This window comes from Methylobacterium sp. 17Sr1-1, from assembly GCF_003173775.1.
Taxonomy (GTDB): domain Bacteria; phylum Pseudomonadota; class Alphaproteobacteria; order Rhizobiales; family Beijerinckiaceae; genus Methylobacterium.
The window spans coordinates 1,800,104-1,854,422 of the sequence record NZ_CP029552.1 but is presented as its reverse complement, the minus strand read 5'-3'; the positions used below and the strand labels follow the sequence as shown (position 1 = coordinate 1,854,422).

General features: G+C 71.5%; 58 protein-coding genes and 1 pseudogene (2 of these 59 cut by a window edge). 33 read left to right on the top strand and 26 right to left on the bottom strand.

The features are described from left to right. The 4 genes from DK412_RS08345 to DK412_RS08330 all read left to right on the top strand — a co-directional run. On the top strand, positions 1-32 hold the 3' portion of the coding sequence (locus tag DK412_RS08345) for a hypothetical protein (protein ID WP_093567558.1). Its footprint begins 184 nt before the window's first position; the window shows 32 of its 216 coding nt (coding positions 185-216); its start codon lies beyond the left edge, outside the window; the stop codon is at positions 30-32. A 92-nt stretch (positions 33-124) separates the two neighbouring features. Continuing rightward, on the top strand, positions 125-832 hold the full coding sequence (gene queC, locus DK412_RS08340; protein ID WP_109971573.1) for a 7-cyano-7-deazaguanine synthase QueC: 708 nt from the start codon (positions 125-127) through the stop codon (positions 830-832). A gap of 64 nt (positions 833-896) precedes the next feature. Then, positions 897-2,063: an acetyl-CoA acetyltransferase gene (locus tag DK412_RS08335; protein WP_109971572.1), complete on the top strand. Its 1,167-nt coding sequence runs from the start codon at positions 897-899 to the stop codon at positions 2,061-2,063. Positions 2,064-2,088: 25 nt separating this feature from the next. Continuing rightward, on the top strand, positions 2,089-3,354 hold the full coding sequence (locus DK412_RS08330; protein ID WP_109971571.1) for an MFS transporter: 1,266 nt from the start codon (positions 2,089-2,091) through the stop codon (positions 3,352-3,354). 2 nt (positions 3,355-3,356) lie between these two features. Here DK412_RS08330 and DK412_RS08325 read toward each other — a convergent pair whose 3' ends face one another. The 3 genes from DK412_RS08325 to DK412_RS08315 are packed head-to-tail and all read right to left on the bottom strand — an operon-like array spanning position 3,357 to position 4,755. After that, on the bottom strand, positions 3,357-3,992 hold the full coding sequence (locus DK412_RS08325; protein WP_109971570.1) for a hypothetical protein: 636 nt from the start codon (positions 3,990-3,992) through the stop codon (positions 3,357-3,359). Then, on the bottom strand, positions 3,989-4,435 hold the full coding sequence (locus tag DK412_RS08320) for a RusA family crossover junction endodeoxyribonuclease (protein ID WP_109971569.1): 447 nt from the start codon (positions 4,433-4,435) through the stop codon (positions 3,989-3,991). The genes DK412_RS08325 and DK412_RS08320 overlap by 4 nt, the downstream gene beginning before the upstream one ends. A gap of 47 nt (positions 4,436-4,482) precedes the next feature. Beyond that, positions 4,483-4,755, bottom strand: a complete 273-nt coding sequence (locus DK412_RS08315) for a BolA family protein (protein ID WP_093567562.1) — start codon at positions 4,753-4,755, stop codon at positions 4,483-4,485. A 134-nt stretch (positions 4,756-4,889) separates the two neighbouring features. On the opposite strand from DK412_RS08315, the gene DK412_RS08310 reads away from it, so the two are divergent. The 3 genes from DK412_RS08310 to cobT all read left to right on the top strand — a co-directional run bounded on the left by DK412_RS08310 (position 4,890) and on the right by cobT (position 8,738). Next, complete coding sequence (locus DK412_RS08310) at positions 4,890-5,513, top strand: DnaJ domain-containing protein (protein ID WP_093567563.1); 624 nt, start codon at positions 4,890-4,892, stop codon at positions 5,511-5,513. A gap of 217 nt (positions 5,514-5,730) precedes the next feature. Beyond that, positions 5,731-6,714, top strand: coding sequence for a cobaltochelatase subunit CobS (cobS, locus tag DK412_RS08305; protein WP_109971568.1), 984 nt, complete (start codon positions 5,731-5,733; stop codon positions 6,712-6,714). Positions 6,715-6,836: 122 nt separating this feature from the next. Continuing rightward, positions 6,837-8,738: a cobaltochelatase subunit CobT gene (gene cobT / locus DK412_RS08300; protein ID WP_109971567.1), complete on the top strand. Its 1,902-nt coding sequence runs from the start codon at positions 6,837-6,839 to the stop codon at positions 8,736-8,738. Between the two features lie 208 nt (positions 8,739-8,946). On the opposite strand, the gene rpmB is transcribed toward cobT, so the two are convergent. Further along, positions 8,947-9,237, bottom strand: coding sequence for a 50S ribosomal protein L28 (rpmB, locus tag DK412_RS08295; protein WP_093567567.1), 291 nt, complete (start codon positions 9,235-9,237; stop codon positions 8,947-8,949). Positions 9,238-9,526: 289 nt separating this feature from the next. Here rpmB and DK412_RS08290 point away from each other — a divergent pair, with 289 nt between their 5' ends. From DK412_RS08290 to DK412_RS08260, 7 genes are all read left to right on the top strand, one after another. Beyond that, positions 9,527-10,456 carry a DUF3108 domain-containing protein gene (locus DK412_RS08290; RefSeq protein ID WP_109971566.1) on the top strand — a complete coding sequence of 310 codons (930 nt, stop codon included), beginning with the start codon at positions 9,527-9,529 and terminating at the stop codon, positions 10,454-10,456. Positions 10,457-10,461: 5 nt separating this feature from the next. After that, positions 10,462-10,788 (top strand): hypothetical protein, encoded by a 327-nt coding sequence (locus DK412_RS08285; protein ID WP_109971565.1) that lies wholly within the window; start codon positions 10,462-10,464, stop codon positions 10,786-10,788. A gap of 87 nt (positions 10,789-10,875) precedes the next feature. Beyond that, positions 10,876-14,466 (top strand): helicase-related protein, encoded by a 3,591-nt coding sequence (locus DK412_RS08280; protein WP_109971564.1) that lies wholly within the window; start codon positions 10,876-10,878, stop codon positions 14,464-14,466. 9 nt (positions 14,467-14,475) lie between these two features. Beyond that, complete coding sequence (locus tag DK412_RS08275) at positions 14,476-14,778, top strand: RNA-binding S4 domain-containing protein (protein WP_109971563.1); 303 nt, start codon at positions 14,476-14,478, stop codon at positions 14,776-14,778. Between the two features lie 290 nt (positions 14,779-15,068). Further along, entirely contained in the window at positions 15,069-15,407 is a 339-nt protein-coding gene (fdxA, locus tag DK412_RS08270; RefSeq protein ID WP_048445664.1) for a ferredoxin FdxA, read from the top strand. 453 nt (positions 15,408-15,860) lie between these two features. Next, positions 15,861-16,448 (top strand): CarD family transcriptional regulator, encoded by a 588-nt coding sequence (locus DK412_RS08265; protein ID WP_109971562.1) that lies wholly within the window; start codon positions 15,861-15,863, stop codon positions 16,446-16,448. Positions 16,449-16,787: 339 nt separating this feature from the next. Beyond that, a complete protein-coding gene (locus tag DK412_RS08260; RefSeq protein WP_093567573.1) occupies positions 16,788-17,666 on the top strand; it encodes an RNA polymerase factor sigma-32 in 879 nt (292 codons plus the stop codon). A 117-nt stretch (positions 17,667-17,783) separates the two neighbouring features. Here DK412_RS08260 and DK412_RS08255 read toward each other — a convergent pair whose 3' ends face one another. Both DK412_RS08255 and DK412_RS08250 read right to left on the bottom strand, forming a co-directional pair. Further along, positions 17,784-18,491 (bottom strand): 4'-phosphopantetheinyl transferase superfamily protein, encoded by a 708-nt coding sequence (locus tag DK412_RS08255; RefSeq protein ID WP_109971561.1) that lies wholly within the window; start codon positions 18,489-18,491, stop codon positions 17,784-17,786. 47 nt (positions 18,492-18,538) lie between these two features. Continuing rightward, positions 18,539-19,531 (bottom strand): LysR family transcriptional regulator, encoded by a 993-nt coding sequence (locus tag DK412_RS08250; protein WP_109971560.1) that lies wholly within the window; start codon positions 19,529-19,531, stop codon positions 18,539-18,541. Positions 19,532-19,855: 324 nt separating this feature from the next. Here DK412_RS08250 and argJ point away from each other — a divergent pair, with 324 nt between their 5' ends. The 3 genes from argJ to DK412_RS08235 are packed head-to-tail and all read left to right on the top strand — an operon-like array spanning position 19,856 to position 22,255. Then, positions 19,856-21,097: a bifunctional glutamate N-acetyltransferase/amino-acid acetyltransferase ArgJ gene (gene argJ, locus DK412_RS08245; RefSeq protein WP_109971559.1), complete on the top strand. Its 1,242-nt coding sequence runs from the start codon at positions 19,856-19,858 to the stop codon at positions 21,095-21,097. Continuing rightward, the gene (locus DK412_RS08240; protein WP_109971558.1) at positions 21,094-21,798 is read left to right on the top strand and encodes an SIMPL domain-containing protein; all 705 of its coding nucleotides are present in this window, start codon (positions 21,094-21,096) and stop codon (positions 21,796-21,798) included. Before argJ ends, DK412_RS08240 begins: the two co-directional genes overlap by 4 nt. Before the next feature lie 40 nt (positions 21,799-21,838). Then, positions 21,839-22,255 (top strand): (deoxy)nucleoside triphosphate pyrophosphohydrolase, encoded by a 417-nt coding sequence (locus DK412_RS08235; RefSeq protein WP_109971557.1) that lies wholly within the window; start codon positions 21,839-21,841, stop codon positions 22,253-22,255. Between the two features lie 140 nt (positions 22,256-22,395). Here the strand turns inward: DK412_RS08235 and DK412_RS08230 are convergent, their stop codons facing one another. Together DK412_RS08230 and DK412_RS08225 are read right to left on the bottom strand one after the other, a co-directional pair. Then, the gene (locus DK412_RS08230) at positions 22,396-22,743 is read right to left on the bottom strand and encodes a DUF427 domain-containing protein (protein WP_109971556.1); all 348 of its coding nucleotides are present in this window, start codon (positions 22,741-22,743) and stop codon (positions 22,396-22,398) included. Then, on the bottom strand, positions 22,740-23,615 hold the full coding sequence (locus DK412_RS08225) for a methyltransferase domain-containing protein (RefSeq protein ID WP_109971555.1): 876 nt from the start codon (positions 23,613-23,615) through the stop codon (positions 22,740-22,742). The genes DK412_RS08230 and DK412_RS08225 overlap by 4 nt, the downstream gene beginning before the upstream one ends. Before the next feature lie 125 nt (positions 23,616-23,740). Between DK412_RS08225 and DK412_RS08220 the strand changes: the two genes are divergently transcribed. Both DK412_RS08220 and DK412_RS08215 read left to right on the top strand, forming a co-directional pair. Further along, entirely contained in the window at positions 23,741-24,634 is an 894-nt protein-coding gene (locus DK412_RS08220; protein WP_109971554.1) for a lytic transglycosylase domain-containing protein, read from the top strand. Between the two features lie 105 nt (positions 24,635-24,739). Next, positions 24,740-24,973, top strand: a complete 234-nt coding sequence (locus DK412_RS08215) for a hypothetical protein (RefSeq protein ID WP_109971553.1) — start codon at positions 24,740-24,742, stop codon at positions 24,971-24,973. 80 nt (positions 24,974-25,053) lie between these two features. Here the strand turns inward: DK412_RS08215 and DK412_RS08210 are convergent, their stop codons facing one another. The 4 genes from DK412_RS08210 to DK412_RS08195 all read right to left on the bottom strand — a co-directional run bounded on the left by DK412_RS08210 (position 25,054) and on the right by DK412_RS08195 (position 29,029). Next, positions 25,054-26,277 carry a pyrophosphate--fructose-6-phosphate 1-phosphotransferase gene (locus tag DK412_RS08210; protein ID WP_109971552.1) on the bottom strand — a complete coding sequence of 408 codons (1,224 nt, stop codon included), beginning with the start codon at positions 26,275-26,277 and terminating at the stop codon, positions 25,054-25,056. Between the two features lie 150 nt (positions 26,278-26,427). Beyond that, positions 26,428-27,285 (bottom strand): enoyl-ACP reductase FabI, encoded by an 858-nt coding sequence (gene fabI / locus DK412_RS08205; protein ID WP_109971551.1) that lies wholly within the window; start codon positions 27,283-27,285, stop codon positions 26,428-26,430. Positions 27,286-27,431: 146 nt separating this feature from the next. After that, positions 27,432-28,358 (bottom strand): DnaJ C-terminal domain-containing protein, encoded by a 927-nt coding sequence (locus DK412_RS08200; RefSeq protein ID WP_109971550.1) that lies wholly within the window; start codon positions 28,356-28,358, stop codon positions 27,432-27,434. 176 nt (positions 28,359-28,534) lie between these two features. After that, on the bottom strand, positions 28,535-29,029 hold the full coding sequence (locus tag DK412_RS08195) for an RT0821/Lpp0805 family surface protein (protein WP_109971549.1): 495 nt from the start codon (positions 29,027-29,029) through the stop codon (positions 28,535-28,537). Positions 29,030-29,160: 131 nt separating this feature from the next. Between DK412_RS08195 and pdxH the strand changes: the two genes are divergently transcribed. The 8 genes and pseudogenes from pdxH to DK412_RS08155 all read left to right on the top strand — a co-directional run bounded on the left by pdxH (position 29,161) and on the right by DK412_RS08155 (position 35,182). Next, on the top strand, positions 29,161-29,769 hold the full coding sequence (pdxH, locus tag DK412_RS08190) for a pyridoxamine 5'-phosphate oxidase (protein WP_109971548.1): 609 nt from the start codon (positions 29,161-29,163) through the stop codon (positions 29,767-29,769). A 177-nt stretch (positions 29,770-29,946) separates the two neighbouring features. After that, positions 29,947-30,669 (top strand): SDR family oxidoreductase, encoded by a 723-nt coding sequence (locus DK412_RS08185; protein ID WP_109975138.1) that lies wholly within the window; start codon positions 29,947-29,949, stop codon positions 30,667-30,669. After that, on the top strand, positions 30,662-31,678 hold the full coding sequence (locus DK412_RS08180) for a hypothetical protein (RefSeq protein ID WP_109971547.1): 1,017 nt from the start codon (positions 30,662-30,664) through the stop codon (positions 31,676-31,678). Before DK412_RS08185 ends, DK412_RS08180 begins: the two co-directional genes overlap by 8 nt. After that, positions 31,675-32,139, top strand: a complete 465-nt coding sequence (locus tag DK412_RS08175) for an NUDIX hydrolase (protein ID WP_109971546.1) — start codon at positions 31,675-31,677, stop codon at positions 32,137-32,139. The genes DK412_RS08180 and DK412_RS08175 overlap by 4 nt, the downstream gene beginning before the upstream one ends. Then, a complete protein-coding gene (locus DK412_RS08170; RefSeq protein ID WP_109971545.1) occupies positions 32,136-32,570 on the top strand; it encodes a TIGR02301 family protein in 435 nt (144 codons plus the stop codon). The genes DK412_RS08175 and DK412_RS08170 overlap by 4 nt, the downstream gene beginning before the upstream one ends. 195 nt (positions 32,571-32,765) lie before the next feature. Next, the gene (locus tag DK412_RS08165) at positions 32,766-33,035 is read left to right on the top strand and encodes a hypothetical protein (RefSeq protein WP_109971544.1); all 270 of its coding nucleotides are present in this window, start codon (positions 32,766-32,768) and stop codon (positions 33,033-33,035) included. Between the two features lie 61 nt (positions 33,036-33,096). Next, positions 33,097-34,184: pseudogene (locus DK412_RS08160) on the top strand (radical SAM protein). A 134-nt stretch (positions 34,185-34,318) separates the two neighbouring features. Next, entirely contained in the window at positions 34,319-35,182 is an 864-nt protein-coding gene (locus tag DK412_RS08155; protein WP_109971543.1) for a PhzF family phenazine biosynthesis protein, read from the top strand. On the opposite strand, the gene DK412_RS08150 is transcribed toward DK412_RS08155, so the two are convergent. After that, positions 35,170-36,279 (bottom strand): branched-chain amino acid ABC transporter substrate-binding protein, encoded by a 1,110-nt coding sequence (locus DK412_RS08150; RefSeq protein WP_109971542.1) that lies wholly within the window; start codon positions 36,277-36,279, stop codon positions 35,170-35,172. The genes DK412_RS08155 and DK412_RS08150 overlap by 13 nt on opposite strands. A 377-nt stretch (positions 36,280-36,656) precedes the next feature. Between DK412_RS08150 and DK412_RS08145 the strand changes: the two genes are divergently transcribed. Beyond that, positions 36,657-37,628, top strand: coding sequence for a D-2-hydroxyacid dehydrogenase family protein (locus DK412_RS08145; protein ID WP_204165527.1), 972 nt, complete (start codon positions 36,657-36,659; stop codon positions 37,626-37,628). A 39-nt stretch (positions 37,629-37,667) separates the two neighbouring features. On the opposite strand, the gene DK412_RS08140 is transcribed toward DK412_RS08145, so the two are convergent. Continuing rightward, complete coding sequence (locus DK412_RS08140) at positions 37,668-38,837, bottom strand: polysaccharide biosynthesis/export family protein (RefSeq protein ID WP_109971541.1); 1,170 nt, start codon at positions 38,835-38,837, stop codon at positions 37,668-37,670. Positions 38,838-39,076: 239 nt separating this feature from the next. Here DK412_RS08140 and DK412_RS08135 point away from each other — a divergent pair, with 239 nt between their 5' ends. Both DK412_RS08135 and DK412_RS08130 read left to right on the top strand, forming a co-directional pair. Continuing rightward, entirely contained in the window at positions 39,077-40,339 is a 1,263-nt protein-coding gene (locus tag DK412_RS08135) for an alpha/beta hydrolase (RefSeq protein ID WP_109971540.1), read from the top strand. Positions 40,340-40,607: 268 nt separating this feature from the next. Beyond that, positions 40,608-41,420, top strand: a complete 813-nt coding sequence (locus tag DK412_RS08130; RefSeq protein ID WP_204165526.1) for a Cof-type HAD-IIB family hydrolase — start codon at positions 40,608-40,610, stop codon at positions 41,418-41,420. 149 nt (positions 41,421-41,569) lie between these two features. Here DK412_RS08130 and DK412_RS08125 read toward each other — a convergent pair whose 3' ends face one another. Next, positions 41,570-42,148: a protein-tyrosine-phosphatase gene (locus DK412_RS08125; RefSeq protein ID WP_109975135.1), complete on the bottom strand. Its 579-nt coding sequence runs from the start codon at positions 42,146-42,148 to the stop codon at positions 41,570-41,572. Between the two features lie 198 nt (positions 42,149-42,346). Between DK412_RS08125 and DK412_RS08120 the strand changes: the two genes are divergently transcribed. Further along, positions 42,347-43,432 carry an ABC transporter substrate-binding protein gene (locus tag DK412_RS08120; protein WP_109971539.1) on the top strand — a complete coding sequence of 362 codons (1,086 nt, stop codon included), beginning with the start codon at positions 42,347-42,349 and terminating at the stop codon, positions 43,430-43,432. A 229-nt stretch (positions 43,433-43,661) separates the two neighbouring features. Here the strand turns inward: DK412_RS08120 and DK412_RS08115 are convergent, their stop codons facing one another. After that, positions 43,662-43,853, bottom strand: coding sequence for a hypothetical protein (locus DK412_RS08115; RefSeq protein WP_048429329.1), 192 nt, complete (start codon positions 43,851-43,853; stop codon positions 43,662-43,664). A gap of 378 nt (positions 43,854-44,231) precedes the next feature. Here DK412_RS08115 and DK412_RS08110 point away from each other — a divergent pair, with 378 nt between their 5' ends. Then, positions 44,232-45,632: a deoxyribodipyrimidine photo-lyase gene (locus DK412_RS08110; RefSeq protein ID WP_109971538.1), complete on the top strand. Its 1,401-nt coding sequence runs from the start codon at positions 44,232-44,234 to the stop codon at positions 45,630-45,632. 152 nt (positions 45,633-45,784) lie between these two features. Here DK412_RS08110 and mtnA read toward each other — a convergent pair whose 3' ends face one another. The 6 genes from mtnA to DK412_RS08080 all read right to left on the bottom strand — a co-directional run bounded on the left by mtnA (position 45,785) and on the right by DK412_RS08080 (position 51,192). Beyond that, a complete protein-coding gene (mtnA, locus tag DK412_RS08105; RefSeq protein ID WP_109971537.1) occupies positions 45,785-46,882 on the bottom strand; it encodes an S-methyl-5-thioribose-1-phosphate isomerase in 1,098 nt (365 codons plus the stop codon). A gap of 49 nt (positions 46,883-46,931) precedes the next feature. Further along, on the bottom strand, positions 46,932-47,312 hold the full coding sequence (locus tag DK412_RS08100) for a type II toxin-antitoxin system death-on-curing family toxin (protein ID WP_109971536.1): 381 nt from the start codon (positions 47,310-47,312) through the stop codon (positions 46,932-46,934). Positions 47,313-47,315: 3 nt separating this feature from the next. Then, positions 47,316-47,540 carry an AbrB/MazE/SpoVT family DNA-binding domain-containing protein gene (locus DK412_RS08095; protein WP_204165525.1) on the bottom strand — a complete coding sequence of 75 codons (225 nt, stop codon included), beginning with the start codon at positions 47,538-47,540 and terminating at the stop codon, positions 47,316-47,318. Positions 47,541-47,644: 104 nt separating this feature from the next. Continuing rightward, on the bottom strand, positions 47,645-49,246 hold the full coding sequence (gene serA / locus DK412_RS08090) for a phosphoglycerate dehydrogenase (RefSeq protein ID WP_109971535.1): 1,602 nt from the start codon (positions 49,244-49,246) through the stop codon (positions 47,645-47,647). A gap of 468 nt (positions 49,247-49,714) precedes the next feature. Then, positions 49,715-50,884 (bottom strand): phosphoserine transaminase, encoded by a 1,170-nt coding sequence (locus DK412_RS08085; RefSeq protein WP_109975133.1) that lies wholly within the window; start codon positions 50,882-50,884, stop codon positions 49,715-49,717. Between the two features lie 83 nt (positions 50,885-50,967). Next, complete coding sequence (locus DK412_RS08080; RefSeq protein ID WP_162596151.1) at positions 50,968-51,192, bottom strand: hypothetical protein; 225 nt, start codon at positions 51,190-51,192, stop codon at positions 50,968-50,970. A 236-nt stretch (positions 51,193-51,428) separates the two neighbouring features. Between DK412_RS08080 and DK412_RS08075 the strand changes: the two genes are divergently transcribed. Then, positions 51,429-52,133 carry an ABC transporter permease gene (locus DK412_RS08075; protein WP_109971533.1) on the top strand — a complete coding sequence of 235 codons (705 nt, stop codon included), beginning with the start codon at positions 51,429-51,431 and terminating at the stop codon, positions 52,131-52,133. A gap of 3 nt (positions 52,134-52,136) precedes the next feature. On the opposite strand, the gene DK412_RS08070 is transcribed toward DK412_RS08075, so the two are convergent. The 4 genes from DK412_RS08070 to trmD all read right to left on the bottom strand — a co-directional run. Next, positions 52,137-52,964 (bottom strand): substrate-binding domain-containing protein, encoded by an 828-nt coding sequence (locus tag DK412_RS08070; RefSeq protein ID WP_109975132.1) that lies wholly within the window; start codon positions 52,962-52,964, stop codon positions 52,137-52,139. A 95-nt stretch (positions 52,965-53,059) separates the two neighbouring features. Next, complete coding sequence (locus DK412_RS08065; RefSeq protein WP_162596150.1) at positions 53,060-53,341, bottom strand: hypothetical protein; 282 nt, start codon at positions 53,339-53,341, stop codon at positions 53,060-53,062. Further along, on the bottom strand, positions 53,328-54,122 hold the full coding sequence (locus tag DK412_RS08060; protein ID WP_109971531.1) for a Crp/Fnr family transcriptional regulator: 795 nt from the start codon (positions 54,120-54,122) through the stop codon (positions 53,328-53,330). Before DK412_RS08060 ends, DK412_RS08065 begins: the two co-directional genes overlap by 14 nt. 135 nt (positions 54,123-54,257) lie before the next feature. Further along, positions 54,258-54,319, bottom strand: the end of a protein-coding gene (gene trmD / locus DK412_RS08055) for a tRNA (guanosine(37)-N1)-methyltransferase TrmD (protein ID WP_109971530.1). The gene runs 682 nt beyond the window's last position; 62 of the gene's 744 nt are visible here — the last part of the coding sequence; its start codon lies beyond the right edge, outside the window; its stop codon occupies positions 54,258-54,260.

The window sequence follows — 54,319 nt, the reverse complement described above, 5'->3', positions numbered from 1 at the left end:
ACAAGAAGGCGAGCCAGGCGCAGGGCCAGTAGCACACGCGAGGGCCATTAGGCTTGCGCGACGCTCCGGGCGTATAGGGAGGGCGGTCCCGGGGACGGGGCCGCCCTCTTCTGTTGGAGCCCGCATGACCTCGTCCGACGGTGCCCTGGTGCTGTTCTCCGGCGGGCAGGATTCGTCCACCTGCCTTGCCTGGGCCCTCGACCGCTTCGACCGCGTCGAGACCCTCGGCTTCGATTACGGTCAGCGCCACCGGATCGAGCTCGCGTGCCGTGCCGCCTTGCGCGCCGAGATGACCCGGATCGTGCCCGCCTTCGCCGGGCGCCTGGGCGACGACCACACCCTGAGCCTGGACGCCCTCGGGGCGGTCTCCGAGACCGCGCTGACCCGGGACACCGCCATCGCCATGGAGGCGGGCGGCCTGCCCAACACCTTCGTGCCGGGCCGCAACCTCGTCTTCCTCACCTTCGCGGCGGCTTTGGCCTACCGGCGGGGCCTGCGCCACATCGTCGGCGGCATGTGCGAGACGGATTTTTCGGGCTATCCCGATTGCCGCGACGACACGATCAAGGCGTTGCAGGTCGCGCTCAATCTCGGCATGGACCGCCGCTTCGTGCTGCACACGCCCCTGATGTGGATCGACAAGGCCGAGACCTGGCGGATGGCCCGCGACCTCGGCGGCGAGGCGCTGGTCGACCTCATCGTGCGCGAGAGCCACACCTGCTACCTCGGCGAGCGTGGCGCCCTCCACCCCTGGGGCCACGGCTGCGGCACCTGCCCCGCCTGCTCGTTGCGCGCCGCCGGCTATGCGCGCTTCCGCGCCGAGGATGCGTGAGCAGCGCTTGCGGGCAGTCCTTCCGTTGCGCACATTGCACCGCAAACACCGGGAGGAGAGAATCATGACCGCCTGCATCGTCGGCTGGAGCCACACGCCCTTCGGCAAGCACGACGCCGAAACCGTCGAGAGCCTGATCGTCCGCGTCGCCAACGAGGCGATGGCCCATGCGGGGATCGGCCCGCAAGACGTCGACGAGATCGTGCTCGGCCACTACAATGCCGGCTTCACCCCGCAGGACTTCACCGCCTCCCTGGTTCTTCAGGCCGATGACGGGTTCCGGTTCAAGCCGGCGACCCGGGTCGAGAATGCCTGCGCCACCGGTTCGGCGGCGGTGCACCAGGGCATCAAGACCATCGAGGCCAAGCGCGCCCGGGTGGTGCTGGTGGTCGGCGTCGAGCAGATGACCCGCACGCCGGGCCCCGAGATCGGCCGCACCCTGCTGAAGGCCTCCTACCTGCCGGAGGACGGCGACAACCCGGCAGGCTTCGCCGGCGTGTTCGGCAACATCGCCGGCGCCTATTTCCAGCGCCACGGCGACCAGTCCGACGCGCTCGCGATGATCGCCGCCAAGAACCACCATAACGGCGTCCAGAACCCCTACGCGCAGATGCGCAAGGACCTCGGCTTCGAGTTCTGCCGCACCGAATCGGACAAGAACCCCTTCGTCGCCGGTCCGCTCAAGCGCACCGACTGCTCGCTGGTCTCGGACGGCGCCGCGGCCGTGGTCCTCGCCGACACCGAGACGGCCTTGCGGATGCGCCGCGCCGTCGCCTTCCGGGCCACCGCCCACGCGCAGGACTTCCTGCCGATGTCGAAGCGCGACGTGCTGAAGTTCGAGGGCGCCGCCACCGCCTGGGCGAAGGCTCTGGGCCAGGCCGGCATCACCCTCGATGATCTCTCGCTCGTCGAGACGCATGACTGCTTCACCGTCGCCGAGCTCATCGAGTACGAGGCGATGGGCCTGACCAAGGAGGGCCGCGGCGCCGACGCGATCCGCGAGGGCTGGACCACCAAGGAGGGCAAGCTGCCGGTCAACCCGTCCGGCGGCCTGAAGGCCAAGGGCCACCCGATCGGCGCCACCGGCGTGTCGATGCATGCCCTCTCGGCGATGCAGCTCGTCGGCGAGGCCGGCGGCATGCAGATCCCCGACGCGACGCTCGCCGGCGTGTTCAACATGGGCGGCGTCGCGGTGGCGAACTACGTCAGCGTGCTCGAGCGCATCAAGTAACCGCAGAAGACGGAGCGGCAGGACCGTGACATCCTTCCTGGTCCTGCTGCTCACCTACACGATCAGCCAGTTCGACCGCGGCTTCCTCGCGATGGTCGCGCCCGATCTCGGGCCCGACCTCGGCCTCCAGCCCTCCGACCTCGCGCTCCTGTCGGCGGGCTGGTTCCTGGCCTTCGCGGCGGGCCAGGTGCCGACCGGGCTCCTCCTCGACCGGGTCGGGCCGCGGCGCACCGTGGCGGGGTTCCTGGTCGTCGCCGCCCTCGGGGCGGCCTGCCTCGGGCTCGCGCAAGGGTTTTCCGGTGCCGCCGCCGCGATGGCGCTGATCGGGCTCGGCTGCGCGCCGGCGCTGATGGGCGGGCTGTACCTGTTCGGGCGGGTCTATCCGCCCGAACGCTTCGCCATGCTCTCGTCGCTGATGATCGGCCTCGGCACGGCGGGCGACCTCTTGGGCTCGACGCCGCTGGCGCTGGCGAGCCACGCGCTCGGCTGGCGCGCGATCCTGTTCGGGCTCTCTGCCGTCACCGTGGCGGCGGCCGGGCTGGTGCTGTGGCTGATCGTCGATCCGCCGCGCCTCGCCGACCCGCCCCGGACCTCGGTCTGGCACGGCTTCGCCGAGGTCGCGCGGATGCGGGCCCTGTGGCCGGTCTTCCCCGTCGTGTTCGTCAGCTACGCCGTCGTCATCGCCACCCGCTCGCTCTGGGTGGGCTCCTATCTCGGCAGCGTCCACGGCCTCGATGCGCTCCAGCGCGGCAACGGCACCCTCGCGATGAGCGCCGCGATGGCGGCGGGCGCCATCGGCTACGGTCCGCTGGAGCGCCTGGTGCGCGACCCGAAGCGCACGGCGCTCGGCGGCTGCCTCGTCACCGGCCTCTCGCTCGCCGCCCTCGGCCTGCTCGGCGGCGGCTCGACGGCGCTGGCGGTCGCCCTGCTGGCGCTGACCGGCGCGGCGGGCCTGAGCTACGGCATCCTGATGGCCCATGCCCGGCGATTTTTCCCCGCCCACCTGCTCGGACGCGGCGTCGCCTTCATGAACATCGTCTTCATGGGCGGGGCGGCGGCGTTGCAGGGGCTCTCGGCCCTGTTCGTGCTGGGCACCGGCGGGCTTTCTCCGGACGCGCTCTACGGCCGCCTGTTCCTGGCCTACGGGCTGGCGTTGCTGGCGGCCACGGCGGTGTATGCGTTCGCGCCGCGGAAGCCGGCGTACGAGCGGGCGGAGACGGTGCGCGATGGTCAGGGCGCGGGAGATCCGCGCCCGAGTGGGCAGCGCGTCCCGCTCGAAGATACACCCTGACCTCAGGCCAAATGCCGAAGCGTGTCACAGGCTTGGGCCAGGGCCTCGAACTCGACGCGACTCGGCGGTTCGCTCCCGGATCCGTCCTGCGTGAGCCTGTCGCCGACCGCGAGTGCGGCGAGGCATTGATCGACCAAGGGCTCCGGCAGGACGCCGCGGAAGCTCAACTCCTCGACGAGGCGCCGGGCAGGAGCGTCGGCGAGCCGCACACCATAAGCCCGCGCGACGCCCCGCAAGATCGCGGCGAGAATCGGCAGGAGAGACAGGCATGCGACATCGAGCAGCCCAGCCTCGGCCGCCGCCCGTGCTTTCGCGATGAGAGGCCCGTGGTCGGATGGCGGGGGCCCGTCCTCGTCGGCGAGCACGATCAGTTCGAAGCGCCAATCAGGTCGGCCAGACACCCGCTCCGCGAGACCGACGAGGTCGTTCGAGCCCTTGAGGGTGGCATGGCGCTTGATCTCGACCACGACGTTGTCCGTGGCGCTGTGGGCGACGAGATCGGGGGCCGTGTCCCGCATGAAGTCCGGGAGTTGGCGCGGCTCCGGCCGCTCGACGACGTCGTAGCCGAGGCTCCGGTATTGGCGGGCGATTCGCTTCTGGGCCCGGATCTCGGCGGAGCGATCGGATTTCGGCCTCATCCCAGATCCTCCTGCCCGCGGCTCCGCCATAGGCGGATATGCAGGAACTCGTCACCGCCAGAGAATGCCACCGCGAGCGGCAGGGACATAGACCGAACCACGAACCGGCCGTTGATGTTGCGCCAGTTCGAGGTAGCGTCCTTCACCTGACGGTCGTTGCTGTAGGCAATGCCCTGGATCGCGTCCTGGATCGGCTTCAGCAAGTTGTCGCGGTCGGCGATCCGGCGCTCGGAGTAGTGGGTGACGCGTAGCTCCAAGTCGCCGCCGAAGGGCTGCTGCGAGGCGGGCCATGCTGCGGTCGCTGCAGCCGAGACTTTCGCCTTCCACGCCTGGAGCGATGCGCGTCTCAGCGCCTGGGCCGAGACCGGGCGCCCGACGACGCAGAACTCGAAATCCGGTCGGCGGACATCATCGGGACGGTCACGAGCCGGCGGGGGCGGCATGCACGGGTCACCTCAAGGGCGATACGGATCGCTCTCGCCTCCCCGATCTACCCCGCCTCCCCCGGCGTCCGCGCCCGCAGGGCCAGGGCGTGCAGGCCGCGCTTGAAGGCGTCGTCGAGGAGCGCGTTCACCATGCGGTGGCGCTCGACCCGGCTCTTTCCCTCGAAGGCCGCCGACACCACATCCAGACGGAAGTGAGTTTCCCCCCCCTCCCGCCAGCCGGAATGGCCGGCATGCTGGTGTGATTCGTCGACGACGCTGAGCGCCGTCGGCGCCAGCCGCTCCTCCAGCGTCGTCCTGATCCAGTCGCTCAGGCTCATCGCGCACCCGTCCTTAACCTGCTTCGGATCGAGTGACCGGAGCGGGCCCCGCCCGTCAAGCCGTCCGGTTCCGCCTGCGGCATCAGGCCCGAAGCCCTTGTGCCCGTCCCGCCGCCCCTCATAATCGCCCCATCATGGATCTGAACTCGCCCCTGTTCGACCGCATCCGCATCCGGCCCTCCTGCGACGAGCCGAAGAAGGCCGAGGGTCCGGCCTGCGAACGGCCGGGCTGCACCCAGCCCGGGCTGCACAAGGCGCCCAAGGGGCGCAAGCAGGAGGGCCAGTACTGGCGCTTCTGCATGCAGCACGTGCGCGAGTACAACGCGTCCTACAACTACTTCGACGGGATGAACGACGCCGCCGTCCAGGCCTACCAGAAGGACGCGGTAATCGGGCACCGCCCGACCTGGACGATGGGGGTCAATCCCGGCGGGAAGACCGGCCCGAAGCCGGACGCGGCCCAGCGCGACTGGGACTACGTCGATCCCCTCGGCATCCTGCGCGGCGAGGGCGCCGGCCCGGCCTCGCGCCGCGCCCGGGCGGAGCCGCCGCCGCCACGCTACTCCGCCCCGGTGCGCAAGGCCCTCGACGTGCTCGGCCTCGACGAGAGCGCCGATCCGGCCGCCGTGAAGGCGCAGTACAAGGTGCTGGTGAAGCGCTTCCACCCCGACGCCAACGGCGGCGACCGCTCGTTCGAGGACCGCCTGCGCGACATCATCAAGGCCCACGATACCCTGCGGGCCGCCGGCCTGTGCTGACGCGAGGGGGCGAATCCGGGCGGGCACGGATCTCGCATCCCTGATCCGCGGCGGGGGGGCTCGAAACCGGGCGTCTCGCCCATATATCCGGGTCAGGCACGTTTGCGCCGGCACTCCCCGCAGATTAATGACATGCGGCGCCCGCCGGTCACCCCGCGCCGTCGCGACATCCGCAGGACGCCCATGGAGGGCCAGGCCTGCCCCGACGAGGCTCCGTATGCTTGCTGAGAATACGCCACCCGCACTCCCGGACACGACCGTCTCGGTGCGCAAGGTGTTCGGGATCGATTCGAACCTCGAGGTGCCGGCCTTCTCGGCCACCGACGAGCACGTGCCGGATCTCGACCCCGACTACCTGTTCGACCGCGAGACTACCCTGGCGATCCTGGCGGGCTTCGCGCGCAACCGCCGGGTGATGATCACCGGGTATCACGGCACCGGCAAGTCCACCCATGTCGAGCAGGTCGCCGCCCGCCTGAACTGGCCCTGCGTGCGCATCAACCTCGACAGCCACGTCTCGCGCATCGATCTCGTCGGCAAGGACGCGATCGTGCTCAAGGAGGGCAAGCAGGTCACCGCCTTCCAGGACGGCATCCTGCCCTGGGCGCTGCAGAACAACGTCGCGCTCGTCTTCGACGAGTACGATGCCGGCCGCCCCGACGTGATGTTCGTGATCCAGCGCGTGCTGGAGGTGTCGGGCCGCCTGACGCTCCTCGACCAGAAGCGGGTGATCCGCCCCCATCCCGGCTTCCGGCTGTTCGCCACCGCCAACACGGTCGGCCTCGGCGACACCTCGGGCCTGTATCACGGCACCCAGCAGATCAACCAGGGCCAGATGGACCGCTGGTCGATCGTCACCACGCTCAACTACCTGCCGCACGACCGCGAGGTCGACATCGTGCTCTCCAAGGCGCCGCATTACCGCGGCGAGGGCGGGCGCGACATCGTCAACAAGATGGTGCGCGTGGCCGACCTCACCCGCAACGCCTTCATCAACGGCGACCTGTCGACCGTGATGAGCCCGCGCACGGTGATCACCTGGGCCGAGAACGCCGACATCTTCAACGATATCGGCTTCGCCTTCCGGGTCACGTTCCTCAACAAGTGCGACGAGCTGGAGCGCGCGCTGGTGGCCGAGTTCTACCAGCGCTCCTTCGGCAAGGAGTTGCCCGAGAGCGCGGTCAACGTCGCGCTGAGCTGACGGCATCGAGAGGGGTCGTCCGGCGGCAGGCCCGACGGACGACCGACCTTCCCGGGCGCTCGCGCAGCAGACCATGATGCTGCGCCCTTTCGACCTCGACTCGCTGAAGAAGTAGCCTCGCCATGTCCATCTCCAACCGCAAGCCCGGCGAGAAGCGCGAGTCCGTCGCCGAGCCGCTGAAGCGCTCGGTGGCCGGGACGCTGCGGGCCATCGCCCGCAAGGCCGAGATCGAGGTCACCTTCGCGACCGACCGGCCGGCGCTCACCGGCGACAAGGCCCGCCTGCCCGAGCCGCCGCGCAAGCTCTCCCCCGGCGACGTCGCGATCCTGCGCGGCCACGCCGATTCGATGGCGCTCCGCCTCGCCTGCCACGACAACGCCGTCCACCGGCGCCTCGCCCCCGAGAACGCCGCCGCCCGCGCGGTCTTCGACGCCGTCGAGCAGGCCCGGGTCGAGGCGATCGGCTCGCGCCGGATGGCGGGCGTGGCCGGCAATCTCACGGCGATGCTGGAGGACCGCTACCACCGCGGCGGCAAGTACGAGGAGATCACCGACCGGGCCGACGCACCGATGGAGGACGCCATCGCCCTCATGGTGCGCGAGCGCCTGACCGGCCAGGCCCCGCCGCCCGCGGCGCAGCGCATCGTGGGCCTGTGGCGCGAGTTCATCGAGGACCGGGCCGGGCGCAACCTCGACGGGCTGCTCGGCACCCTGGAAGACCAGCGCGCCTTCGCCCGCTCGGTGCGCGACCTCCTCTCCTCCCTCGACATGGCGGACGAGGCCCCCCTCGACCCCGACGACGAGGAGAACGACGACGAGAACGAGGCCGAGTCCGACGAGCAGCAGGCCGGCGAGGGCGAGGCCGAGCAGCAGAGCCAGGGCGACCGGGCCGAGATGGAGGTCTCGGACGAGGCCTCCGACGAGATCGAGGAAGGCGCCACCGAGGCCGCCGACGCGCCCTCCGGCGAGCTGCCGGAGGATGCCGAGGACGCCGATTCGGAGGAGGCCTCCGAGTCCTGGCGCCCGCCGGGCCCGCGCGCGAACGAGCCCCGCGGCCCGGACTACAAGGTGTTCTCCCAGAAATACGACGAGGTCGTCCACGCCGAGGACCTCTGCGACGCCGACGAGCTGGCGCGCCTGCGCTCCTATCTCGACAAGCAGCTCGCCCACCTCCAGGGCGTCGTCGGGCGGCTCGCCAACCGGCTGCAGCGGCGTCTCCTGGCGCAGCAGAACCGCGCCTGGGAGTTCGACCTGGAGGAGGGTCAGCTCGACCCGGCGCGCCTCGTGCGCGTGGTGATCGATCCGTTCCAGCCGCTCTCGTTCAAGCACGAGAAGGACACGAACTTCCGCGATACGGTCGTCACCCTGCTCCTCGACAATTCGGGCTCGATGCGCGGCCGGCCGATCACCGTGGCGGCGACCTGCGCCGACATCCTGGCGCGCACGCTGGAGCGCTGCGGCGTCAAGGTCGAGATCCTGGGGTTCACCACCCGAGCCTGGAAGGGCGGGCAGTCGCGGGAATCCTGGCTGCAATCGGGCAAGCCGCCGACCCCGGGCCGGCTCAACGACCTGCGCCACATCGTCTACAAGTCGGCGGACGCGCCGTGGCGCCGGGCGCGCAAGAATCTCGGGCTCATGATGCGCGAGGGCCTGCTCAAGGAGAACATCGACGGCGAGGCCCTGGACTGGGCCCACAAGCGCCTGCTCGGCCGGCCCGAGCAGCGCCGGATCCTGATGGTGATCTCCGACGGCGCGCCGGTCGACGATTCGACCCTCTCGGTCAATCCGGGCAACTACCTGGAGCGCCACCTGCGCTACGTGATCGACGAGATCGAGACCCGCTCGCCGGTGGAACTGCTCGCCATCGGCATCGGCCACGACGTGACCCGCTACTACCGCCGGGCCGTCACGATCATCGACGCCGAAGAGCTCGGCGGGGTGATGACCGAGAAGCTGGCCGAATTGTTCGACGAGGATGCCGGCACGATGCCCGTGCGCCGGATGGCGGCGGGCGGGCGGCGCTGACGCGCAACTTCCCCCGCGACCTTGTCCAAACCCTCTCCGTCGTCCCGGGGCCGCGAAAGCGGAACCCGGGATGACGCCGTGAGAAATGGTCCCATGGCCCGAACACGAAAAACCCCCGGGCGCCATGGCGCATCCGGGGGTTTTTCACGGTCATCGCTGACCGATGGAGGCGCGGGAAGTCGTCCCTTGGCGCCTCCGCCTGAAAAAGTCAGGCCGCCTCGGCGAGCTTCTTCTCGATCTCGCGCTTCAGCAGGCGGGCGTTCTGCGACAGGTCGGTCTCGCCGGCCTTGATCAGGAACGCGTCGAGGCCGCCGCGGTGCTCGACCGAGCGCAGGGCGTTGGCCGAGATGCGCAGGCGCACCGAGCGGCCGAGCGTGTCGGAGAGCAGGGTGACGTTGCACAGGTTCGGGAGGAACCGGCGCTTGGTCTTGTGGTTCGAGTGGCTCACGAGGTGGCCGGTGAGCACCCCCTTACCGGTGAGCTCGCAGCGACGCGACATGGTCTTCAATCCTCAACTGGTCTTGGTGCGGAGAGGGACCACGCAACGCGAGAGCCGGGCGTGCTGCGCACCCCGGCCTGAACCGGACCCCGCGAAGTCCCTGGAAAGCACGCGCCTATAGAGGGAGAGTGCGGGTCTCGTCAAGGTACAGGCGCCGAGGCCGGCCCGCGCCGCCGGGAGCGGGCGCAACGGACCCGAGACGGTCCGTTAACCCTAATCGCGTCACGATAGGGCCAGATTCTCCCCGCTTCATCGGGGCTGGGCGACGGTGATCGAGATCGGTTCCCTCATGCGTTCCAAGGCCTTCCTCTCGCTCGCCCTCGCGGCGGGGCTCGCCCTTCCGGCCGGCGAGGCGACGCCGGCCCAGGCCGCGCGGGGCCGCGCACCGAAGGCCGGCGAGACCGCCGTCACGGTCGATTACGGCATCATGCTCGCCGGGATGCCGATCGGCACCGCGCAGGTCAGCGGCTCGGTGCAGGGCCAGCGCTACACGATGGATGTCAGCGCCCGCCTCACCGGCCTCGTCGGGGCGATCACCGGCGGCTACGGCTCGGGCCGGGCGAGCGGCGCGGTGGCGGCCCGGCCGGTGCCGGCCGCCTTCGCCCTGTCCTCGCATAGCGCCTCCGCGTCGATCACCGTGCGCATGGCGCTCGCCCGCGGCAACGTGGTCGCCTCCGATATCGCGCCGCCGCTGGTGCCCGATCCCGAGCGCGTCACCGTCAGCGAGGTGCACAAGCGCGGCGTCATCGATCCGGTGAGCGCCCTGATGATGCCGGCGCAGGGCCGCGGCGACCTCACCGACCCGCAGAACTGCAACCGCACCATCCCGGTCTTCGACGGCGCGAGCCGGTTCAACGTGGTGCTGAGCTACGCCGAGACCCGCAGCGTGCAGAAGCCCGGCTATGCCGGCCCGGTTCTCGTCTGCAACGCCCGCTACCAGCCGATCGCCGGCCACCGGGCCGACAGGCCGGGGGTGAAGTTCATGGAGGAGAACACCGAGATGTCGGTGTGGCTCGCCCCCGTCGAGGGCGCGCGGGTGCTCCTCCCGCTGCGCATCGCCGTGCGCACCCAGCTCGGCCTCAACATCATCGAGGCGACGCGCTGGGCGCAGACCGGCCAGGGCGCCCCGGAGACGACGGTGCAGGCGGCCGCGGCGCAATCCCCCGGGTTGCCCGCCCCCGGAATGCCTGCCCCCGAGATGCCGGCGGGCGGGCGCTAGAGCCCGTGCGGCGCGCCCTCTCCCTCCTCCTCCTGCTGCTCGCCCCGCTCCCGGCGCTGGCGAACGGGCATGATTGCGGCGGCGACGCCTATTCGTCGGCGACGATCGGCGCGAACCCGCCGGGCCCGCTCACCGCCGTGCCGGACACCCTCTGCGCCGACCTCGACCAGGGCCGGGCACCCGGGACCCGCATCGAGGTCTACGCCCCCGGCGTGGCGCCCTCGCCCTACGGCGATCGGTCCCCGTATGGCGATCGGACCGCTCCCGCCCCATATGACGGGAGGCCGCTGCCCGGGCCACGGCTGCGGGGCGGCCGCGATCCGGAGCGCTAGACGGGGTCGCGCGACGGTCCCGGCGCCGAGTTCGGGACGGCGCGGCGGCCGCGGCCGCTTTCCGCCCCGAGGATGCTATCCAGCCCGATGACGCGCCGCTCCCTCTCACCGCAGGCCCGCTTGCGCGGCGCCACGGCGGTGCTCGGTCCCACCAATACCGGCAAGACCCACCTCGCCATCGAGCGGATGCTCGGTCACCCGACCGGCATGATCGGCCTGCCGCTGCGGCTTCTCGCCCGCGAGGTCTATCACCGCGTCGTCGAGCGGGTCGGCCCCGAGCGGGTCGCCCTGATCACCGGCGAAGAGAAGATCAAGCCGAACCGGCCGAGCTACTGGATCTGCACCGCCGAGGCGATGCCGCGGGACAATACCGTGGACTTCGTCGGCATCGACGAGATCCAGCTCGGTGCCGACCGCGACCGCGGCCACACCTTCACCGATCGCCTCTTGCACCAGCGCGGCCGCGAGGAGACGCTGCTGATCGGCTCGGCCACGATGGAGCCGCTGGTCAAGGCGCTGATCCCGGGCATCCACGTCACGACGCGCCCGCGCCTGTCGCAGCTGAGCTTCGCCGGCAGCCGCAAGCTCTCGCGCCTGCCCCAGCGCAGCGCCATCGTGGCGTTCTCGGCCGAGGAGGTCTACGCCATCGCCGAGTTGCTGCGGCGCCAGCGCGGCGGCGCCGCGGTGGTGCTGGGCGCCCTCTCGCCGCGCACCCGCAACGCCCAGGTCGAGCTCTACCAGTCCGGCGAGGTCGATTACCTCGTCGCCACCGACGCGGTCGGGATGGGTCTCAATCTCGACGTCGACCACGTCGCCTTCGCGTCGAACCGCAAGTACGACGGCACGCGCTTTCGCGACCTCTCCCCCTCCGAGATGGCGCAGATTGCCGGACGCGCCGGGCGCCACCTGCGCGACGGCACCTTCGGCACCACCGGGCGCTGCCCGCCGCTCGAGGCCGAGATGGTCGAGGCTCTGGAGAGCCACACCTTCGACCCGCTGCGCGTGCTGCAATGGCGCAACCCGGACCTCGATTTCGGCTCGATCGACGCCCTGCGCCGCAGCCTCGCCGAGCATCCGAGCGAGCGCGGCCTGACCCGGGCGCCGACCGGCGACGACGAGGCCGCCCTCGACCTCCTGGCCAAGGAGGACGACATCCGCGACTACGCGACCTCGAAGAGCGCGGTGGAGCGGCTCTGGATGGTCTGCGGCGTGCCGGATTACCGCAAATCGGCGATCCAGACCCATGCCGACCTGATCGCCCAGCTGTTCCGCTTCCTGATGCGCGGCATGGCGGGGCGCATTCCGGTCGACTGGTTCGCCCAGCACGTGGCGATGGTCGACCGCACCGACGGCGACATCGACGCCCTGTCGCAGCGCATCGCCCACGTGCGCACCTGGACCTTCGTGGCGAACAGACCGGACTGGCTCGCCGACCCGGAGCATTGGCAGGGCGAGACGCGTCGGGTAGAGGACAGGCTGTCCGACGCCCTGCACGAGCGGCTGGCGAGTCGATTCGTCGATCGGCGCACCAGCGTGCTGATGCGGCGCCTGAGAGAGAATACCATGTTGGAAGCTGAGATCACCGCGGGCGGCGACGTGACGGTCGAGGGACAGCACGTCGGCCACCTGCACGGATTCCAGTTCGTGCCGGATCCCGGCGCCGAGGGCCAGGAAGCCAAGACCCTGCGCAGCGCCGCCGAGAAGGCGCTGGCGAGCGAGATCGAGGCGCGGGCCGACCGGTTCGCCGCCGCGGCGGACGCGGCCCTGGTGCTCTCGAACGACGGCACGATCCGCTGGACCGGCAACCCGGTCGCCAAGCTGGTCCCGGGCGAGAAGCTCTATGCCCCCGGCCTGCGCCTGCTCGCCGACGAGCAGCTCAGCGGTCCCGCCCGCGAGAAGGTCGAGGCCCGGCTCGAGGCCTGGCTCAAGGCCCACATCGTGCGCCTGCTCGGGCCCGCCCTCGAACTCGAGACCGCGGCCGACCTGACGGGCCTCGCCCGCGGCATCGGCTTCCAGGTCGCGGAGGCCCTCGGCGTGCTGGAGCGCGCCAAGGTCCTCAACGAGATGCGCAGCCTCGACCAGGAGGGCCGCGCGGCCCTGCGCAAGCACGGCGTGCGCTTCGGCGCCTACCACATCACCATGCCGGCGCTGCTGAAGCCCGCGCCCCGGACGCTCGCGGCGCAGCTCTGGGCGCTCCACAACGGCGGGCTCGACCAGCGCGGCCTCGACGAGATCGCGCATCTCGCCGGCTCCGGCCGCACCTCGATGCCGGTGGACCCGGAGATCGCCAAGGGCCTCTATCGCGCCGCCGGCTTCCGGGTCTGCGGCGGCCGGGCGGTGCGCGTCGACATCCTGGAGCGCCTGGCCGACCTGATCCGCCCGGCGATCGCCTACGTGCCCGGCACCACCCCCGGCGAGCCGCCTCCGGGCACCGCCGACAAGGACGGCTTCGTGCCGACCGTGGGCATGACCTCGCTCGTCGGCTGCTCGGGCGAGGACTTCGCCTCGATCCTGAAATCGCTCGGCTACGTCGTCGATCGCCGGCCCGGCCCGGCGATCACCGTGCCCCTGCGCCCCGCCGCCGCGACCGTGCCGGTGCAGGCAAAGCCCGCGGAGAGCGGCGAGGCGTCCGCCGAGGCGGGCGAGGCTGCCGAGACCCCGTCCGACCCGCAGACCGAGGCCGTGACGGCCGAGGCGACGGGCGACGACGCCCCGGCCGGGGAGACCGCGCCGCACGAGGTCTCCGGCGAGGAGGCCGCCGAGACGGTCGAGGTCGAGGCGGCGGAGCCGGCGCCCGAGGTGGCCGCCCAGGCGACGCACGACCAGGAGACGCACGACCAGGAGGCGCCGGCTCAGGCTGCGGCGGCTCACGACGCTCCGGCCGACAGCGCCACGGTCGAGGACGCGCCCGTCGAGGCGCCCGCATCCGAGGAGCCGGCCCCGGTGGAAGCCGAGGCTGCGCAGGCCGAGGCGGGCGAGCCCGTCATCGAGGCCGCCGCCTCCGGCGAGACTGCGCCGCACGAGGCTGCCGCCGAGGAGACGCCGGCCGCCGAAACTCCTGCCGCCGAAACCCCTGCCGCGGAGACCGCCGAGGCCGCGGGCGAGCCCGCCGCGCCGGCGGAGCCGGTCGTCATCGAGGTGTGGCGGATGCACCGCCACCAGCGCAGCCACGCCCCGCGCCATCAGGGCCGCGGCCGGCCCGAGGGCCAGGGACAACGCGAAGGGCAGCCGCGCGAGGGCCAGCACGGCCGTCCGCGCGGCGGCTTCCCGCGGCCGGAGGGCGGCGAAGGCGCGCCGGCGGAGCAGCGCGCCCATCGCGCGCCCCGCGACGGCCAGCGCTGGGGCGACCGGCGCCCAAGTGAGAACAGAGGTGGCGACAACAGGGGTGGCGAGAACCGTCCCGCCGGTGAGGGCCGGCCGGAGCACCGCTTCGAGGGCCGCGGGCCCGAGAACCGGGGCGAGGGTCGCCGCGACGGTCGTCCGCCGCGCGGGCCGCATCCGGGCGGGCGCGAGGGGGGCCGTCCCCCGCAGGACCGGCGCGACGGCGCCCCCCGCAACGGCGGCATGCACGACGCCCGGCCGCCCCGGCGCGAGCGCGCCCCGGACCCGGATTCCCCCTTCGCCAAGCTTCTCGCCCTCAAGGCGCAGATGGAGGCGAGGGACGGCGACAAGCGCTGACCGGGCGCCATGCGCGCGGATCGGCAGCGCCTGGACAAGTGGCTGTGGTTCGCGCGCTTCGCCAAGACGCGCTCGCTCGCCGCGCGCCTGATCGAGGACGGCTTCGTGCGGGTGAACGGCCAGCGGGCCGACGCCCCCTCGAAGGCCGTGGCGGTGGGCGACGTGGTCACGGTCGCGGCCCAGCACGTCACGGCGGCGGTGCGGGTGCTCGACCTCGGCGAGCGCCGGGGCCCGGCACCGGAGGCCCGGCTCCTCTACGCCGACGTCTCGGCCGTCCCCCCGGCGGGTCCCGCGCCCGGCGGAGCGGGCTGACCGGTCGTACGATGGCCGATCGATCGCTCGGCGATTGCCGCGCAATCGCTTTCGCGATGCGGAAATCGGCTCCGCTCAGGCGCCGCGCGGCCTCGCGAGACGATCTCCGGAGGGAGGCTTCCGGAGATCGTATCACTCCGCGGAAAGCGTGACGCGAAGGCGACGCCTCCCGGCAACCGGGGCCGCCCCCGCAACGGGCGGCTTGCAAGCCCGCCCTGCCGGGTCTAAGGCCGCCCCATACGCCCGGGCGCCAGCCGCGCCCCCAACAGCCTTCGAGGTTTCACCGGCCCATGACCTACGTCGTCACCGACAACTGCATCAAGTGCAAGTACATGGACTGCGTGGAGGTGTGTCCGGTCGACTGCTTCTACGAGGGCGAGAACATGCTCGTCATCCAGCCGGACGAGTGCATCGATTGCGGCGTGTGCGAGCCCGAATGCCCCGCCGAGGCGATCAAGCCCGACACCGAGCCGGGCCTGGAGAGCTGGCTGAAGCTGAACGCCGACATGGCCAAGAGCTGGCCCAACATCACCCAGAAGAAGGCCGCGCCGGCCGACGCCAAGGAGTGGGACGGCAAGCCCGGCAAGTTCGAGGCCCATTTCTCGGCCAATCCGGGCTCGGGCGACTGAGCGGTTCTCCGCGGCGGGTCCTCGCGACCTTGGGGATCGTTGCCGGTTCGTAACGATCCCTGCCGGGGCCGCATGACGGGTCTGCGATCGCTCCGCCAAGCTGGTGAAACATGGTGCAAGGTGCCCGCGCAGCCATGCCGGGCGCCTGAATTTTTTTGATTTTCAGGCCTCTTCGTGCTAGGTTCCTGATCGCCGTCGCTTTTCGTCCGACGTGCAGCCTTCGTCCACCGAGCGGGAATTTTTTCGATGGGACGAGGCTGCATGCGATCAGCCGAGGTGGATCCTATGCGGTCCGCCGCGCGTTCGGACGTCTCTTAGCTATGGTTTGACAGGGACTGACGGGCATCCCTCGGGACGTCCGGCAGGCGCGTATTTTTCGCCGGGCGCCCTGACCCGGATGAACGATCCGGTCGCGGACATTGCCGCGAACGGTGACCTGGAGGCCACCCCCGCATGACGACCGCCAAGAAGACGACAGCCGCCCGGCAGGGCTTCAAGACCGGCGAAGCGATCGTGTATCCGGCTCACGGCGTCGGCCGCATCACGGCCATCGAGGAGCAGGAGATCGCCGGCTACAAGCTCGAGCTGTTCGTGGTGTCGTTCGAGAAGGACAAGATGGTCCTGCGGGTCCCGACCGCCAAGGCGAACTCGGTCGGCATGCGCAAGCTCGCCGAGCCCGAGCTGGTCAAGAAGGCGCTCGACGTGCTCACCGGCCGCGCCCGGGTGAAGCGCACGATGTGGTCGCGCCGGGCCCAGGAATACGAGGCGAAGATCAATTCCGGCGACCTGATCGCCGTCACCGAGGTGGTGCGCGACCTCTTCCGCTCCGACGCCCAGCCCGAGCAGTCCTATTCCGAGCGCCAGCTCTACGAGGCGGCCCTGGACCGGGTGGTGCGCGAGATCGCGGCGGTGAACCGCATCACCGACACCGAGTCCCTCAAGCTCATCGAGCAGAGCCTCGCCAAGTCGCCGCGCCGGGCCAAGGGCGCCGAAGCCGAGGCCGACGGCGAGGACGTGCAGGACGAGGCCGAGGCCGCCTGAGCCTCCGCGCCTCTCCCGGACGCCAGAACCTGAGACGACCGAAAGCCCGGCCATCGCGCCGGGCTTTTTTTTCGTCACATGACGTCTCTTCGCCGAACGCCCTCCCCGCCCCCGCGTTGCTCCTCAGGCCCGACACTCAGCCGGCTGTGAAGTCCCTCAGGTAACTCCGGAGCCGTTGCGCCCACCAAAGAATCGTGCCGCCGACGATTTTTTCGCAATGCGGGAACCGACCGGCTGGTCCCGCCGTTGTCGCAGGCCTTGCGGTGTAACGGGCGCGCTCCATGCGCCGCCCCGGCCTCATCGCGACACACAGCGCTCACCACGATGGCGGAGGCGGGGATGGCGGAAATCGCAGGCATACGTCGGCAGTTCGTTCGCGTCGCGATGGATGCACCCTTCCTCGAGAGGGAGGAGGAGCGCGGCCTCGCGGTGCGCTGGAAGGACGAACGGGACGAGGTGGCCCTGCACCGTCTGATCTCCGCCCATATGCGGCTCGTGATCGCCCTCGCCGGCCGCTTCCGCCATTACGGCCTGCCGATGGCGGACCTGGTCCAGGAAGGCCATGTCGGCCTGATGGAGGCGGCGGCCCGCTTCGAGCCCGAGCGGGACGTGCGCTTCTCGACCTACGCCACGTGGTGGATCCGGGCCTCGATCCAGGATTACATCCTGCGCAACTGGTCGATCGTCCGCGGCGGCACCTCGTCGGCCCAGAAGGCCCTGTTCTTCAATCTCCGGCGCCTGCGTGCCCGACTGATGCAGTCGACCGACGAACGCGTCGGCGACGAGATCCACCGCCGCATCGCCACCGCCATCGGCGTCTCCCGCGAGGACGTCGCCCTGATGGATGCCCGCCTGTCGGGCCCGGACATGTCGCTCAACGCCCCCGTCGGCGACGACGGCGAGGCCTCCGCCGAGCGGGTCGATTTCCTGGTCGACACCTCCCCCCTTCCCGACGAGACCGTCTCCGACGCCGTCGACAGCGAGCGCCGCCTGACCTGGCTGCGTCAGGCGCTCACCGTGCTCTCCGAGCGCGAGCTGCGCATCCTGCACGAGCGGCGCCTCGCCGAGGACCAGGCGACCCTGGAGGCCCTCGGCCACCGCCTCGGCATCTCCAAGGAGCGCGTGCGCCAGATCGAGAACCGCGCCCTCGAGAAGCTGCGCCGCGCCCTCGCCGAGCGCTTCCCGCAATCGAATGCCGGCATGAGCGCTTACGTCTGACGACCGTGGGATCTGCCCAACAGGATCGACACCCTCCATGTCATTCCGGGGCCGCGCAGCGGAACCCGGAATGACATGGAGGGTGTGAAACTCGTAAAGGCGAATCTGGGGTTCGCCTCACACCTCGACTGATCGTCCCGGTCGGCCCGCCACCACGACCTTCACCTCCACCCCCTCCTCCGCCGCCCAGGCGAACCGCGCCCCGTCCGGCAGCACTCGCGACGCCGCCCGCAGGGACAGGCCTGCCCGCGCCAGGCGCCACGCCGCGCCGTCCGGCGTCAGCCGGACCGAGCGGGGCTCGGCGACCAGGCCCTCGCCGGTCGCCTTCAGGCAGGCCTCCTTGACCGACCAGTATTCCAGCGCCTGACGCGGCCGCGCGCCGGCCGGCAGGCCGCGATAGGCGGCGAGCTCGGCCGGGTGCAGGAAGACCGGCGCCACGCCGTCCCAGTCGACCGGCCGGGCGGCCCCCTCGACATCGACGCCGATCCGGCCGGCGGTCGACAGCCCGACCGCGACCCAGCCGGCGCCGTGGCTGAGATTCAGGTCGAAACTCGGGACCCCGGGCAGGAACGGTCGGTCGCCGGCCTCCCGCGCCAGGACGATCCCGGAGGGCTCGCGGCCGAGCCAGGACCCGAGCAGGTGGCGCAGCAGCCCGTGGGCCGCCGCGCGCTCGTGGCGGTCCTGCGCCTGACGGAAGCGGGCGATGCGTGCGGCCTCGTCGGGGGGAAGCTCCAGGCGCTCCGCCGGCAGGGCCGCCGCCACGTCGGCCGGGGCCGCCACCGCCAGCGTCCCGCCTGTGAACATCAGATCCGAGAGTGTCGCCATGCCGCCGCTCCGCCCGCCCGAGCTAAAGCACGGTCGAGCCGGTCGCGTCACGCCTCCTGCAGGTCGTAGAGGGCGGTGAGTTCGGCCTCGTCGAGGGTGACGCCGCGGGGCGCCAGTTGCTCCGCGAGCCGGCGCGACGCGAAGGCGATGAAGCTGCGGGTCTTGGCCGGCAGCAGCCGCGAGGTCGTGACGAGGTAGATCGGGCTCGGCGGGCCGTGCCACTCGGCCAGCACCCGCTCCAGGCGGCCGGCCTCCACGTCCTGCTCGACGTCGATCACCTGGAGGAGGCCGATACCGTGCTCCGCGAGGGCCAGGCGCCGGGCCATGGCCTGGCTGTTGCTGGAGACCGCGCGGCCCACCGATGCCGACACGGTCTCCCCCTCCCGTTCGAGCGGCCAGATACCCGACGCAGACGCGCCCGACCCCGAGGCGCTCGACGCGGAGGGCGGGCCGACCATGACCGCCTGATGCCGTGCGAGATCGGCCGGATTCCCGGGTCGCCCGGCCCGGTCGAGGTAGCCGGGCGCGGCGAACAGGCCGTTCTCGAGCTGCGCCACCTTGCGGGTGATCATCGAGGTCTCCCGCGGCGCCCCGACGGCGAGGGCGAGGTCGTAGCCGTCCTGGGCGAGGTCGACGAGATGGGGCCAGAGATCGAGATGCACCCGCACCTGGGCGTAGCGCAGGGCATATTCCCGCGCGACGACCGAGAGGTGGTGCAGCACCCACGGGTCGGGCGGCGCCGCGATCTTGAGGAGGCCGCTCGGCCCCTTCGCCTGGGCGATCAGCTCGTCGAAGGTGCGCTGCGCCTCCTCCACCAGGCGCGTCGCCTGCTCGTAATAGGCCTCGCCATGCGGCGTCAGCACCAGCTTGCGGGTGGTGCGATCGAGCAGGCGCAGGCCGATCGAGGTCTCGAACTGGGTGATGCGCCGGGAGAGGGAGGAGATCGGCACGTCGAGCGCGACAGCCGCCTGGCTGAAGCTCTTCCGTTTCGCAACCTCGACGAAGAGCGCCATGTCGCGAAGGACTTGCGGGTGGGCCAAACGGGAACCTCCGGGCGGCGGACGGGGACGGGCGAGCGCGCGTTCCGTGCCTGACCCTCTAGATATTAATCTGCAACTCTAGATAAGGAAGCTCCGTCCCCGCCCCTGCGTCAACTCCCTGGCGAAAACATTTTTCCAAGCGCCCATCGCCTCTGTGCGGTCGACGCACCGTCCCTGGAGCCGACTTCTCAACCCGAACATGCACAACCGGAAACACAACCGATGCCGTGAACCGGCTCGGGCCCGGTTGACGCAGGGCGCCCCGGCGGGGCAACACCGCCGCGCCGACGCGGACGACGAGGCGTCGGCGGACCGGAGTCTCGCATGTCTCACCCCGTCTCGCCGCTCGCGCCCAAGCACCAGCCCGCCCTGCCGCCGATCGCGGGCGTGCGCCTCGCCACCGCGCAGGCCGGGATCCGCTACCGCGGCCGCACCGACGTGCTGCTGGTCCTGCTCGATCCCGGCACCCGGGCTGCGGGCGTGTTCACCCGCTCGAAATGCCCGTCGGCGGCCGTCGACTGGTGCCGCGAGACCCTGCGCGGCGAAAAGTCCGCCCGGGCGCTGGTGGTCAATTCCGGCAACGCCAACGCCTTCACGGGCCTCAAGGGCCGCGAATCGGTGCGCCTCACCGCCGAGATCGCCGGCAAGGCGGCGGGCTGCGCGCCGTCCGAGGTCTTCATCGCTTCGACCGGCGTGATCGGCGAGCCCCTCGACGCCACCAAGTTCGACGGCGTGCTGGCCGATTGCGCCGGCCGCACCGGCCCCGGCGCCGAGCGCTGGACCGAAGCCGCCAGCGCGATCATGACCACCGACACCTTCCCGAAGCTCGCCACCCGCCGGGTGCGGCTCGGCGGCACCGAGGTGACGATCAACGGCATCGCCAAGGGCGCCGGCATGATCGCCCCCGACATGGCGACGATGCTGTCCTTCGTGTTCACCGATGCCGACCTGCCGGCGGAGGTGCTGCAGGCGCTGCTCACCCGCGGCGTGGCGAAGAGCTTCAATTGCTGCACGGTCGACGGCGACACCTCGACCTCCGACACCCTGATGCTGTTCGCCACCGCCAAGGCCGGCAACGCCCCGGTCGCCTCCGCGGAGGATCCGGCGCTCGCCGAGTTCGCGCGAGCTCTCGACGACCTCCTGGTCGAGCTCGCCCAGCTGGTCGCCCGCGACGGCGAGGGCGCGCGCAAGTTCGTCACCGTCGAGGTGGGCGGCGCCACCAGCGACGCCTCCGCCCACCGGATCGCGATGTCGATCGCCAACTCGCCGCTGGTGAAGACCGCGGTAGCGGGCGAGGACGCCAATTGGGGCCGCGTGGTGATGGCGGTCGGCAAGGCCGGCGAGCCGGCCGACCGCGACCGGCTGGCGATCTGGTTCGGCGACGTGCGCGTCGCCGTCGAAGGCGCCCGCGACGCCGGCTACGACGAGGAGGCGGCCTCGGCCGCGATGCGCGGCGACGCGGTGACGATCCGGGTCGATCTCGGCCTCGGCGCCGGCACCGCCAGGGTCTGGACCTGCGACCTCACGAAGGCCTACGTCGAGATCAACGGGGATTACCGCTCGTGAGGGCGGCCGTACTGCTGCTGGCGCTCGGTCTCGCGGGGCCCGCTCTGGCCGAAGACGCGCCCGGCCGGATCAGCGTGATCGGCCGGGCGAGCCGGGAGGTGGCGCCGGACTTCGCCACGGTGGAGATCGCCGTGGAGAGCCGCGGCCAGACCCCGGCTGCGGCTCTCGACCAGACCTCGGCCGCCGCCCGCAAGGTGGCGGAGCTCGCCGGCGAGTTCGGCATCGCGGGCCCCGACCTCGCCACCGCCGCCGTGTCCCTGCGCCCGGCCAGCAAAACGGTGCGCGAGCCCGGCGGACAGATGCGGGACGTGCCCGACGGCTACCAGGCCAGCAACGCCGTCTCGGTGCGGGTGCGCGACCTCAAGCGCCTCGGCGCCCTGATTCGGCGCCTGCTCGACGGCGGGGCCGATCGGATCGGCGGCGTCGCCTTCGGCCTGTCGGATCCCGGCCAGACGGAGAATGCCGTCCGGGCGGAGGCGGTGCGGGATGGCAAGCGCCAGGCCGAGATCCTGGCGGAGGCGGCGGGCACCCGCCTCGGGCGCCTCGAGAGCCTCGTCTCGCCGCCGCGGGAGGGCGCACCGGCGCCGATGCATGCCCGCACCTTCGCGAAGGCCGCGCCCGGCGGCCTCGCCGTCCCGGTCGAGCCCGGCACCCTGACGGTCGAGGCCGCCGTCGAGGTCACCTATCAGGTCGCGCCCTGACGGGCGCCGCCTCCCCCCTTGTCAGGCGAGCCGTCCCCCCATGGCAGATCCCCTCAAGCTTCTCCTCGTGGTAGCGGTCGCCCTCGTCGATCCGGACGGACGCGTGCTGCTGGCGCAGCGCCCGCCCGGCAAGCAGCTCGCCGGCCTGTGGGAATTCCCGGGCGGCAAGATCGAGCCCGGCGAGCGCCCGGAGGAGACGCTGATCCGCGAGCTGGCCGAAGAACTCGGCATCGCGGTCAAGGCCGATTGCCTGGCGCCGCTCAGCTTCGCCAGCCACGCTTATGAGACCTTCCACCTCCTGATGCCGCTCTATGTCTGCCGGCGCTGGGAGGGGTTCGTGCAGTCGCGGGAGGGGCAGGCGCTCAAATGGGTCCGCCCGCGCGACCTTGCGAGCTATCCGATGCCCCCGGCCGACCTGCCGCTGCTGCCGGCGATCGTCGATTTGTTGGGGCCGTGAGGAGATGTTCGATCCAGATCGGAGGATCATCGATCGCCTCATGATACCTGAACCCCTCCGCGTCATCCCGGGGCCGCGCAGTGGAGCCCGGGATGACATCGAGGGTGTCAGATCATCGAACAGATTTCACCCGACGATCGTCAATCCTTGAACTCCTCGATCGCGTCGACCTTGTTCGGGTAGAACGCGAGGTGATCCTTGATCGCCGCCACCTTGGGGAACGGCGCCTCGTAGCTCCAGACCGCGTTCGCCCGCTCGACCCCGCCGGCGGTGAGCGAGTAGTAGCTCGCGTCGCCCTTGTGCGGGCAGTGCGTGCGGTGCTCGGTGCGCGCGAGGAGGTCCATCTCGGCATCCTCGCGCGGGACGTACAGGACCGGCGGCAGGCTGCCCTCGCGCAGGGTGAGGGCCCGGGTGGTCTCGGCGACGATCGTGCCGCCGAGCATCACGCGGATGCGGTGCGGGTTCGGCGTGATGGTGATGTCGGTCATGACGGCTCCTTGCGTTCGACGGTGCCGAGGGCATCGGCCAGCCGCGCCTGGGCGCTGCCCGGCCGCAGCGGCTTCTGCTGGCTCTCGTGCGGCACCCAGCCCGAGAGCCAGATCAGCTCGAAGGTCGTGCGCAGGCGCCCGTCCGGATCGGCGAAGCGCTCGGCGTAGAGCTGGGCGGCCCGCATCAGGGTCGCGCGGCGCAGCGTGCCCCGGCGCTCCCGCAGGGCGTTGGTGAGCCCCATGGCGCGCAGGTCGCGCATCAGCCCGAACGGATCGCCGTAGCGCACCGTCACGGTCTCGACGTCGGTGACCGGCAGGGCGAAGCCGGCGCGCTGGAGCAGGCCGCCGAGGTCGCGCACCTCCGCGAAAGGGGCGACCCGCGGGCTCACCCCGCCCTCGACCTCGCTCTCAGCCTGGGTGAGCACCTGGCGCAGCTCGGTCAGCGTGCGGCCGCCGAGCAGGCAGCCGACGAACAGGCCGTCGGGCCTCAACGCCCGGCGGACCTGGACGAGCGCGCCCGGCAGGTCGTTGGCGTGCTGGAGCGCGAGCAGGGACACCGCGAGGTCGAAGCTGCGGTCGGCGAAGGGCAGCGCTTCCGGATCGCCGACCGCGACGCCGGGGCTGCCCGGCTCGAGGGTGGGGGCGAGGCGCGTGACGGCACCGGCCCGGCCGCTGGCCCGGAGCCAGTCCGCCGCCGCCGGCACCGGGGTGGCGAGGTCGAGAGCCTGGGGAAACTCCCGCAGCACCGCGCCGAGGCGGTCCGACAGGTCGTCGACCGCCCGCGCGACCAGGAAATCGGCGAAGCCGGCGCGGCGGGCGCGGGCGAGGCGCTTGCGGATCAGGGCGGAGTCGAACAGGAGCGGCGAGGACATCGACCGCTAGATGGCGCCCCGGGCCCCCCGGCGCCAGGGCCTCGCGCGGCGCGGGCCCGCGAAACGCCCGCTGCGACGATCGCACCTTGCCGAATCGTTCAACGAATCGCGGTAAAGCTGCACCCGTGACCCGCATCGCCCTCCTCCTCCTCGCCCTGGCTCTCGCCTCCCCGGCGCTGGCCGCCCCGGCGGCCCCCGCGCCGGCCGCTGCCGCCGCCGAGAGCAAGGAGGAGACGGTGGAGCAGGCCCTGTGCCGGCTGATCGAGGGGGCGGCCAAGTCCAAGGGGCTCCCGGTGGCCTTCCTGACCCGGCTGATCTGGCGCGAGAGCAGCTTCCGGCCCGGCGTGGTCAGCCGCGCCGGCGCCCAGGGGGTAGCCCAGTTCATGCCCGGCACGGCGCAGGAGCGCGGCCTCCTCGATCCGTTCGATCCCGAGCAGGCGATCCCGGCGGCGGCGCGGTTCCTGATCGACCTGCGCGGGCGCTTCGGCAATCTCGGCCTCGCGGCGGCGGCCTACAACGGCGGGCCCGGCCGCGTCTCGGCCTGGCTCGCCGGCACCGGCGGCCTGCCGGCCGAGACCCGGGCCTACGTCTCGGCGATCACCGGGCGCAGCGCCGAGGACTGGGCCGCCGCTGCCAAGGGAGACACGAAGGGAGACGTCAAGAGCGACCTCTCCGAGCCCGAGGGCACACGCTGCCTGCAGGTCACCGCGTCCTTGCGCATCCGCGGCCGCACCGAGACCTTCTTCGCCGAGGCCGCGGCGGTACTGGCGCCCTGGGGCGTCCAGCTCGCCGGCAACTTCTCGAAGGCGATCGCGCTGGCGAGCTTCGGCCGCGCCCGCGACCGCTACGCCGCGATCCTCGGCGACGTGCGCCCGATGATCATCGGCACGCGGCTGCGCCACCGCGGCACGCGGGCCTTCTACCGCATCCGCGTGCCCTCCGAGACCCGCGCCAGCGCCGAGGCCCTGTGCGGCCGCATCCGCGGCAGCGGCGGCGCCTGCATCGTCCTGAAAACCTGAGGTTGGCAACGTCTCACCCAAACGGGTGATGACAGGGGGGATCACCCCTGTTTCGTTCACAAAGCGACAACAATCGCGTCGTGGGCGAGCAGGGAGATAAGCCCGATGAAGTTCGGCGATGGCGTGCCCCGTTGGGCGCGGAGGCGGGTCGACCGGCACTTGATGCGGAACCAGGACGGCAAGATCGTCCGCTGGATGTCGTTCGAGACGGGACACCGGCAGGTTCGGACCGGGGCAGAGCCGGTCGAGGCCGGCGGGAACGTCGTGCCCTTCCTCCGCCGAGCCCCGGTCGCGGAGGCCGGCAGCACGGTCCCGACGCTTGACGCGACGGGATCGTGATTAACACCTAGAGTGCAAATGCCAGCGTGACAGAGAACCGGTGCAGGGGGCGGCGCCGGTTCTCCTCGCCGATCCCGACGTCAGTGCGCCCGCTCCTGGCCGATCTGATCCAGCAGCGCGGTGAACCACGGCACGGTCGGATCGAAGGCCTTACCCCCGCGGATGCGCGGAAACTCGATCGCCCGCAGGCGGCCGCCCTGGTCCTCGTCGTGGCCGATCACCCCGGAGACGCCCTTCAGACCGCACTCGACCGCGAGGTCGACCATGCCCTGGATCAGCCGCAGGTCGTCCGCGTTCGGCGCGGCCGAGCGGCAGAAATGGCCGGACTTCACCACCAGGGTCTTCTCCGCCCCGATCATCGGCGCGAAGCGGTCGGCGAACCACTTGCCGACATTGATCGTATCGATCTTGACGTGGCCGAACGGATCGCGGCCCAAAATCTCGCCGCGCCCCTCGATCTCGGCGACGATCTCGTCGAGGCCGGCGCCCTCGCTCAGGAACACCGTGACGCAGTCCTTGGCGTCGAGCCGGCCTTTCAGGCGCGCCGCCTCGCGCGCGATGTCGAGGGGCATCTCCGGCAGGTAGACCGCGTCCACCTCCTTGTGGGCCCGGTCGAGGCCGAATTCCGGCAGGAAGGCCGTGCGGTCCAGGCGCTCGCGATAGGCCTTGGCCGTCGCGGCGGTGAGCCAGCCGCACTTGCGGCCCATGATCTCGTGGACGATCAGCATGCGCGGGTTGGCGCTCTGCTCGTTGACGATGTTCTCGGCGAAGAGCGCGCCCTGCTCCGCCGCACTCCAGGCGCCGAGCGTCTGGCGGATCGGCACCACGTCGTTGTCGATGGTCTTCGGCAGCCCGACCACCGTCAGGTGGTAGCCGTTCGCCTCGAGATAGGCCGCGAGGTCGGCCGCCGTGGTGTTGGTGTCGTCGCCGCCGATCGTGTGCAGGATCGTGACCCGGTCGCGGGCGAGCTGCTCGGCCGCCACCTTCAGCGGGTCCTGGCCCTCCTTGACGAGGCCGCGCTTCACGCAATCCTGGACGTTGGTGAGCTTGATCCGGCTGTTGCCGAGCGGCGAGCCGCCGTGGCGCAGGAGCACCCCGGCCCTGGCCCGCACCTCCGGGGTGACGGGGAGGTGGTCGCCGAGCAGCAGGCCCTTGTAGCCGCTGCGATAGCCGATGATCTCGGTCTCGGGCGAGAGGTCGGTGTAGCGGGCGATCAGCCCGCCGACCGCCGCCGACAGGCAGGGGGCGAGGCCGCCGGCGGTGAGCATGGCGATCTTCTGGCGAGAGTCGCTGGGGGTGGACATGGTGGGCTCCGCATGACGACGCGACGCCCACATTGGGCCTGACGGCCCGCCGGTCCAGCCCTGAACCCGAAGCGTCTCCCACAAAACTCCCGCTGCGCCGACGTCGCCAGGGCGAGCGCCGGCGGAGAACGGGAGTTCTGCGAGGTGCACTCACTCCTTGTCGAGGCTGAGGTCCGGCGCCTCGGGATTCTTCATGCCGACGACATGGTAGCCCGCGTCCACGTGCAGGATCTCGCCGGTCATGCCGCGGGACATGTCGGAGATCAGGTAGGCGGCGGTCTCGCCGACCTCGTCGATGGTCACCGTCCGCCGCAGCGGGGCGTTGTACTCGTTCCACTTCAGTATGTAGCGGAAGTCGCCGATGCCGGAGGCGGCGAGCGTCTTGATCGGGCCGGCCGAGATCGCGTTGACGCGGATCTTCTGCGGGCCGAGATCGGCTGCGAGGTAGCGCACCGAGGCTTCGAGGGCCGCCTTAGCGACGCCCATCACGTTGTAGTGCGGCATCCACTTTTCGGCGCCGTAATAGGTCAGCGTGAGCAGCGAGCCGCCGTTGGGCATCAGCTTCTCGGCGCGCTGGGCGACCGCCGTGAACGAGTAGCAGGAGATCAGCAGCGACTTCGAGAAATTCGCCTCGCTGGTCTCGATGTAGCGGCCGGTCAGCTCGTCCTTGTCCGAGAAGGCGATGCAGTGGATGACGAAGTCGATCCCGTCGGGGAAGTGCCGGCCGGCGGCCTCGAAGACCGCGTCGATCGAGGCCGGATCGGTGACATCGCAATGGCCGACGACCGCCGCGTCGAGCTCGCGGGCCAGGGGCTCGACGCGCTTCTTCAAGGCCTCGCCCTGATAGGTGAAAGCCAGCTCCGCACCGTGCTGGTGCGCGCTCTTGGCGATGCCCCAGGCGATCGAGCGGTTGTTGGCGACGCCGAGCACGAGGCCGCGCTTGCCGGCGAGAAGCCCGGTGCGGGGCTGCCCGCCATCCTGTACCTGTGCCCGGTTCGAGTCAGCCATGAGTCACCCAAAGAACAGCCGCCACGGGAGGCCGACGGCGGCCGGTCGGACCCGGCCGTGCATGGCTCCCCAGCGGTTTCCTTAACCGACGCCCGCGGGCGACGGAAGTGCGCCGGCTCCGGTAAAGCCGCCGACGCCCGCCCCGCTCAGCTCGCAGCAGTGGCGGCCCGCCGCTTGCGGGCGAACTCGGTCAGGGCCTCGTCCGCATTGGCCGGCAGGGTGACGGCGATGGTGGCGAGCAGGTCGCCGCGGGTGCCGTCCTTCTTCGGCAGGCCCTTGCCGCGCAGGCGGAAGACCCGGCCGGAGCTGGTCATCGGCGGGATCTTCATCTCGACCGCGCCGGTCAGGGTCTGGATCCGGATCGGCCCGCCCAGAACCGCGTCCTCGAGCGGGACCTCGGCGGTGGTGCGCAAATCCGAGCCCTCGATCTGGAATCGGGAATCGGCGGCGAAGCGGATGGTCAGGAGCGCGTCGCCCGGCTCGGCGCCGTGGGCGCCCGGATAGCCGAGGCCGCGCAGGCGGATCACCTGCCCGTCGACCACGCCCTTGGGCACGACCACGTCGACCTCGCGGCCGCTCGGCAGGTTGAGGCGCAGCTTGGCCTCGCCGGCGACCTGGTCGAGGGTGACGGTCAGTTCGGCGGCGACGTCCTCGCCCTTCTGGGGCGCGGCGCGGCCGGCTCCGCCGGCGGAGCGGAACGCCTCGCCGAACAGGTGCGAGAAGATGTCCTCGCCGAAGCCGCCGGCGCCGCCGGCCCCGCCGCGGGCCCGGGCCATCGACTCGAAGTCGAATCCCCCACCGCCGCGGCCGGCGCCGCCTCCGCCGAAGCCCTCGAAGCCGGTGAAGCGGGGCTTGCCGTCGCCGTCGATGGCACCGCGGTCGAACTGCTCGCGCTTCTTGGCGTCGCCCAGGATCTCGTAGGCCTGGTTGACCTCGGCGAAGCGATCCTGCGCCTTGGTGTCGTTCTTGTTGCGGTCGGGGTGGTAGGCCTTGGCGAGCTTGCGGAAAGCCTTCTTGATTTCCGCCTCGTCGGCCGAGCGGCTCACGCCGAGTACATCGTATGGGTTGCGCATGGCGATCCGATGGCGATTCGAGCGGCACCGGCCCGGGTCCGTGACCGCCTGGGCGACGCCGCTCTCGTGAAACGAGTTGAGCCGTATCTGGCAACCGTGTTGCCGGATTGCAACGCAGGCGGCGCAGGAAGAGGTCAGGTTACGTCACTTCCCGCAGGAGCGCCATTTCCTGCGGCTCACCCCGGCTTCGTCGTCGCCTTCACGCTCTTCAGCTCCCAGGCGCCGCCCGACGGCCGGCACCCGGTGCCGCGCACGAAGCGGTTGCGGCCCGGCCCGATCACCGAGGCAAGGAAGCCGCGGCAGATCTCGTCGTTCTTGACGAAGGGCAGCCCGGTCGGGTTGACCATGCCGCGCATGCCCGAATCCGGGTTATCCCACTTCACCGGCTGGCCGTTGCCCTGCGGATCGAGGGCGACGGAGAGCGCCGCCTTGGCGCGGCGCCAGTCCTCGCCGGAGAGGTCCGGGCCGAAGCTGAGATCCCGGTCTCTTCTCGGGGCCGCAGGCTCGATGCTGCCGGTGCTCTCCGGCTCCGGCGGCGCCACGTCCGCCTGCGGCGTGAACATGATGAGCGGCTGGCTGCAGCCGCCGATCGCCAGGACGCTCCCCAAGGCGCTCGCCGCGACGACGAGCCCGAGCGTCACCGAACCGACTTTACACGCACCGCGACGCATTACACCTGTTCTCACGACCGGACGGCCCGCCGCGACGCATGAGAGAGCGACGCCGGCCCGCCCCCGGTTCCGGTTGTCACACGGGCACGGGGCCGGTCGGGCCCTGATGCCACTTGGGTAAGGACGATGCCGTGGACGGGTTAACGAAAGATGATTTCACCCAGAACCCGGATCCCTGGGGACTGTTCCGGCAATGGTTTGCCGACGCGCAGGCATCGGAGCCCGAGGATCCGAACGCCATGGCGCTGGCCACCTGCGGCGCCGACGGCCTGCCGGACGTGCGCATCGTGCTCCTGAAGGACGCCGACGAGCGCGGATTCGTGTTCTACACCAACACCCTGTCGATGAAGGGGCTGGAGCTCGCGGACAACCCGCGCGCCGCCCTCGTGCTGCACTGGAAGAGCCTGCGCCGCCAGGTCCGGGCCCGCGGGACCGTGACGAAGGTCGAGGATGCGGAAGCCGACGCCTACTTCGCCACCCGCGCCCGCGACAGCCGCCTCGGCGCCTGGGCGAGCCGGCAGTCGCAGCCCCTCGACAGCCGCGAGACCCTGATGCGGGCGGTGGAGGAGGTGGCCGCGCGCTTTCCCGGCGAGACCGTGGCGCGGCCGCCCCACTGGACCGGCTACCGCATCGCACCGGTGACGATGGAGTTCTGGCAGGACGGCGCCTACCGCCTGCACGACCGGGTGCGCTTCACCCGCCAGGGCGAGGGCTGGCAGAGCAACCGCCTCTATCCCTGAGAGGCAAGCCTGCCCTGACGGGCAAGCTTTGCTGCGGCGCGGCGAGCCCTGGATTTCCGGGCCCCGGAGCCCTACCCTGGGGCTCTTCGCGCCGCGCCAGCACACCGCTTAAGCGCCCCGCACCGGATATCCCGAGGAACGGCCGTGGCCCAACCGTCGAACGAACGCCGCCGCGTGATGCTGCTCACCGGCGCGAGCCGGGGCATCGGCCACGCCACCGTCAAGCGCTTCTCGGCGGCGGGCTGGCGCGTCATCACCTGCTCGCGCCACCCCTTCCCGGAGAACTGCCCGTGGGAGATGGGGCCGGAGGACCATCTCCAGGTCGACCTCGCCGACCCGGAGGACACGGTCCGCGCCGTCAAGGAAGTGGCCGGGCGGCTCGAGGCCGAGGGCGGGCTGCTGCACGCGCTCGTCAACAATGCCGGCATCTCGCCGAAGGGGGCCGGCGGCGCGCGGCTGGGCTCGATCGACACCCCGTTCTCCGACTGGACGCGGGTGTTCCAGGTGAATTTCTTCGCCCCCATCCTGCTCGCCCGCGGCCTGTGCGAGGAGCTGACCCGGGCGCGCGGCTCCATCGTCAACGTGACGTCGATCGCGGGGTCGCGCGTCCATCCCTTCGCGGGGGCGGCCTACGCCACCTCGAAGGCGGCGCTCGCCGGCCTGACCCGCGAGATGGCCTCGGATTTCGGGCCTCTCGGCGTGCGGGTGAACGCGATCTCGCCGGGCGAGATCGACACCTCGATCCTGTCGCCGGGCACCGACAAGCTGGTGGCGCAGATCCCGCAGCGGCGACTCGGCACGCCCGACGAGGTCGCCAAGGCGATCTACTTCCTGTGCACCGAGGCCTCGTCCTACGTGAACGGCGCCGAATTGCACATCAACGGCGGCCAGCATGTCTGAGCGGCGGGCGCTCGCTCTCCTGCTCCCTGCCGCTCTCGCTCTGCTGCTGCCGGTCGCGCCCGCCGCCGCCGAGCCGCGGGTCAGCCTCCTCGACCTTCCGTTCCGGGTGACGCAGCTGCGCGACGCGGGCAGCGAGGCGGCGCTCGCCGTCACCACCGCCGGGCTGCCGCAGCTGCCGCGCAAGGCCGGTCCGGTCGCGGTGGTGTGGGGCGAGAATGGTGCGGCGGTCCTCACCCTGTCGGGCGACACGGTCGCGGTCGTGCCGCTGCCCCTCGACGCGGTCGAGGGCCTGACCGCCGGCGAGACGCCGAAGGGCGCGCTGCCGGGCACCCGCCGGGTGCTGGCCGGTCCGGTCAGCGCCTACCTGTCGGGCCCGAGCCGGGCCCCGGACGGACGCCCGGGCGCCGCCGGCGTGACCGTGCGCGAGCGCCAGAAGGTGACGATGAGCGCCGACCCGAAGCCCGTGCCGGTGGCGACCGCGACGGTGCCGCCGGGGGCCGGCGCGGTCTTTTCCGCCGATACCCTGCGCCCGGTCGAGATCGACGGGTCGCTCCACCTGCTCGCCCTCGGCGAGCATCCGGAGGGCACCGGCCTCGCGCTGATCGGGCGCCAGGACGGGAGCTGGCGGGTGCGCGCCGAGACCCCGCCGGAGCCGGGCTCCCTCGCCCTCGCGGCCGACCTGCCGGGCCAGCCGCCCGCCGCCGTGCTGGTGCGCGGCGAGGAGGGCCGGCTCGAGCACTGGAGCCTCGCCGGCGGGAAACCGGCCCGGCGGGCGCAGGGTGCCAAAGGATTCGCTGCCCCCGGTGCCGCCCTCGGGGGCGAGCTGGTGGTGGCGACCCGCGACCGCGCCGCCCTCGCCTATCTCTCCCTCAAGGACCTGTCCGAGCGGGCGCGGGCGACCCTGCCGGCGCCGGTCGGGCCCGGCCTCGCGGTGCTCGGCAACCGGATCGTGGTAGCCCTCTCCGACGGGCGGCTCGCCGTGGTGCAGGACGGGGATGCGCGGCCTTGAGCGCGGATGCCGAGGATCCGGCCTGGCGCCGCCGCTATCCGCTGCGTCCCTTCATCGCCGCCTCCGCGGCGGTGGTGCGTGACGGCCGGGTGCTGCTCGCCGCCCGCGGCCAGGCGCCGATGCGCGGGATCTACACCCTGCCGGGCGGACAGGTGGAGGTCGGCGAGACCCTGGCCGAGGCGGCCCTGCGCGAGCTGCACGAGGAGGTCGGGGTGGTGGCCGAGGTGGTGGCCTACCTCGATCCCCTCGAGGTGATCGAGCGCGACGCCGACGGCACGGTGATGTTCCACTTCGTGATCCACCCCCACGCGGCGCGCTGGCGCTCCGGCGAGCCGGCGACCGGGCCGGAGGCCCTCTCCTTACGCTGGGTGACGCCCGACGAGTCGCGCGACCTGCCGACCACGCGGGGGCTGCACGGGGTAATCGCCCAGGCGCTCGCGGCGATCGGAGACGAGAGATGAGGCACGCCGTCATCCTGGCTGCCGCCTGCCTCCTCGCGGCGGCCCCCGCCTTCGCCCAGACCCGGCCGAAGCCCGCGCCCAAGCCGCCCGAGAAGGAGGCCCCCGCCCCTCCCCCGCCGGCCGAGACGCCGGCGCCCTACGACCGCGACCTCCTGCGCCTGTCGGAGATCATCGGGGCGCTGAGCTTCCTGCGCGAATTGTGCGGCAACCCGGACGCGTCGGAATGGCCCGCCCGGATGAAATCCCTGCTCGATGCCGAAGGCACCAGCCAGGGCCGGCGCGACCGCCTCGCCGGAGCCTATAACCGCGGCTATGGCGGCTACGCAGTGACCTACCGGGTCTGCACCCCCTCGGCGGTCGAGGCCGCGACCCGCTACATCGCGGAGGGTGAGCGCCTGTCGGTGGCGCTGGCCGGGCGTTTCGGCGGCTGACCGGCCCTCTGTTGCACGCGCGCCACGCTGTGGCGTCCGTGTCGAAGAGGGAGGCATTCTCGTGGCGCCGTTAACCTCTTCGCAATTCCTTGCTGGCCCGCCGCCGGGCGAGGGCCTATGAATCGGGGCATCACACGAGGCCGCTGCGGATCCGAGACCGCCGTTCTCACCAGAGACCCGATCTCAAGGCTGTCGATGACCGAATTCGAAACCCACGACCACCACCCCGCGCTCGAGTCCGATCAGGACGCGAAGCGCGCCGCCCTGAGCTACGTCTCGGAGGCCTTCGCGGAAGGTTGCCTGGACGGGATCGACGGCGACTGCATGGCCCAGGCCGCCCTGTTCGCGGCCTTCCAGGAGCTGGTCCAGACCTACGGCGAGGAGGCCACCGCCCGCTACGCCGAGGGCTTTCCCGAGCGGATCCGCGGCGGCACCTACACGGTGCGGCCGCAGGCCAAGCATTAACGCCGTCGCGTTCGTTCGTTAACGATCGGGACCCGCAGAGCCGCCCGCGCGTTCGCCGGGCATGACCGTCCACGATCCCGCTCCCGCCCGCACGGCCCGCCTCTGGCGTCCGCGCCGGGTCGTCATCACCGCGGCGGCGCGGGAGCACGCCCACGGGCGGTCGATCGCGGCCCGCGCCGAGGCCCTCGGGCTCGCCGTCGAGGCTTTGCCCGGCAACCGCCTGACCGGCCTGCGCCACCCCGATCCGCGCCGGGCCTATGTCGAGGCCAAGAACACCCTCGCGGTGGTGGTCGCGCCGCCGACCAAGCTGAAGCTGCAGCCAATCCCGCCGAGCGCCGACTGGCGCGTCGACCTCGCCGAGGGCTGCCCGGCCCATTGCCAGTACTGCTACCTCGCCGGCTCGCTCTCCGGCCCCCCGGTGACCCGGGTCTACGCCAACCTGCCCGAGATCCTGGACAACCTCGCGGCCTATGTCGGCCAGGGCGGCGTCACCTCGGCGAGTGCGGAGCGCGCGCACGAGGGCACGACCTTCGAGGCCTCGTGCTACACCGATCCCCTCGGCATCGAGCACCTGACCGGCTCGCTCTCGGCGGCGATCCGGCATTTCGGTGCCTGGGACGCCCCGGTGTCGTTGCGCGCCACCACCAAGTTCGCGGCGGTCGAGCCCCTGCTCGGCCTGGAGCACCGCCGCCGCACCCGGCTGCGCTTCTCGGTCAACGCCGCGTCGGCCGCCCGCTACGAGGGGGTACCGCCCCGTTGCGCGACCGCCTCGCCGCGATGGGGGCTTTGGCCCGCGCCGGTTACCCGGTCGGGCTCACGATCGCGCCGATCCTGCCCGTGCCGGGCTGGCGTGAGGCCTATGCCGACCTCTTCGCCCAGGCCGCCGACGCGCTCGACGGGGTGCGCGACCTCGACCTCACCGCTGAACTCATCACCCACCGCTTCACCCCCGGCTCGAAGGAGGTGCTGACGGGCTGGTATCCGGGCTCCGACCTGCCGATGCGGGAGGACGAGCGCAGCCGCAAGCTCACCAAGTTCGGCTCGGTGAAGTACGTGTTTCCGGCCGAGCTGATGCGGGAGATGCGTCAGGGCCTGACGCAGGACCTGGCGGAGCGGCTGCCGGCGGCGCGGGTGCTGTATTGGACGTGATACCAGGGGCAACGTCGTAGAGACACTTACATCCCACCCGCGACCTCATCCCGAGGTCGCGGGTGGGAGGCGACGGACGAATCGGGCAAGGAACGCGATTGAGCGACTTTCGCTGGCCCCCGGAGCCCTGAGCCATGACCGCCCGCTTCGCCCTGGTCGACGTGTTCCACGACGGCGCCTTCACCGGCAACCCGCTCGCGGTGGTGAGCGGGGCCGAGCCCGATACCGCTGTGATGCAGGCGATGACGCGGTGGTTCAACCTGTCGGAGACGGTGTTCCTGCTGCCGCCGACCAATGCCAGCGCCGATTACCGGGCGCGCATCTTCACCCTCGCCCACGAGCTGCCCTTCGCCGGCCACCCGACCCTCGGCGCCTGCCACGCCTGGCTGGCCCTCGGTGGGACGCCCCGGCAGCCCGGGCGCGTGGTGCAGGAATGCGGGGCGGGCCTCGTGCCGATCCGGCACGATTCCGACCGCCTCGCCTTCGCGGCGCCGCCGCTCCTGCGCTCGGGCCCGGTGGACGAGGCCACCCTGCGGGAAGTCGCGACGGTGCTGCGGATCGCCCCTGAGGCCGTCGTCGAGGCGCGCTGGGCCGATAACGGCCCGGGCTGGATCGGGGTGATGCTGGGTTCCGCCGAGGCGGTGCTGGCGGTGGAGCCGGTGCGCCGCCACGAGGGCCGGATCGATATCGGCCTCGTCGGTGCCCACCCCCAGGGTGCAGTGACGGCCTGGGAGATCCGCACCCTGTTCAGCGACGGCGCCGGCGCCCTGGTCGAGGATCCGGTCACCGGCAGCTTCAACGCCGCCGTCGCCGGCTGGCTGCGCGAGACCGGCCGCGCCGCCGGTCCCTACATCGCCGCGCAGGGCACGCGACTCGGCCGCCGCGGCCGGATCTTCGTCGATTACGACGGCGCCGACTGGGTCGGCGGGCGCACCCTCACGGTGGCGGAGGGGACGATCCCCCTCGACCTCGCTTCGATCGGGCCTCAATTGGCGTAGGTGAACACCCCGTCGCGCCAGACGTAGAGCACGTAGCCCGGCGCCGTCACGTCGCCCTTCTGGTCGAAGCCGACATTGCCGAGCACCAGGGTGAACCGCTCGGCATGCAGGGTCTCGGCGATGGCCTTCGGGTCGGTGGACTTGGCGAAGTTACCGGCCTCGACGAGGGCCTGGAGCGCGGCGTAGCCGTAGAGGGTGAAGCCGGCGGGATCGATCCCGTCGGCCTGCAGCGCCTTCACGGCGGCGGCGGCCTCCGGCTTGCGGCGCAGGTCCGGGTTGAAGGTCATCAGCACGCCGTCGCTCGCAGGGCCCGCCAGCGTGCCGAACTCCTTCGTGGCGATGCCGGAGGTGCCGAACCACTGCGGGCGGTAGCCGGCATCCGCCGCCTTGCGCACCAGCTTGCCCATCTCCTGGTAGTGGCCGCCGTAATAGACCACCTCGATCCCCGCCCCCTGCAGGCGCTTGATCAGCGCGGCGTCGTCGGTCTGGCCCGGGACGATGGCGGCGAACAGGGTCTCGTTCTGGCCGATCTTGTTCAGGTTGGCCTTGGTCGACTCGGCGAGGTTCCGCGACAGGGGCGTGTCGTCGTAGAGGATCGCGATCTTCTTGTCGCGAAAACGCTCGGCCAGGATCGTGGCCGAGAGCCGGCCCTGGTCGTCCTCGCGGCCGGAGACCCGGAAGATGGTCGGCAAGCCGCGATCGGTCAGGCGCGCGGCGTTGGAGGCCGGGCTGATCATCACCGCGCCGGCCGCCGCGTAGACGTCGGAGGCCGCCAGCGAGGCGCTGGAGCAGACATGCCCGATCACCAGCCGCACGCCGGCGCGCACGAAGCGCTCGGCCACCGCCATCGCCTGGCCGGGGTCGCAGGCATCGTCCTGCACGTCGAGCACGATCGGCTCGCCGGCAATGCCGCCGCGGGCATTGGCGTCCCGGACGGCGGCCTGCACGCCCTGGAGCACCTGCTCGCCGATGCCGGCGACCGCGCCGGTGCGCGGCACCGCGACCCCGACGGTCACGTCGGCGCGGGCGGCGCCCGCCCCGGTCAGCAGCGCTCCGATCGCCAGCCACAGGGCGGCGACGGCCCTGGTGCGCGTCATCCCCGGCGCTCCCGCATCGTTCGAACCACTCCGACCTCCGGCCTCGCTCGTCCGGCCGCTTAGCACGGCCGCCGCCCCCCTGTCCGTGCGAAGCACGGCTATCAGTCCCTTCTCCGCGCGGACCCGGCGAGGCGCCCGCTCTATCGGGCGCGAGCCCGCGGGGGCGCAAGGGGGGCGCGGCGCGTCAGGGTGCTGCGGCGAGCATAGCACGGACGCCCCGGCTGGAACGCCCGTCCGGCGCCGGATATGAAGGGATTCATACGATTTCCGACTGATTGCTTCGCAGTGCGGAAATCGGCTTCGCTCAAGCGCTGCGCAGGCTTGCGATACGATTTCCGGAAGTAGTCTTCCGGAAATCGTATCAGGGAGGAAATCGCGTGACGACACACGAAGACGGCATCCGGATCGCGGTGCTCGACGATTATCAGGGCGTGGCCGCGGGGCTCGCCGAGTGGGGCGGCCTCGGCCCGGACGTGGCGGTGGAGTTCTTCTCGGAGCCGGTGCCGCGGGCGGACGCTCCCGCGCGGCTCGCGCCCTACACCGTGCTCTGCCTGATGCGCGAGCGCATGCCGCTGGACGCCGATCTGATCGCAGCCCTGCCCAATCTGAAGCTCGTGGTGTTCACCGGCGGGCGCAACCCGTCGGTCGACACCGCGGCGCTGAACGCCCGCGGCATCACGGTCTGCAACACCCGCAACGGCGAGGGCGGCATCGCCACCGCGGAACTCACCGTCGCGCTGATGCTGGCCTGTGCCCGCAACCTGCCGCGGGAATTCGCCAACGTGGCGGCCGGGCGCTGGCAGGAAACGGTCGGCGAGGGCCTGGAGGGCCGCACCCTCGGGCTCCTGGGACTCGGGCGCATCGGGGCCCGGGTCGCGGCGGTGGGCCGCGCGCTCGGCATGCGGCCGACGGCCTGGAGCCCCAACCTGACGCCGGAGCGGGCCGAGGCCGGCGGGGCGAGTCTCGTCACGCGGGAGGCCCTGTTCGCGGAGAGCGACGTCGTCAGCCTGCACATGGTGCTGGCGCCCTCGACCCGCGGCATCGTCGGGGAGGGCGAGATCGCCCGGATGCGGAAAGGGGCGATCCTGATCAACACTTCCCGCGGCCCGCTGATCGACGAGGCGGCTTTGGTGGCGGCCCTGGCTGAGAGCCGGATCCGGGCCGGGCTCGACGTGTTCGACCGCGAGCCCCTGCCCGCCGACCATCCGCTGCGGAGCGTGCCGAACGCGGTGCTGACCCCGCATCTCGGCTACGTCACGCAGAGCACGTTCCGGATGTTCTACGAGGACACCGTCGAGGCGATCGCGGCCTGGCGCCGGGGCGCACCGGTGCGGGTGGTGACGCCCTGACCCGAACCGGGCGGGCCGCTTGGCCCGCCCGGTTCGCCCTTACCGCACGCCGGCGTAGACCGAGGCGCCGGCCGAGACCGGCGCGGTGATGGTCGAGAACACGCCGAGCACCTTCTGGACCTCGGTGAAGGGCGCGTTCGAGACGTAGACGAGGTCGCGGTTGCGCATCCGGAACGCCTGGGAGACGAACAGGCTGTTGGGATCGCGCATGTTGATCCGGTAGACCACCGGCACGAAGTTCGAGGACAGGAGCGGGCTGTTCGGGCGGATGCGGCGCACCACCGAGGCCGGCTCGAACCGGAACAGGAACACGCCGGCCGGGTCGGCCTGCAGGTCCGAGAGGCCGCGCGCCTTGGCCAGCGCCTGGGCCAGCGTGATGCCCTCGGCGGCGAACGGGATCTCGGATTGCGCGCCGAGCGCGCCCACCGCCAGGAAGGTCTGGGGGTCGCGCACCAGGGTGAGGGTGTCGCCCGGGCGCAGGAAGATGTTTTCGCGCGGGTTGGAGACGATCGCGGTCAGCGGCACCGTCGCGGTGGTGGAACCGCGCGAGAGCCGCACGAAGGTCTCGGAGACCGGCGCGCGCACGCCGCCGGCGGAGGCGACCACGTCGAGCAGCCGGTCGCCCTTGGTGGAGAGCGGCAGGCGGGCGCCCGCCGTCACCTCGCCGGTCACCGTCACGGCGGTGCTGGTCGGCTGGACCACGGTGACGATCACCTGCGGCTCGATCGCCTTGCCGGCGAGCTCCTGCTCGATCTGGGCCTGCACGTCCTGGACGCGCTTGCCCGCCACCTGGATGCGGCCGGCATACGGCACCGTGATCGCGCCGTCGCGGGTGACGACCTGGGGCGGGATGGTGGCCGATTTCGAGCCGGAGGAGAACCGGTCGACCGACAGGGAGCCGGAGAACAGGCCGCCGGTGCTGGCCTCGTAGATGGTCACCGCCACGGTGTCGCCGACGCCGATCACCGGCTCGACGGAGGGGCGGCGGTCGCCGAAGGAGGCGAGCAGGCTGTCGAGCGGACGGCCGCGCAGGGCCTCGACCACGGCGGCGTTGACGTCGATGATCTCGTAGCGGGCGAGGAGGCCCTGGTCGGTGGCGACGTCGGCGCCCGACGCGACCGCGCTCGCCGTCGGGCCGGCCGCCGGCAGGAAGTTGGAGCAGCCCGAGACCGCGAGCGCGGTGCAGAGGGCGATCGGGAGTGCGCGCATCGGCGAGATTGCTCGTCCTTACCTTGAGAGTGGTCCCTAGCCTGAGTCGGGTCCCCTGTCCGTGGCCCCCGTGTCACAGTGCCTTCGGGAGCCCTCCCCCGGCGCCGCCTTCCCCGCTAGACACAGGCCCGCGGAACCGGCGCGCGGCCTTCGGCGTGTCGTGAAAGCACGACAAGAGTTACCAAATCACGGCGTCAGCATGGCGCGGCGCGAATGATGGCGCGGATGACAGGGCAGAGATGACCACACAGATCGGCTACACGCCGCCCGACGCCGCCGCACAGGATCCAGGGCCCGTGCGCCGGCGGCACGTCGTCTACCTGCCGGGCTACGATCCGGAATCGAGCAAGCGCTACAGGGCCTTGTTCGCCCGCGAATTCACCCGCTACGCCAAGCGCTTCGACATCGGCAGGAAGGCGATCACCCGCGCCGAGACGAGGCCCGACGGCCTGGTGCAGACCTGGACCGTGGAGACCGGGCAGCCCGGCCGGGAGACCCGCACCACCTACGAGGTGCTCCTGTGGGACGACCTCGTGCGGGCGGATTTCCGCCGGCCGCTGATCGCCTCGATGGCGCTGCTGACCGCCGGCATCCTGCACAGCCTCGTCACCGGCAAGCTCTTCCGGCTCTACGGCCTGAACTGGAAGTACGGCAACGTCATCCTCTACCCCTTCGGCATGACGCTGATCTTAGGGGGGCTCGCCGCCCTCCTCGGCACCGGCGTCGCGCGGCTCCTCGCCGGCTGGCTGCCGGGCCTCGCCGCCGGCGCCCTCGGGGCGCTCGCCGGGATCGGGCTCGTCCTCGCCGCCACCCCGCTCCTCGACCGGATTTTTCTGCGCCAGCTCATCAACGACTGGGTGTTCAACTGGCAGCACAGCAACGGCTGGCGCCCCGACTACGAGGCGCGGTTGGCGCTGTTCGCCGACCACGTCGCGGAGATCTGCCGGGCGGGCGAGGTCGACGAGGTCCTGATCGTCGGCCATTCCTCGGGCGGCCTCACCGCCGCCGAGGTCGCCGCGCGGGTGCTGGAGCGGGATATTCCGGCGACCCCGCGCCTCTCGCTCCTGACCCTCGGGGCCGGGCTGCCCCTCGTCACCATCAACCCGCGGGCGCAGCCGGTGCGCGCCGACGTGATGCGCCTCGTCGCGAGCGCGCGGCTGGTCTGGACCGACTATCAGGCGCCGCAGGACTGGATGAACTTTCCGGGCTTCAACCCCGCCCGCGACCTCGGCGAGACGCCCGCGGGACCGGTGCGCAACCCGATGATCCGCTCGACGAAGTTTCGCGAGATCATCGTCCCGGACGTCTACCGGCGGATCTCGTTCCGGCCGTTCCGGATGCACTTCCAGTTCCTGATGGCCAACGACCTGCCGGGCGAGTACGACTTCTTCGCCCTGACGCTCGGACCGCAGGCCCTGCGCGAGCGGGTCTTGCACCCCGAGATCGTCCCGCTGCGGCCCGAGGCCGCCCCCGAGCCGGTGCCGGTGCACAGGGAAATTTGAGAGCTTGCCCTGAACGGGCTGACCGGCTTCAGATCCCCTCCGTCATTCCGGGGCCGCGCAAGCGGGAACCCGGGATCCCTGATCGCTGACGCTCCAGGACGTGACGGAACGCGATCCGACTTCCAGCGAGGCCTCGGCGGTTATGGATCCCGGGTTCTCGCCCTTCGGCCAGCCCCGGGATGACGAGGAGAGCTGTCGGCCTATCTGCCAGATCGATCAACATCGCTGATCGAACAGGCACCGAGTGCGACGTCGAGGAGGCCGCCCCTTGCCCAAAGCTCCCGCGCCCATTTCCCTCGTGGTCACCGACGTCGACGGCACCCTCGTCACCGGCGACAAGCAACTGACGGAGCGGGCGATCCGCGCCGTCGAGGCCCTGCGCGAGCGCGGCATCGCCTTCACGGTGGCGTCGAGCCGCCCGCCGGTCGGCCTGCGCCCCCTGGTCGCGCCGCTCGGGCTCACCCTGCCGATGGGCGCCTTCAACGGCTCGACGGTGGTGCGGCCCGACCTCTCGCTCATCGACGAGACGCTGATTCCGGAAGCCGCCGCGAGGACGGCCGCCGCGCGCTTTTCCGCGGAAGGGATCGACCTCTGGGTCTTCGCGGACGGCGCGTGGCTCCTCACCGACCCGGACGGCCCCTATACCGACCTGGAGCGCCGCACCCTCCAGGCCGAGCCGCGCGTGGTCGACGACCCCGCGCCGCATCTCGCCCGCGCGGCGAAGCTCGTCGGCGTCTCCCGCGACCACGCGCTCCTCGCCGCCCTCGAACCGCGTCTCGCCGCCGAGATCGGCGACGGCGCGGCGGTCCACCGCTCGCAGGCCTACTACCTCGACGTCACCCCGCCCCACGTCGACAAGGGCCACTTCGTGGCGCGCGTCGCCGGGGAGCTGGGTATTCCGCTCGATCGGGTGGCGGTGCTCGGCGACATGGCGAACGACACGGCGATGTTCGCCCGCGCCGGCCTGTCGATCGCGATGGGCAACGCCAGCGACGCGGTGAAGCGGGCGGCGACCGAGGTGACGGGGACGAACGAGGCGGAGGGATTCGCGGAGGCGATCGAGCGGTACGTGCTCGGCTAGCCTTTCCAGACCGCTCGGAGGCTAGCGGAGCCTCGGCTGCCACCGGCAGACATCAGACCCTCCGCGTCATCCCGGGGCCGCGAAAGCGGAGCCCGGAATGACGCGGAACGTGTGAATTTCAATGGAAGACGCTGAAGGGACTTTGCGGATCACGCCAACGCCGCATCCACCTCCCGCCCCCGTCCCAACCCCCGCATCAGCTCGGCGAGGTGCGGCCGCACGCGAAGCTGCTCGGCGTGGAGCCGCCGCACCGCCTCGGTCAGGCTGCCGTCGTAGCCGAGTGCCTCGTCCGCGAAGGCGATCAGGCGGGCATTGGGCCAAGCCTTCTCGCGCAAGTCGTGGACCTTGGTGACGACCGCCTGCGCGTCGAGGTCCGGATGGGCCTGGCCGAGCAGCATCGTCATCGCGGCGGTGGAGCGCGAGATGCCGGCGTGGCAGTGAATCAGGAGGTGCGTCTTGCGCCGCGCGGTCTCGGCGGCGAGCTCCTCGCCGAAGCGCAGGATCGCCTCGACGTCCCGGCGCTCGGGCAGGATCTGGCCGTCGACCGGCTCGATGATGTCGTGGAAGCGCAACGTGGTGCGGTGATGCGCGTCGTAGGTGCCGAAGGCCTCGGGCTCGGGCCAGGCCGGGTCGAGGATCGACAGCACGTGGGTGACGCCGCGGGTCGAGTGGTGGCCCAGCTCCTCCAGGCCGCAGACCGTGTGCAGGGAGATCGGTTCGGGCTTCACGGTCGGGTCGCGCTCCGGCAAGGGGCGGGGCGCCGGGCGCCGCCGCGGAATCCTCCCGGGGTAGCATAGCCCTCACCCGCGCACGAGCGGTTTCCCGGGAGGCAGGGCGCCGGCCCCGGTGCGCTTTCGCGGAAAGCGCGCTACCTGTGGTCCCGTGGAGAATCTGGAACGGTGGGCATTCGCGCCGATGGGAAGAGCATGAAGCGTCGCGACATCCTGACGGCCGGCATCGGCCTCGCCGGCAGCGCCGCCGTGGCGGCCCCGGCCGTGGCGCAGGGCGCGCCCGAGCTGCGCTGGCGCCTGCACTCCGCCTTCCCGCGCAACCTCGACGCGCTCTACGGCGCCGCCGAGCTGTTCGCCCGCCTCGTCGCCGAGGCGACGGACAACCGCTTCCAGATCGAGGTCGCGGCGGCGCCCGCGGGCGAGTCCCCGGCTTTGCTCGATGCGGTCGGGGCCGGCACCCTGGAGATGGCCTACTCGGCCGCCTACTACGAGGCCGGCCGCGACCCGACCTACGCGCTGGCCACCGCGATCCCCTTCGGCCTCAACGCACGCCAGCAGAATGCTTGGATGCTGCAGGGCGGGGCGCTCGATCTGTTCAACGAGATTTTTTCCAAGAACAAGCTCTACGCCCTGCCCGGCGGCAATACCGGCACCCAGATGGGCGGCTGGTTCCGGCGCGAGGTGAAGTCCGTCGCCGACCTGCAGGGCCTGCGCTTCCGCATCGCCGGCCTCGGCGCGCAGGTGCTCGCCCGGCTCGGCGTCGCAACCCAGACGACGCCGGGCGCCGACCTCTACGGCGCATTGGAGGCCAAGACCCTCGACGCCGCCGAGTGGATCGGCCCCTACGACGACGAGAAGCTCGGCCTCAACAAGGTGGCGCCGTTCTACTATTATCCGGGCTTCTGGGAGGGCGGCGCGATGCTGCACTTCTGGTTCAACGCCCAGAAATGGTCGGAACTGCCCAAGGCCTACCGGGCGATCGCGACGGCGGCGGCGGCGAGCGTCAACGGCGACCTGCAGGCCAAGTACGACGCGCGCAACCCGGCCGCCCTGCGGCGCCTCGTCGGCGGCGGCGCGCAGCTGCGCCCCTTCCCGCAGGAGGTGATGGAGGCCGCCCTCAAGGCGGCGAACGACTTCTACGCCGAGCTCGGCGCCAAGAACCCGGACTTCAAGCGCATCTACGACGCGCTGAAGACGTTTCGCAATGAGGAATATCTCTGGTTCCAGGTCGCCGAGTATACTTACGACAACTTCATGATCCGGGCGCGGGCCCGGGGCTAATCTGCGCCCTGGGCGAACGTATTGTCCGACGACGTGGATACCGGTTCGCCGTAGACAATGCGGCACATCCAAGGACTCGGAGCACTGCTCGATCGCACCGTGATCGGGGCAGTGCTCCAGGCGGCTGTCGCAAAACCGGTGGCCGGTTTTGCGATCGAAATCTACGACAAACCTTTCGTTCGAGCGGACGACGCGTCAGCCCGCCGATGCAAGTCTGCTCGGGAGGCGCCTATTCGGCAGCCTCCTCGCCCGGCAGGGTGCCGCGTCCCTCCTCGCGCATCAGCGCCCGCACCACGCTCGGCACCGCCTCCAGCGCGCCGGCGAGCGTCTCGTCGGCCACGAACAGGCTCTTGATCTCCGGGCTGGTGATGCAGACGAGGCCTTCCCCACTCTCCTCGACCCGCAAAGTGAATTGCCGCATCGCTCGACCGCTCCCTCACGCTCGGCTCCGATCGCCCCGCGATGCACGAGGCGGGCCAGCACGTGGGGGACAACGCGGAGCGCGACTATAAGCTCCACCGGACGCAGAGGGACGCCGACGGAATCATCCCTCCGGGAGATGAGCCCAAGAAAAAAGGCCACCCTTGCGGGCAGCCCGAAGTCTAGGGAGGAAACGCCCAAGGAGGGCAGCGGGAGCGCGACGCCATCGCGCTTCCGCACTGCAATAACATAAGTGTGCGCCGCCGGATGGCAAGGCGCGATTAGCGGCAGCCTTGCCGCTTTCGCGGGCAACTCCGGCCCGCCGCTGGACCGCGCCCCGCCACGGCCTAGTTCTCCGCCCGTGACGGGGGCGCGAGCGATGGCGATTCAGGCGGGGCGGATCCGGGTTCTGAAGGATGGGGAGCCACGGGACGGCGCCTACGTGCTCTACCTGATGCAGCAGGGCATGCGCAGCCGCGACAACCCGGCCCTGGAATACGCCGTCGAGGAGGCCAACCGCCTCGGGCTGCCGGTGGTGGCGGGGTTCGGCCTCCTCGACGGCGGCGCCCACTTCCCCGAGGCCAATGCGCGTCACTACGCCTTCCTGCTCCAGGGGCTGGCCGACGCCAAGGCGGGCCTGGAACGCCGCGGCATCGCCTTCGTGCTGCGCCGCGCCACCCCGGCCAGGGCTGCCCTGACTTTGGGCAAACAGGCCGCGATGCTGGTCCTCGACCGCGGCTACCTGACGATCCAGAAGAGCTGGTACGCCGAAATCGAGGAGAACTTCGACGGCCGGCTGGTCCAGGTCGAGGGCGACGTGGTGGTGCCGGTCGAGGTCGCGTCGGGCAAGCACGAATTCGCCGCCCGGACCCTGCGGCCGAAGCTGCACCGGACCTGGGAGCCCTATCTCGCGCCGCTGCGGGCGCGGAAGGTCAACCACTCGGCCGACCACTTGGCGGACGACCTGAACCTGACGAGCGACATCGACGTCTCGGACCCCGACGCGGCGCTCGCCGCGATGACGCTCGACCGGGACGTGACGCCGGTGCGGCGCTTCCGCGGCGGCGAGACGGAGGCGTATCGCCGGTTGGAGGCCTACCTCGCCGGGCCCTTCGCCGATTACGGCACGGTGCGCAACCGGCCGGAAGCCGGTGCCGCCTCGCATCTGAGCCCCTACCTGCATTTCGGCCAGATCTCGCCGGTGGCCGCCGCCCTCAAGGTCCAGAAGGCGAAGACGGGCGGGCCGGAGGACCGGGCAGCGTTCCTGGAGGAGCTGATCGTCCGGCGCGAGCTGGCGATGAACCACGTCCACACCAATCCGGGCTACGATGCTTACGCCAAGGCGGTGCCGGACTGGGCCCGCAAGGCCTTGGCCGAGCACGAAGACGATTCCCGCCCGCACCTCTACGACGAGGAGGCGCTGGCGCACGGGCGCACCCACGACGAGTACTGGAACGCCGCGATGCGCGAGATGCGCGTCACCGGCTACATGCACAACCACCTGCGCATGTACTGGGGCAAGAAGATCCTCGAATGGTCGCCCTCGCCGGAAGAGGCCTTCGCGGTGACCCTGCGGCTCAACAACCGCTACTTCCTCGACGGGCGTGACGCGAATTCCTTCACCAATGTCGCCTGGCTGTTCGGCCTGCACGACCGGCCGTGGGGCCGGCGCAAGGTGTTCGGCACCGTGCGCTATCTCGGGCAGAACACCCTCAAGAAGTTCGACGCCAAGGCGTACCTGAAGGCGGTCGACGAGTTGTGCGCGGCGGAGGAGGAGTGACGGCTCCGTCGCCCCGAGCCGGCAGATACGGATCGACTCGATCCTACCCACGACCTCGACCTGAGGCCGGGGAATGGAAAGCGGTGCCTCGGATCAGCAGCCTTGCATAGATCGGCCGGTGGCATCGACCGTCATGGCGGCCTCGGCCTCTGTCACGCCGCCGCCCGCCGCTCCGGATACAGCCCGAGCAGCCCGTCCGGCGTCGCGTCCGCCACGCCGCGCTCGGTGATGATCCCGGTGACGAGCCGCGCCGGCGTCACGTCGAAGGCCGGGTTGGCCACCGGGCTGCCAGGGGAGACCACCGCCACGGTCGCGAAGGCGCCGTCGTCGGTGCGGCCGGTGAGGTGGGTCACCTCGCGGGCGTCGCGCTCCTCGATCGGGATGCCGGCGACGCCGTCGGTGAGCGTCCAGTCGATGGTCGAGAACGGCAGCGCGGCGTAGAACGGCACGCCGCAATCGCGGGCGGCCAGCGCCTTCAGGTAGGTGCCGATCTTGTTGCAGACGTCGCCGGTCGAGGTGGTACGGTCCGAGCCGACGATGCAGAGATCGACCCTGCCGTGCTGCATCAGGTGGCCGCCGGCATTGTCGGCGATCACCGTGTGCGGCACGCCGTGGGCGTTGAGCTCGTAGGCGGTGAGCGCCGCCCCCTGGTTGCGCGGCCGGGTCTCGTCGACCCAGACGTGGACGGGCTGGCCGGCATCGTGCGCGACGTAGATGGGCGCGAGCGCCGTGCCCCAGTCGACGGTGGCGAGCCAGCCGGCGTTGCAATGCGTGAGCACGTTGACCGGCCCGGACTTGCGGCGGGCGATGTCCGCGATCAGCGCCGCGCCGTGCTCGCCGATCGCCCGGCAGCTCGCCACGTCCTCGTCGGCGATGCGGGCGGCCTCCGCGAAGGCGGCGGCCTCGCGCCCGGCCGGGGCGAGCGGGTGCAGCAGGGCCGCCACCCGGTCGAGAGCCCAGCGCAGGTTGATCGCGGTCGGCCGCGTCGCGGCGAGCCGGGCCCGCGCCCCGTCGAGGTTGCGGTCGGACGGGTCCTCGCGCATCGCCAGCGCCAGTCCGTAGGCGGCGGTGGCGCCGATGAGCGGCGCGCCGCGCACGATCATCGTGCGGATCGCGACCGCCGCCTCCGCCTCGGTCCGGAGCGTCTTCGTCTCGAAGGCGAAGGGCAGGCGGGTCTGGTCGATCACGCAGATCCCCTCGCCGTCGGGCGCGGGGAAGATGGTGCGGTAGTGGCGGCCGTCGATCTTCATGGCGGAGGGTTTAGCACGAATGGTGTTGAGTGGGAGACCGGCGCGGGGCTTAGTGCGTGTTGGCGCTCAGCCAAGCTGCCACCTCGGCCTCGCCGATCTCGCCTGCGGCGATGGACAACCAAGTTCTTACGACGTCGGTCTCCGGTGCTGCAACGCGAGGACCATTCAACTGTAGAAACATCGCCGCAACGACGAAAGAAACGCGCTTGTTGCCGTCAATGAAGGGATGGTTGCGGGCGATACCAAAGGCGTAGGCTGCTGCCAGATCGAACAGATCGGTCGAGCCGTATGCGGCTTGCTGGCGTGGTCGCGCGAGTGCCGAGTCGAGCAGAGCGTTATCACGCAAACCTAGCAGGCCGCCATGCTCCGCGATTTGGTCGGCATGGATCGCGAGGACGACATTTCGCGCGATCCAGATCGGCGCTGTCACGCCTTACTTCGCCAATTCTCGCAACGCGTTTCGATAGCGTTGCATCACGTCGCGCGCCACTTCCATCTGATGTTCTTCTGAGGGGTCCTGCGGCGTGATCTGATAACCGTCAGGAGTTTCAGTAAGATGGAGCGTCGACCCATCTGTCAGAGCAAGACGCGTTCTCATATCGTCTGGCAGTACGACCGCGAGGGTGTCGCCGATTGCTTTGACCTTCAATGCAACCAAGATAGCCTCCCGACCGCCGAACGGACCTCTGGTCGAATCGGATATGCGGTTTCCTGGCAGCCTTGCAAGGGAGGAGTGGGACGGCCCACCCCTCCCTCATACTCTCAGAACCGCACCGCCCGCGCCCGCTTCACCTGCGGGATCGCCTCGATCGCCCGCAGCAGGTCGGGCGAGACCGGCTCGTCGACGGCGGCAAAGCAGATCGCGTCGCCGCCCGGCCGGTCGCGGCCGAGGTGGAAGGTGGCGACGTTGACGCCGGCCTCGCCCATCAGCGTGCCGAAGCGGCCGATGAAGCCGGGCTGGTCGGCGTTGCGGATGTAGAGCATGTGCGGCGCCACCGCGGCCTCGAGCGCGATGCCGCGGATCTCGACGAAGCGCGGGCGACCGTCGCCGAACACCGTGCCGGCGGCGTCGCGGGGCATGTCCTCGGCCTCGACGGTGAGGTGGAGGCGCGAGGCGTAGGGGCCCTCGACGGTGGTGCGGGTCGCAGTCTCGACCTGGATGCCGCGGGCGCGGGCCACCTCGATCGCCGAGACCATGTTGACGCCCTCCAGGAACGGCCGCAGGGCACCGGTCACCGCGGCCGCGGTCAGCGCCCGGGTGTTCAGCTCCGCCGCCTCGCCCTCGTAGACGAGGCGGATGCCGCGGATTGGTGCCTCGGTGAGCTGGCCGAGGAACGAGCCGAGCTGCTCGGCGAGGCTCACGTAGGGCCGCAGGCGCGGCGCCTCCTCGGCGGAGATCGACGGGAAGTTGACCGCGTTGCGGATCGCGCCGTGCAGCAGGTAATCGGCCATCTGCTCGGCGACCTGAAGCGCCACGTTCTCCTGCGCCTCGGTGGTCGAGGCGCCGAGATGCGGCGTGCAGACCATGTTCGGGTGGCCGAACAGCACGTTGTCCTTGGCCGGCTCCTCCGTGAACACGTCGAAGGCGGCGCCCGCGACGTGGCCGGAATCGAGGGCTGCGCGCAACGCCACCTCGTCGACGAGACCGCCGCGGGCGCAGTTGACGATGCGAACGCCGGGCTTCGTGCGCGCCAGCGCCTCGGCCGAGAGGATGTTGCGGGTCTTCTCCGTCAGCGGCACGTGCAGGGTGATGACGTCGGCCCGGCGCAGCAACTCGTCGAGCTCGACCTTCTCGACGCCGAGCGCCACGGCGCGCTCAGGCGTCAGGAACGGATCGTAGGCGATGACCCGCATGCGCAGGCCGATGCCGCGATCGGCCACGATCGCCCCGATATTGCCGCAGCCGATCACGCCGAGGGTCTTGGCGGTGAGCTCGATGCCGAGGAAGCGGTTCTTCTCCCAGCGCCCGGCCTGCGTCGAGGCGTCGGCCTGCGGGATCTGGCGGGCGAGCGACAGCATCAGGGCGATGGCGTGCTCGGCGGTGGTGACCGCGTTGCCGTGCGGCGTGTTCATCACGATCACGCCGCGGGCCGTGGCGGCGGGCACGTCGATCGTGTCGACGCCGATGCCGGCGCGGCCGATCACGGCGAGATTCGTCGCGCGCTCCAGCAGGGCGGCGCCGACTTTGGTGGTCGAGCGGACGGCGAGGCCGTCATACTCGCCGATGGCCGCGGCCAGCGCCTCCTTGTCCTTGCCGAGCTCCGGGCGGAGATCGGCCTGGATGCCGCGCTCGCGGAAGATCGCGACGGCGGCGGGCGAGAGGGTGTCGGAGATCAGGACTTTTTTGGTCGTGGTGGTGGGCATGGCGGCCTCGAATGGGGTCGCGCCATCGCCCCGCGGGGGAGCGGGTCGGCCGGGGGCTATCCGACACGGATCGCGGTGTCACACGTCTCCGCTCGCGCCGACCTTGTCGAGGTGGCGCGCTTCCCCTCTCCCGTGTGGGAGAGGGGTCAGGGGTGAGGGTGGCGACGGTTCGGTATGAAACTCGACCGTCGAGATGCCAGCACCACGTTCAGCGAATTACGCCGAAGCGCCACACCCTCGCGCGATCTTCGATCGCCCCTACCCCTCTCCCACACCTTGCCGCGAGACCGGGCAAGGATCTCTGGCAAGCCCGGCATCGCCTGGAGAGGGGATCCCGCGCTTGCCCGGCAAGCGTTCACGCGGGATGGGAGACGTCGATCGAACGCGGCCCGTCGGGAAGAGAGGCCCGGCCGACGCCGGCTCCCGCTTTCGCGGGGCTCCGGCGCCAATCATGACGACGATGGGTGCTCAGGCCGCCTGGGTCAGGCGAGCCTTCTCCTGGGCGAAGGCCCAGTCGAGCCACGGGGTCAGGGCTTCGAGGTCGGAGGCCTCGACGGTGGCGCCGCACCAGATCCGCAGGCCCGGAGGGGCGTCACGGTACGAGCCGATGTCGAAGGCGACGCCCTCGCGATCGAGCGCCGTGGCGATGCCCTTGGCGACCGCGGCCACGGCCTCGGGGCCGCGCCCGACCACGTCGGGATCGCTCACCACCAGGCAGACGCTGGTGTTGGAGGCGGTGGCCGGATCCTCGGCCAGGCTGGCGATCCAGGGGGTGCGGGCCACCCACGCGGCGATCACGCCGGCATTGCGGTCGGCACGCGCCCGCAGGGCGGCCAAGCCGCCGATCTGCTCGGCCCAGAGCAGCGCGTCGATGTAGTCCTCGACCGCCAGCATCGAGGGCGTGTTGATGGTCTCGCCCTGGAAGATGCCCTCGATCAGCTTTCCGCCCTTGGTCATGCGGAAGATCTTCGGCATCGGCCAGGCCGGGACGTAGCTCTCCAGCCGCGCGACGGCGCGGGGCGAGAGGATCAGCATGCCGTGCGCCGCCTCGCCGCCGAGCACCTTCTGCCAGGAGAAGGTGACGACATCGAGCTTGCCCCAGTCGAGGTCCTGCGCGAAGGCCGCCGAGGTGGCGTCGCAGAGCGTCAGGCCCTCGCGGTCGGCGGCGATCCAGTCGGCGTCCGGCACGCGCACGCCCGAGGTGGTGCCGTTCCAGGTGAACACCACGTCGCGGGTGCGGGTGTCGACGGTCGAGAGGTCGGGCAGGCGGCCGTAGGGCGCCTTGATCACGCGGGCATCGAGCTTGAGCTGCTTGACCGCGTCGGTGACCCAGGTCTCGCCGAAGGATTCCCAGGCGACCATGTCGACCGGGCGGGGCCCGAGAAGCGACCACATCGCCATCTCGACGGCGCCGGTGTCGGAGGCCGGAACGATGCCGATGCGGTAGTCGGCCGGGACCTGCAGCACCGTGCGGGTGAGGTCGATGGCCTGCTTGAGCTTGGCCTTGCCGAGCTTCGCCCGGTGCGAGCGGCCCAAAGCCGCGTCGGAGAGGGCCTCGGGCGTCCAGCCGGGGCGCTTGGCGCAGGGTCCGGACGAGAAGAAGGGCGCGCGCGGGCGCGCCGCGGGGCGGGTCGTCATGCTGGTGTCCATCCTTCCAGATGGGCGCCTCTCGGTGGGGAGAGGTGTCCCGCCGTCTCGCATGCGCCAGGGCGGACGCGACGTCAACCCTGCGGCTTCGGCATCAGGCGCGCGAGGCGGGCGCGATGGACCTCCAGCGTCGCCTGGACGTCGGCGAGCAGCGCCTCGGCCAGGGTGGCGGTCTCGCCGCCCGACCGGGCGAGGCGGGCCGCCAGGGCGCGCCGGCGCACCACCCGGCGCTCGCCTTCGACGACGTGGCGCAGGGCCATCTCGCGTACCGTCTCACGGAGCGGATGAGCCGCTGGCATGGCGGCGCCCTCCTGGACATCGTTCGCCGAAGTGGTCCCCGGTTCGGCGACGAAAATGATGCAAGAACAAGAAGCCACGCAGCCTGGCCCCTTGCAGCTCCGCTTGGCTCGGAGCCGACGGGCGCACCCGGGTGACCCAGGGCGCGCGAGCCGGCTCCTGCGAATGTCCGCCACTCTGGCACGGACCGGTCCGCCCGGATAGGACGGGCACGGGGCGAGGGTGAGACGGGGGTGACATGGACGAGTTCGGGCGCGCCCTGGGGCTGGCGATCGCGATGATCCTGCGGGCGGATGCCGATCTCGTCGCCATCGTCGGCCTGTCGCTGCGCGTCAGCCTGACCGCGGCCGGGCTCGGCTTCGTCCTCGGCGCCCCCCTCGGGGCGCTGCTCGCCGCGGCGCGCTTCCCCGGCCGGGGCGCGCTCCTCGTCCTCGTCAACGCGCTCCTCGGCCTGCCGCCGGTGGTGGTGGGGCTGGTGCTCTACCTGCTCGTCTCGCGCTCCGGGCCGCTCGGGAGCCTCGGCCTGCTGTTCACCCCCGGCGCGATGGTGATCGCGCAAGGCCTGCTCGCCCTGCCGATCGTCGCGGCGCTCTCGCATCGCACCTGCGAGGCCCTGTGGGCGGAGTACGGCGACGCCCTGCGGGTCGACGGGGTCGGCACGGGGCACGCGGCCCTGATCCTGCTCGCGATGGCGCCCGCTCCCCTCGTCACCGCCTTCCTGGCGGCGTTCGGGCGGGCGATCGCCGAGGTCGGCGCGATCCTGATGGTGGGGGGCAACATCCGCGGCTACACCCGCACCATGACGACCAGCATCGCCCTGGAGACGAGCCGCGGCGACCTCGCGCTGGCGCTGGGCCTCGGCCTCGTCCTCGTCAGCCTGACCCTGGTGGTCAGCGCCGTGGCCTTCGGGATCAGCCGGGTGGCGGCTCTGCCCAGGGCGTGAGGCTCACTGGCTCGGCATCGTGCCGGCCGGGAAGAACAGCTGCTCGCCGTTGATCTTGAACGAGGCGATCGCCGCCCGGCCGCGCTCGGAGGTCAGCCATTCGTGCCAGATCTTGGCGTCGGCGGCGTGGATGTGCGGGAATTTGGCCGGATTGACCAGGATCGAACCGTAGGGGTTGAACAAAGCGGGATCGCCCTGGACCAGGATCACGAGGGTCCGGCGGTTCTTGAAGCTCGCCCAGGTCGCCCGGTCGGTCAGGGTGTAGGCGTCCATCGCGGCCGCCGCGTTCAGGGTCGGGCCCATGCCCTGGCCGAGCTCGCGGTAGCTCGCGCCCAGGCTCCGCGCCTCGATCCCGGCCTTCTTCCACAGCCGCAATTCGGTGCGGTTGGTGCCGCTGTCGTCGCCGCGGCTGGCGAAGGGCGCCTTGGCGCGGGCGATGCGGGCGAGCGCCTCGGTCGCGTCGCGCCCGCCCGCGAGGCCGGCCGGGTCGGCGGCGGGGCCGACGATCACGAAGTCGTTCGCCATCACGTCGCGGCGGTCGAGGCCGTGGCCCTCGGCGACGAACGTGTCCTCGCCGGGCCTGTCGTGGACGAGGAGCGCGTCGGCATCGCCCTTGGCGCCGATGGCGAGCGCCTGACCGGTACCGACCGCGACGACGCGCACGCCGATGCCGGTCTCGCGCTGGAAGATCGGCAGCAGGTGGTTAAACAGGCCCGACTGCTCGGTGGAGGTGGTCGAGGCCAGGGTGATCGCCCGCTCCTGCGCGGCGGCGGGCCGACCGAGGACGGGCGCGACGGCGAGGAGGGCGAGGAGGGCGAGGCGGCGCGGAATCAGGCGGCTCACGGGCTAGGCTCCGGTGATCTTCTTACGGGCCAGCGATACCCCGCGGTGCGGACCCGACGCCAGGGTGCATCGGCGGCGCGGGCTCAACCCTTCGTCGCGGCTCCCGCCGCCGCGAGGCTGTTGGCGATGGTGGTGAGCATCGCGACGGCCCGGGCCGCGATCTCCGGCTCGCGCCCGTCCTCGGCGAGGCGGCGCTTGGTCTCGATCACGGTCTCCACGGCCTCGACCAGGTCGTCGGAGGGGACCACGCCGCGCTCGACGAGGGCGAGCATCAGGCTCTCGACCAGCATCAGCGCGGCCTGGCCGGCGGCGGCCTGGTCCTCGCCCATCCAGTCCCGGTCCGTCCCGTCGTCAGCGGCCGGCATCGGCGCCACCTTTCCCGGCGTCGCCGGCATCAGCCTCCCGCGTTCCGACGAATTCCGGGTGACCGCGCTCGGACAGGTCGAGGAGCGGCGCGGCGATCCGAACCAGGGCATCGAGGTCGCCGATCGTCACCCGGCGCCCCCGCATGGTGACGATGCCGTCCTCCCGGAACGCCCGCAGCACCCGGTTGACGTGCACGTTCGAGATGCCGAGATGGTCGCCGATCTGCTCCTGGGTCATCGGCAGGTCGTAGGCCGTCGCGTCGGGCGGCAGCGCCCCCGAGCGGATCAGGCGGCCGCGCAGCTCGACCAGCAGCATCGACAGGCGCTCGTCGGCGCTGCCGCGGCCGAGCCCGACGACCCAGTTGTGCAGCCGGCGCTCCTCCTCGATCACCTGCCACATGCAGCGGGTCGCGAGGTCGGAATCGCGCTCGTAGGCCTCGCGCAGGGTGCGGTGGTCGACCTGCTCGACCAGCACCTCGGACAGGGCCTGCACCGCATCCGGGCTGTGGGTGACGAACAGGCTCTTCACCGCGAAGAGGTCGCCGGGCAGGAAGATCAGGATGAACTGGCTGCGCCCGTCCTCCAGGGTGCGCAGGCGGCCGGCCCAGCCCTTGCGCAGGCGGAAGATCGTCGTGTTCGGGCTGTCGGCCTCCACCAGCACGCGGCCGGCCGGGTAGAGGCGGCCGGTGCCCTCCATCACCCGGTCGAGGGCCGCCTCGCCCCGGCGCAGGGCTTCCAGGATCTCGGGCCGGTGCAGCAGGTAGCGGGCGGAATCGGGCATGGGGGCGGGAGGAGATCCGAGGAAGGCGTCGCGGATGGCGGCGCGCGAAGGGCGCCGGGCGACGGACGGGTCTAGGAAGGCCCGCCCCCTCGGACATTTACCTGGGTTGTCTTTTCGGCATCCCGCCGCGGCCGGTCATCGACTCCGGTCCCGCGCCCCGGGATCGGCCATCGGGCCTGCTGCGAGGTCCGGGCGCC

Excerpts from the sequence above, each read along its gene's own strand:
- queC (WP_109971573.1), top strand. The coding sequence starts at position 125 with ATGACCTCGTCCGACGGTGCCCTGGTGCTGTTCTCCGGCGGGCAGGAT.
- DK412_RS08335 (WP_109971572.1), top strand. The coding sequence starts at position 897 with ATGACCGCCTGCATCGTCGGCTGGAGCCACACGCCCTTCGGCAAGCAC.
- DK412_RS08325 (WP_109971570.1), bottom strand. The coding sequence starts at position 3,992 with ATGAGGCCGAAATCCGATCGCTCCGCCGAGATCCGGGCCCAGAAGCGA.
- DK412_RS08320 (WP_109971569.1), bottom strand. The coding sequence starts at position 4,435 with ATGCCGCCCCCGCCGGCTCGTGACCGTCCCGATGATGTCCGCCGACCG.
- DK412_RS08315 (WP_093567562.1), bottom strand. The coding sequence starts at position 4,755 with ATGAGCCTGAGCGACTGGATCAGGACGACGCTGGAGGAGCGGCTGGCG.
- DK412_RS08310 (WP_093567563.1), top strand. The coding sequence starts at position 4,890 with ATGGATCTGAACTCGCCCCTGTTCGACCGCATCCGCATCCGGCCCTCC.
- cobS (WP_109971568.1), top strand. The coding sequence starts at position 5,731 with ATGCTTGCTGAGAATACGCCACCCGCACTCCCGGACACGACCGTCTCG.
- cobT (WP_109971567.1), top strand. The coding sequence starts at position 6,837 with ATGTCCATCTCCAACCGCAAGCCCGGCGAGAAGCGCGAGTCCGTCGCC.
- rpmB (WP_093567567.1), bottom strand. The coding sequence starts at position 9,237 with ATGTCGCGTCGCTGCGAGCTCACCGGTAAGGGGGTGCTCACCGGCCAC.
- DK412_RS08290 (WP_109971566.1), top strand. The coding sequence starts at position 9,527 with ATGCGTTCCAAGGCCTTCCTCTCGCTCGCCCTCGCGGCGGGGCTCGCC.
- DK412_RS08280 (WP_109971564.1), top strand. The coding sequence starts at position 10,876 with ATGACGCGCCGCTCCCTCTCACCGCAGGCCCGCTTGCGCGGCGCCACG.
- DK412_RS08275 (WP_109971563.1), top strand. The coding sequence starts at position 14,476 with ATGCGCGCGGATCGGCAGCGCCTGGACAAGTGGCTGTGGTTCGCGCGC.
- fdxA (WP_048445664.1), top strand. The coding sequence starts at position 15,069 with ATGACCTACGTCGTCACCGACAACTGCATCAAGTGCAAGTACATGGAC.
- DK412_RS08265 (WP_109971562.1), top strand. The coding sequence starts at position 15,861 with ATGACGACCGCCAAGAAGACGACAGCCGCCCGGCAGGGCTTCAAGACC.
- DK412_RS08260 (WP_093567573.1), top strand. The coding sequence starts at position 16,788 with ATGGCGGAAATCGCAGGCATACGTCGGCAGTTCGTTCGCGTCGCGATG.
- DK412_RS08255 (WP_109971561.1), bottom strand. The coding sequence starts at position 18,491 with ATGGCGACACTCTCGGATCTGATGTTCACAGGCGGGACGCTGGCGGTG.
- argJ (WP_109971559.1), top strand. The coding sequence starts at position 19,856 with ATGTCTCACCCCGTCTCGCCGCTCGCGCCCAAGCACCAGCCCGCCCTG.
- DK412_RS08235 (WP_109971557.1), top strand. The coding sequence starts at position 21,839 with ATGGCAGATCCCCTCAAGCTTCTCCTCGTGGTAGCGGTCGCCCTCGTC.
- DK412_RS08230 (WP_109971556.1), bottom strand. The coding sequence starts at position 22,743 with ATGACCGACATCACCATCACGCCGAACCCGCACCGCATCCGCGTGATG.
- DK412_RS08225 (WP_109971555.1), bottom strand. The coding sequence starts at position 23,615 with ATGTCCTCGCCGCTCCTGTTCGACTCCGCCCTGATCCGCAAGCGCCTC.
- DK412_RS08215 (WP_109971553.1), top strand. The coding sequence starts at position 24,740 with ATGAAGTTCGGCGATGGCGTGCCCCGTTGGGCGCGGAGGCGGGTCGAC.
- DK412_RS08210 (WP_109971552.1), bottom strand. The coding sequence starts at position 26,277 with ATGTCCACCCCCAGCGACTCTCGCCAGAAGATCGCCATGCTCACCGCC.
- fabI (WP_109971551.1), bottom strand. The coding sequence starts at position 27,285 with ATGGCTGACTCGAACCGGGCACAGGTACAGGATGGCGGGCAGCCCCGC.
- DK412_RS08200 (WP_109971550.1), bottom strand. The coding sequence starts at position 28,358 with ATGCGCAACCCATACGATGTACTCGGCGTGAGCCGCTCGGCCGACGAG.
- DK412_RS08195 (WP_109971549.1), bottom strand. The coding sequence starts at position 29,029 with ATGCGTCGCGGTGCGTGTAAAGTCGGTTCGGTGACGCTCGGGCTCGTC.
- DK412_RS08185 (WP_109975138.1), top strand. The coding sequence starts at position 29,947 with ATGCTGCTCACCGGCGCGAGCCGGGGCATCGGCCACGCCACCGTCAAG.
- DK412_RS08180 (WP_109971547.1), top strand. The coding sequence starts at position 30,662 with ATGTCTGAGCGGCGGGCGCTCGCTCTCCTGCTCCCTGCCGCTCTCGCT.
- DK412_RS08170 (WP_109971545.1), top strand. The coding sequence starts at position 32,136 with ATGAGGCACGCCGTCATCCTGGCTGCCGCCTGCCTCCTCGCGGCGGCC.
- DK412_RS08165 (WP_109971544.1), top strand. The coding sequence starts at position 32,766 with ATGACCGAATTCGAAACCCACGACCACCACCCCGCGCTCGAGTCCGAT.
- DK412_RS08155 (WP_109971543.1), top strand. The coding sequence starts at position 34,319 with ATGACCGCCCGCTTCGCCCTGGTCGACGTGTTCCACGACGGCGCCTTC.
- DK412_RS08150 (WP_109971542.1), bottom strand. The coding sequence starts at position 36,279 with ATGACGCGCACCAGGGCCGTCGCCGCCCTGTGGCTGGCGATCGGAGCG.
- DK412_RS08140 (WP_109971541.1), bottom strand. The coding sequence starts at position 38,837 with ATGCGCGCACTCCCGATCGCCCTCTGCACCGCGCTCGCGGTCTCGGGC.
- DK412_RS08135 (WP_109971540.1), top strand. The coding sequence starts at position 39,077 with ATGACCACACAGATCGGCTACACGCCGCCCGACGCCGCCGCACAGGAT.
- DK412_RS08120 (WP_109971539.1), top strand. The coding sequence starts at position 42,347 with ATGAAGCGTCGCGACATCCTGACGGCCGGCATCGGCCTCGCCGGCAGC.
- DK412_RS08115 (WP_048429329.1), bottom strand. The coding sequence starts at position 43,853 with ATGCGGCAATTCACTTTGCGGGTCGAGGAGAGTGGGGAAGGCCTCGTC.
- DK412_RS08110 (WP_109971538.1), top strand. The coding sequence starts at position 44,232 with ATGGCGATTCAGGCGGGGCGGATCCGGGTTCTGAAGGATGGGGAGCCA.
- mtnA (WP_109971537.1), bottom strand. The coding sequence starts at position 46,882 with ATGAAGATCGACGGCCGCCACTACCGCACCATCTTCCCCGCGCCCGAC.
- serA (WP_109971535.1), bottom strand. The coding sequence starts at position 49,246 with ATGCCCACCACCACGACCAAAAAAGTCCTGATCTCCGACACCCTCTCG.
- DK412_RS08085 (WP_109975133.1), bottom strand. The coding sequence starts at position 50,884 with ATGACGACCCGCCCCGCGGCGCGCCCGCGCGCGCCCTTCTTCTCGTCC.
- DK412_RS08080 (WP_162596151.1), bottom strand. The coding sequence starts at position 51,192 with ATGCCAGCGGCTCATCCGCTCCGTGAGACGGTACGCGAGATGGCCCTG.
- DK412_RS08075 (WP_109971533.1), top strand. The coding sequence starts at position 51,429 with ATGGACGAGTTCGGGCGCGCCCTGGGGCTGGCGATCGCGATGATCCTG.
- DK412_RS08065 (WP_162596150.1), bottom strand. The coding sequence starts at position 53,341 with ATGCCGGCCGCTGACGACGGGACGGACCGGGACTGGATGGGCGAGGAC.
- DK412_RS08060 (WP_109971531.1), bottom strand. The coding sequence starts at position 54,122 with ATGCCCGATTCCGCCCGCTACCTGCTGCACCGGCCCGAGATCCTGGAA.